This window comes from Vibrio sp. 03_296, assembly GCF_002265885.1.
Genome location: NZ_NPKW01000045.1, coordinates 1 through 43479 on the forward strand (window position 1 = coordinate 1; position 43479 = coordinate 43479).

General features: G+C 48.2%; 39 protein-coding genes. 27 read left to right on the forward strand and 12 right to left on the reverse strand.

What is annotated here, in order from left to right:
• The first annotated feature begins 153 nt into the window (after positions 1-153).
• From frdA to frdD, 4 genes are read left to right on the forward strand one after another with little or no spacing between them, the layout of a single operon-like run.
• A complete protein-coding gene (gene frdA, locus CIK04_RS03565; RefSeq protein WP_017419742.1) occupies positions 154-1971 on the forward strand; it encodes a fumarate reductase (quinol) flavoprotein subunit in 1818 nt (605 codons plus the stop codon).
• Complete coding sequence (locus CIK04_RS03570; RefSeq protein ID WP_017419743.1) at positions 1971-2711, forward strand: succinate dehydrogenase/fumarate reductase iron-sulfur subunit; 741 nt, start codon at positions 1971-1973, stop codon at positions 2709-2711. The genes frdA and CIK04_RS03570 overlap by 1 nt, the downstream gene beginning before the upstream one ends.
• 2 nt (positions 2712-2713) lie before the next feature.
• Positions 2714-3097, forward strand: a complete 384-nt coding sequence (gene frdC / locus CIK04_RS03575) for a fumarate reductase subunit FrdC (protein ID WP_011079252.1) — start codon at positions 2714-2716, stop codon at positions 3095-3097.
• Positions 3098-3109: 12 nt separating this feature from the next.
• A complete protein-coding gene (frdD, locus tag CIK04_RS03580; protein ID WP_017419744.1) occupies positions 3110-3487 on the forward strand; it encodes a fumarate reductase subunit FrdD in 378 nt (125 codons plus the stop codon).
• 69 nt (positions 3488-3556) lie between these two features.
• Here the strand turns inward: frdD and CIK04_RS03585 are convergent, their stop codons facing one another.
• The 3 genes from CIK04_RS03585 to efp all read right to left on the reverse strand — a co-directional run bounded on the left by CIK04_RS03585 (position 3557) and on the right by efp (position 6583).
• Positions 3557-4960 carry an SPFH domain-containing protein gene (locus CIK04_RS03585; RefSeq protein ID WP_026050333.1) on the reverse strand — a complete coding sequence of 468 codons (1404 nt, stop codon included), beginning with the start codon at positions 4958-4960 and terminating at the stop codon, positions 3557-3559.
• 224 nt (positions 4961-5184) lie between these two features.
• Entirely contained in the window at positions 5185-5769 is a 585-nt protein-coding gene (locus tag CIK04_RS03590) for a hypothetical protein (RefSeq protein WP_017419746.1), read from the reverse strand.
• Positions 5770-6016: 247 nt separating this feature from the next.
• Entirely contained in the window at positions 6017-6583 is a 567-nt protein-coding gene (gene efp, locus CIK04_RS03595; protein ID WP_017419747.1) for an elongation factor P, read from the reverse strand.
• 32 nt (positions 6584-6615) lie between these two features.
• Here efp and epmB point away from each other — a divergent pair, with 32 nt between their 5' ends.
• Positions 6616-7638, forward strand: coding sequence for an EF-P beta-lysylation protein EpmB (gene epmB, locus CIK04_RS03600; protein ID WP_097353209.1), 1023 nt, complete (start codon positions 6616-6618; stop codon positions 7636-7638).
• Between the two features lie 48 nt (positions 7639-7686).
• Positions 7687-8181, forward strand: a complete 495-nt coding sequence (locus CIK04_RS03605) for an MgtC/SapB family protein (protein ID WP_017419749.1) — start codon at positions 7687-7689, stop codon at positions 8179-8181.
• A gap of 103 nt (positions 8182-8284) precedes the next feature.
• Here CIK04_RS03605 and CIK04_RS03610 read toward each other — a convergent pair whose 3' ends face one another.
• The 3 genes from CIK04_RS03610 to CIK04_RS03620 all read right to left on the reverse strand — a co-directional run bounded on the left by CIK04_RS03610 (position 8285) and on the right by CIK04_RS03620 (position 11186).
• On the reverse strand, positions 8285-8839 hold the full coding sequence (locus CIK04_RS03610; RefSeq protein ID WP_013570978.1) for a hypothetical protein: 555 nt from the start codon (positions 8837-8839) through the stop codon (positions 8285-8287).
• A 342-nt stretch (positions 8840-9181) separates the two neighbouring features.
• Complete coding sequence (gene groL, locus CIK04_RS03615; RefSeq protein ID WP_011079245.1) at positions 9182-10822, reverse strand: chaperonin GroEL; 1641 nt, start codon at positions 10820-10822, stop codon at positions 9182-9184.
• Between the two features lie 73 nt (positions 10823-10895).
• Positions 10896-11186, reverse strand: coding sequence for a co-chaperone GroES (locus CIK04_RS03620; protein WP_011079244.1), 291 nt, complete (start codon positions 11184-11186; stop codon positions 10896-10898).
• A gap of 251 nt (positions 11187-11437) precedes the next feature.
• Here CIK04_RS03620 and CIK04_RS03625 point away from each other — a divergent pair, with 251 nt between their 5' ends.
• Positions 11438-12784, forward strand: coding sequence for an MATE family efflux transporter (locus CIK04_RS03625; RefSeq protein ID WP_097353210.1), 1347 nt, complete (start codon positions 11438-11440; stop codon positions 12782-12784).
• Between the two features lie 80 nt (positions 12785-12864).
• Here CIK04_RS03625 and pfkA read toward each other — a convergent pair whose 3' ends face one another.
• From pfkA to CIK04_RS03640, 3 genes are all read right to left on the reverse strand, one after another.
• The gene (gene pfkA, locus CIK04_RS03630) at positions 12865-13827 is read right to left on the reverse strand and encodes a 6-phosphofructokinase (RefSeq protein WP_097353211.1); all 963 of its coding nucleotides are present in this window, start codon (positions 13825-13827) and stop codon (positions 12865-12867) included.
• Between the two features lie 285 nt (positions 13828-14112).
• Positions 14113-15021: a CDF family cation-efflux transporter FieF gene (gene fieF, locus CIK04_RS03635; protein ID WP_045591818.1), complete on the reverse strand. Its 909-nt coding sequence runs from the start codon at positions 15019-15021 to the stop codon at positions 14113-14115.
• A 119-nt stretch (positions 15022-15140) separates the two neighbouring features.
• Complete coding sequence (locus tag CIK04_RS03640; protein ID WP_026050335.1) at positions 15141-15656, reverse strand: CpxP family protein; 516 nt, start codon at positions 15654-15656, stop codon at positions 15141-15143.
• Between the two features lie 201 nt (positions 15657-15857).
• Between CIK04_RS03640 and CIK04_RS03645 the strand changes: the two genes are divergently transcribed.
• The 4 genes from CIK04_RS03645 to trmL all read left to right on the forward strand — a co-directional run bounded on the left by CIK04_RS03645 (position 15858) and on the right by trmL (position 19199).
• Positions 15858-16541, forward strand: coding sequence for a response regulator (locus CIK04_RS03645; protein ID WP_039469733.1), 684 nt, complete (start codon positions 15858-15860; stop codon positions 16539-16541).
• A gap of 3 nt (positions 16542-16544) precedes the next feature.
• Complete coding sequence (cpxA, locus tag CIK04_RS03650) at positions 16545-17933, forward strand: envelope stress sensor histidine kinase CpxA (protein ID WP_017789708.1); 1389 nt, start codon at positions 16545-16547, stop codon at positions 17931-17933.
• A gap of 76 nt (positions 17934-18009) precedes the next feature.
• Positions 18010-18618 carry a superoxide dismutase gene (locus CIK04_RS03655; protein ID WP_017419757.1) on the forward strand — a complete coding sequence of 203 codons (609 nt, stop codon included), beginning with the start codon at positions 18010-18012 and terminating at the stop codon, positions 18616-18618.
• 107 nt (positions 18619-18725) lie between these two features.
• A complete protein-coding gene (trmL, locus tag CIK04_RS03660; protein ID WP_017419758.1) occupies positions 18726-19199 on the forward strand; it encodes a tRNA (uridine(34)/cytosine(34)/5-carboxymethylaminomethyluridine(34)-2'-O)-methyltransferase TrmL in 474 nt (157 codons plus the stop codon).
• An 81-nt stretch (positions 19200-19280) separates the two neighbouring features.
• On the opposite strand, the gene CIK04_RS03665 is transcribed toward trmL, so the two are convergent.
• Positions 19281-19811 (reverse strand): FxsA family protein, encoded by a 531-nt coding sequence (locus CIK04_RS03665; RefSeq protein ID WP_017419759.1) that lies wholly within the window; start codon positions 19809-19811, stop codon positions 19281-19283.
• Positions 19812-20119: 308 nt separating this feature from the next.
• Here CIK04_RS03665 and aspA point away from each other — a divergent pair, with 308 nt between their 5' ends.
• The 9 genes from aspA to CIK04_RS03710 all read left to right on the forward strand — a co-directional run bounded on the left by aspA (position 20120) and on the right by CIK04_RS03710 (position 30007).
• Positions 20120-21571 carry an aspartate ammonia-lyase gene (aspA, locus tag CIK04_RS03670; RefSeq protein ID WP_017789706.1) on the forward strand — a complete coding sequence of 484 codons (1452 nt, stop codon included), beginning with the start codon at positions 20120-20122 and terminating at the stop codon, positions 21569-21571.
• A gap of 155 nt (positions 21572-21726) precedes the next feature.
• Positions 21727-23034, forward strand: a complete 1308-nt coding sequence (locus tag CIK04_RS03675; RefSeq protein ID WP_017419761.1) for an anaerobic C4-dicarboxylate transporter — start codon at positions 21727-21729, stop codon at positions 23032-23034.
• 143 nt (positions 23035-23177) lie between these two features.
• Complete coding sequence (locus tag CIK04_RS03680; RefSeq protein ID WP_097353217.1) at positions 23178-24974, forward strand: protein-disulfide reductase DsbD; 1797 nt, start codon at positions 23178-23180, stop codon at positions 24972-24974.
• A 185-nt stretch (positions 24975-25159) separates the two neighbouring features.
• Positions 25160-25795: a response regulator transcription factor gene (locus tag CIK04_RS03685; RefSeq protein ID WP_097353212.1), complete on the forward strand. Its 636-nt coding sequence runs from the start codon at positions 25160-25162 to the stop codon at positions 25793-25795.
• A 149-nt stretch (positions 25796-25944) separates the two neighbouring features.
• A complete protein-coding gene (locus CIK04_RS03690) occupies positions 25945-26568 on the forward strand; it encodes a MarC family protein (RefSeq protein ID WP_017419764.1) in 624 nt (207 codons plus the stop codon).
• Positions 26569-26783: 215 nt separating this feature from the next.
• On the forward strand, positions 26784-27050 hold the full coding sequence (locus CIK04_RS03695; protein WP_011079229.1) for a DUF4212 domain-containing protein: 267 nt from the start codon (positions 26784-26786) through the stop codon (positions 27048-27050).
• 12 nt (positions 27051-27062) lie between these two features.
• Positions 27063-28766 carry a sodium:solute symporter family protein gene (locus tag CIK04_RS03700; RefSeq protein ID WP_038939534.1) on the forward strand — a complete coding sequence of 568 codons (1704 nt, stop codon included), beginning with the start codon at positions 27063-27065 and terminating at the stop codon, positions 28764-28766.
• Between the two features lie 201 nt (positions 28767-28967).
• Positions 28968-29513 (forward strand): DUF6795 domain-containing protein, encoded by a 546-nt coding sequence (locus tag CIK04_RS03705; RefSeq protein WP_095430666.1) that lies wholly within the window; start codon positions 28968-28970, stop codon positions 29511-29513.
• A 56-nt stretch (positions 29514-29569) separates the two neighbouring features.
• On the forward strand, positions 29570-30007 hold the full coding sequence (locus tag CIK04_RS03710; RefSeq protein WP_128824593.1) for a DUF6795 domain-containing protein: 438 nt from the start codon (positions 29570-29572) through the stop codon (positions 30005-30007).
• A gap of 131 nt (positions 30008-30138) precedes the next feature.
• Here the strand turns inward: CIK04_RS03710 and CIK04_RS03715 are convergent, their stop codons facing one another.
• Complete coding sequence (locus CIK04_RS03715) at positions 30139-33570, reverse strand: NahK/ErcS family hybrid sensor histidine kinase/response regulator (protein ID WP_045614465.1); 3432 nt, start codon at positions 33568-33570, stop codon at positions 30139-30141.
• A gap of 92 nt (positions 33571-33662) precedes the next feature.
• A complete protein-coding gene (locus tag CIK04_RS03720; protein WP_039545004.1) occupies positions 33663-34853 on the reverse strand; it encodes a 3-phenylpropionate MFS transporter in 1191 nt (396 codons plus the stop codon).
• Positions 34854-35066: 213 nt separating this feature from the next.
• On the opposite strand from CIK04_RS03720, the gene CIK04_RS03725 reads away from it, so the two are divergent.
• From CIK04_RS03725 to prmA, 7 genes are all read left to right on the forward strand, one after another.
• A complete protein-coding gene (locus CIK04_RS03725) occupies positions 35067-36893 on the forward strand; it encodes a DUF294 nucleotidyltransferase-like domain-containing protein (RefSeq protein ID WP_058667290.1) in 1827 nt (608 codons plus the stop codon).
• 66 nt (positions 36894-36959) lie between these two features.
• On the forward strand, positions 36960-37595 hold the full coding sequence (locus tag CIK04_RS03730; protein ID WP_038968921.1) for a 3'-5' exonuclease: 636 nt from the start codon (positions 36960-36962) through the stop codon (positions 37593-37595).
• A gap of 172 nt (positions 37596-37767) precedes the next feature.
• Complete coding sequence (acs, locus tag CIK04_RS03735) at positions 37768-39720, forward strand: acetate--CoA ligase (RefSeq protein ID WP_038939527.1); 1953 nt, start codon at positions 37768-37770, stop codon at positions 39718-39720.
• 296 nt (positions 39721-40016) lie between these two features.
• Complete coding sequence (aroQ, locus tag CIK04_RS03740; RefSeq protein ID WP_026130576.1) at positions 40017-40466, forward strand: type II 3-dehydroquinate dehydratase; 450 nt, start codon at positions 40017-40019, stop codon at positions 40464-40466.
• Between the two features lie 60 nt (positions 40467-40526).
• The gene (gene accB, locus CIK04_RS03745) at positions 40527-40991 is read left to right on the forward strand and encodes an acetyl-CoA carboxylase biotin carboxyl carrier protein (protein WP_011079221.1); all 465 of its coding nucleotides are present in this window, start codon (positions 40527-40529) and stop codon (positions 40989-40991) included.
• 12 nt (positions 40992-41003) lie between these two features.
• Positions 41004-42350: an acetyl-CoA carboxylase biotin carboxylase subunit gene (gene accC, locus CIK04_RS03750; RefSeq protein ID WP_038968922.1), complete on the forward strand. Its 1347-nt coding sequence runs from the start codon at positions 41004-41006 to the stop codon at positions 42348-42350.
• A 120-nt stretch (positions 42351-42470) separates the two neighbouring features.
• Complete coding sequence (prmA, locus tag CIK04_RS03755) at positions 42471-43358, forward strand: 50S ribosomal protein L11 methyltransferase (RefSeq protein ID WP_011151370.1); 888 nt, start codon at positions 42471-42473, stop codon at positions 43356-43358.
• The last annotated feature ends 121 nt before the right edge of the window (positions 43359-43479 follow it).

Genomic DNA, 43479 nt, shown 5'->3' on the forward strand with positions numbered 1-43479 from the left:
TTGCATTTCCGAAAGCAAAACCTAAATACATCAATTTTTCTATCACAAAGCTCTTCTACACTGTCACTACTACTTTTGGGGAGTATGCGTTTGTCTACRCCCCTATCTCACAATAACAAGCGGATTTCCGCACTCACACACTGGAGGATAACTGTGCAAACTATCATCACAGATATCGCAGTCATCGGCGCAGGCGGCGCTGGTCTTCGTACTGCTATTGCAGCGGCTGAAGCAAACCCGGATCTGGAAGTAGCCTTAATTTCTAAGGTTTACCCAATGCGTTCTCATACGGTCGCAGCAGAGGGTGGCTCAGCAGCAGTTATCAAGGATGAGGATAGCCTAGACAATCACTTCAACGATACCGTTGGTGGTGGTGACTGGCTTTGTGAACAGGATGTTGTTGAATACTTTGTTGAAAACGCGACACGCGAAATGATCCAAATGGAGCAATGGGGTTGCCCATGGAGCCGTAAGGAGAATGGCGAGGTCAACGTTCGTCGCTTTGGCGGTATGAAAGTTGAGCGTACGTGGTTTGCGGCAGACAAAACTGGCTTCCACATGCTACACACCCTATTCCAAACTTCAATGAAGTACTCAAACATCAACCGCTTTGATGAGTACTTTGTGGTGGATCTGCTTGTTGATGACGGTGAAGTTCAAGGCCTGATCGCCATCCATATGGCAGAAGGTGAGTTGGTCACGATCAAAGCGAAATCCGTAGTGCTTGCAACCGGTGGTGCTGGCCGTGTTTACCACTGTAACACCAACGGCGGTATCGTAACGGGCGATGGTATGGCAATGGCTTACCGTCACGGCGTTCCTCTACGCGATATGGAATTTGTTCAATACCATCCAACGGGCCTACCAGGCACCGGTATCCTGATGACCGAAGGTTGTCGTGGTGAAGGCGGTATCATTGTTAACAAAAACGGCTACCGTTACCTGCAAGACTACGGCATGGGCCCAGAAACACCGGTTGGCCAGCCGAAGAACAAATACATGGAACTTGGTCCACGTGACAAAGTTTCTCAAGCGTTCTGGCACGAGCAGCAGAAAGGCAACACCATCAAGCACCCACTCGGTGACGTGGTACACCTAGATTTGCGCCACCTAGGCGAAGAATACCTGCAAGAGCGTCTACCGTTCATTTGTGAACTCGCTAAAGCGTATGTGAACGTTGACCCAGCAAAAGAGCCGATTCCAATTCGTCCAACGGTTCACTACACCATGGGTGGTATTGAAACCGACAAACAGTGTGAAACACGCATTAAAGGCCTGTTCGCGGTTGGCGAATGTGCTTCTGTTGGTCTGCACGGTGCAAACCGCCTTGGTTCGAACTCACTAGCAGAATTTGTGGTGTTTGGCCGCGTTGCGGGCGAGCAAGCAGTGAAACGCGCGGCTGAATTCAAAGGCTGGAACGACGCGTCTATCGCTGCACAAGTGAAAGCGGTTGAAGAGCGTATCGCAGCGCTAATGAACCAAGAAGGCGATGAGAACTGGGCAGATATCCGCACGGAAATGGGTCACACCATGGAAGCGGGCTGTGGTATCTACCGCCAAGAAGATTTGATGCAAGCCACTATCGATAAGATCACTGAGCTTAAAGCGCGTTACAAGCGCATCAGCATCAAAGACAAAGGCAAAGTGTTCAACACCGACCTTCTCTACGCAATCGAAGTGGGTTACGGCCTAGAAGTGGCGGAAGCAATGGTTCACTCTGCGATTCTACGTAAAGAATCTCGTGGTGCTCACCAACGTCTTGACGACGGCTGTACCGATCGTGATGACGTGAACTTCCTCAAGCACTCTTTGGCTTTCTTCCAAGAAGATCAAGCACCAAACATCAGCTACAGCGACGTGACTATCACTAAGTCTCAGCCTAAAGCACGTTTGTATGGTGAAGCAGCAGAGAAAGCTGCCGCTGAAGAAGCCGCTAAGGCCGCAGAGAAAAACGCAGAGGAGCAAGCATAATGTCGGCAAACCGCATTCAAAAAGTAGACATTCTGCGTTACGACCCAGCAACAGACGCAGAACCTCGTTTTCAAGCTTTCGAAGTCCCGTTTGATGAAACCATGTCGGTACTTGATGCTCTGGGCTACGTCAAAGATCATCTCGACAAAAACCTCTCTTACCGTTGGTCTTGTCGTATGGCGATTTGTGGCTCGTGCGGCATCATGGTCAACGGCGTGCCAAAACTGGCGTGTAAGAGCTTCCTGCGCGACTACCCAGATGGCGTGAAAATTGAGCCATTAGCAAACTTCCCAATCGAGAAAGATTTGATTGTCGATATGACGCCGTTCATCGAGCGCCTAGAAGCGATCAAACCTTACATCATTGGCAACGACCGCAAACCAGAAGATGGTACTAACCTACAAACCCCTGAACAGCTGGCAAAATACAAGCAGTTCGCGGGTTGTATTAACTGTGGTCTTTGCTACGCAGCGTGTCCGCAGTTCGGTTTGAACCCAGAGTTCATTGGTCCAGCAGCACTGACTTTGGCACACCGCTACAACCTAGATAGCCGTGACAATGGTAAAGCAGAACGTATGAAGCTGATCAATGGCGAAAACGGTGCGTGGGGCTGTACGTTTGTTGGCTACTGTTCTGAAGTTTGTCCGAAGAATGTTGATCCTGCTGCCGCGGTTAACCAAGGCAAAGTCGAGTCATCAATGGACTTCGTCATTGCAATGCTGAAACCACAGGAGGCATAAGAATGAGTAATCGTAAACCTTACGTTCGTGAAGTAAAACGCACTTGGTGGAAAGATCACCCATTCTACCGCTTCTACATGCTACGTGAAGCGACGGTGCTGCCACTGATTCTCTTCACCCTGTTCTTGACTGTCGGTTTGGGTTCTCTGGTGAAAGGGCCAGAAGCTTGGCAAACATGGCTGAACTTTATGGCGAATCCAGTGGTGATCGCGATTAACATCGTCGCCTTACTCGGCAGCCTACTTCATGCTCACACCTTCTTCAGTATGATGCCTCAGGTCATGCCAATTCGTTTGAAGGGCAAACCTGTTGATAAAAAAATCATCGTGCTCGCTCAGTGGGCGGCGGTGGCATTTATCTCACTGATCGTACTTATCGTGGTGTAAGGAGCTTTAACGATGAAACCGAATTACAACGTAGATAGAGCGCCAAAACGTTCTGATGAGCCAGTTTGGTGGAGCCTGTTTGGTGCAGGCGGTACTTGGTTTGCCATGATCACACCGGTTACTGTTTTGGTACTGGGTATTCTTGTGCCAATGGGCGTGATCAGTGCAGAAGCGCTGAGTTACGACCGAGTGGTGAGCTTTGCCACCAGCATCATCGGCGCATTGTTTATCATCGCGACACTGGCCTTACCAATGTGGCATGCGATGCACCGTGTTCACCACGGCATGCATGATCTCAAATTCCACACTGGCGTGGTCGGCAAAATTGCCTGTTACGCGATTGCTGGATTGATTTCAGCATTGGCGGTGGTGTTCATTTTCATGCTGTAAGCATGGCGCACTGAAAAAGAAAAAGCTGGCGTGTCGCCAGCTTTTTTTATTGCCATTGTTTCAACTGCTTTATTTATTGACCACTTTCTTGGTTTGGTCCATCAAGCCAAGTGCGCCGAACCCCGTAATGACGTCTAAGTTTGTTTTCAACCCCGTTTCATCACTGCCACCAATATAGTTCTGTGGCATCTGCACTTGGAAGTTTTGCAGATTATTGTACAGCGAATTGGCCACATCTCTGTTTAGCTCAGCCAAATACACTTCTCGGTTGGCCCCTAATGCCGCGTATTTCGCTTTAAGCACTTCCGCTTCAGCACGACCTTTTTCTAAAATCGCTTTCGCTTCAAACTCAGCAGAAAGTGAGTTGGCTTTTTGAATCGCAAGGTTGGCTTCCGCTATCGCCAGCTCTTTCTCTTTTTCCACTTCCGCAAGACGCTTGGTTTTCTCCACTTCGACAATTTCGCGTTCAGCGATTTGGCGCGCCACTTCAACATCCTTTTGCTGCGAGATGATCGCCAACTCTTTTTGACGCTGAGCGTCTTGTACTTCACGAGTACGCTGAATTTCTTTACGAAGTTGTTCCGTTTCCGCCTGCGCTTTCGATGTTTCCTGCTCTTGAATCGCTCGAATACGATCAGCCACTAAGCGCTTTTTATCCGCCAGTAATTGATCCAACTGCTTTTCAGGCTGAGGATCACCAATGGTGACCTGAGTAACCTGAATACCATATTGCTGCAGTGGATTATCTTGGCGAATTGGCTGACCAGTCCCATCCAACACCGGTACGGTTTTCCATACTAACTGGTTAGTACGCTGTAGCTGATTCGCATTTGATTGATCAACGCCAACCGGAGCCAAATCCAACTCTTCCACTTCCACTTGACGACGCTCGGTCAGATAAATCCCTTCACGTAGTTGATCACCCAGTTTCGATTTAAACTGGTTTAAGCCACCTTGGAAAAACTCTTCACCCGTGTACTGGGTAGCGGTGATCACGGTGACGTTACGCGCGTTTTTCACCAACAGTGCATCAATCAAGTTGCTATTGTTGCGAAACTCACGGTGCATTTTGATTAACGCTTCCGGATCTGTGCTCAACTTAAAGCGGAACGTCACTGGAATTTGCCCTATATACGTATCGGCAAATCGCACTTGCACCGGGTCCAAACGCTGATAGAAATCCTCACCTGCATTGTTGCCAAACGACACCGTGATCACCTGATCATACTGGGTGATTTTCGATAAAAACGGCATGCGGAAATGAATACCAGGCTCGGTAAACACATCCAACTCACCAGTAATATTGTTCTGGTGCACGTAGCTATAGCCCGCATCAGTCATTAACACCGAGCTATTGATGGTGAGTCCTAGCGCCAACAACGGCACACCAATAATCGCCGTTTTGATGCCACGGCGAAGCAACTGACGTCTTTCTTCCACTTTCAAACTTTGTCCTAGGTTTGAGTTGTTCATTATTATTCTCCTTTGCATGGTTGTTTATGAGATAAAACTAAATAAACCAAGGTGTTATCTACCTCATCAACAACAGGTACAAATGTAACAATTTAAGACAAAAAGGAATAGTCGAAAGATTCACCAAAATAATTAACTTTTTCCGAATATTTGACAGAGTTATTGTTTTGAACAAAACGCAAAAAAGGCCGCCAAGGCGACCTTCTGGTATATCTGCATCTGATTTATGAATTAGGGCACTCAAATGGACCAACGTACTTCCATTTTTTCCAGCCTGACTTGTACGCTTCTTTCGCTGGATTGGTGTTTTTTGACCAGCTAGAGGATTGGTAAACATGCCCCATGTAAACCACTTGGCTACCTGAATGGTACTGCTCTACCGAACTCCAACGTGAAGGCCCCGTAGGATAGATACCTTCTAATTCCCACTCTTCTGCCTTGCCCGGTTCACCGTTGGTCCAACTTCTTGCTTTGTACAGTTGGCCGTTGTGCACTACTAACGCGCCACTGCGATAGCTGCCTTTTTTCCATGCTTTGTAATTTGCTAACTCTTCTTCTGTGCGCAAACCATCACACTGCAATGGGCTAACAGATTCAAAATATACCCATCCCATTTCACTACAAGCCCAAAGCTTGCCTGAGCGCACATCGAAAGTGGTTGCTCCAAGATCTTCGCTAAACTGGCACAAACCGCTATCGGGTTGATTGTAACTTACTGAAAATGCATTAGCAGTATTGGATTCAGCTTGTACTGAAAGGCTGAGTGAACTCGCAATAATGGCGAGTAGAGAGAGTGGTTTCATCGTCATAACGTCATCCGTTTTATAAATGTGATATCAGTTCCATAAAGTAAGTCGATATTAACAAAACAAATGACTCATTTTTGAGACTTAGAAATGCAACCAATCCCTTATTGTTAGCAAATGTAAATTGGCGATGCATACAATCAATAAACGAGCGCCAAATGACAGATGCCTCACCACACGTCGACAACAAACTCTGTCCGAAATAAAAAAGGCCGCCAAGGCGACCTTTTTAGAAACTATCGGGCTGAAATTACTTCACGCGACCCACGTACTCTGAGCTACGTGTATCAACTTTGATCACTTCACCGATTTGGATGAATAACGGCACACGAACAACAGCACCGGTTGATAGTGTTGCAGGCTTACCACCTGTACCCTGAGTATCACCCTTTAGGCCCGGATCGGTTTCAATCACTTCTAACTCAACAAAGTTTGGTGGTGTTACCGCAATCGGGTTACCGTTCCAAAGTGTCAACATACAAGTGTTGTTCTCAACCAACCACTTAACGCTCTCACCAACCGCTTTTGCGTCTGCTGCAATTTGCTCGAACGTTTCGTTGTTCATAAAGTGGTAGAATTCGCCGTCTGAATATAGATAATCTAGGTCGATATCCATTACGTCTGCCACTTCACAAGTGTCACCAGACTTGAATGTTTTCTCTAGCACTTTACCAGAAAGAAGTTTACGAATTTTAACGCGGTTGAACGCTTGGCCTTTACCCGGTTTTACGTACTCATTTTCCAAGATAACGCAAGGCTCGCTATCGATCATGAGTTTTAGGCCGCCTTTAAATTCATTAGTGCTAACTGTAGCCATTTTGTCCTCTTACATTCTTAGAGCTAAATTCAATGCCGCACATAATAACCCGAAAAGTCGAATCTGTTGAGCAAAACTGGCTCAAACAGCTAGCGAATGGGATCTCTGATCCTGCAACCTTGCTCAAAATGTTGGAAATCGATCCAACACCTTGGCAAGACGGGTTCTCAGCACGTGGATTGTTCGCACAACGCGTGCCGCAAAGTTTTGTCGAAAGAATGGAAAAACGTAATCCGAATGATCCGCTGTTGCGCCAAGTGTTGCCCGTTAGCGAAGAGCATGAAATCCATCCTGGATATTCTGTCGATCCCCTTGAGGAGCAAGACAATGCAATTCCTGGCCTACTCCACAAGTACCAAAATCGTGCGCTGATGATCGTTAAAGGAGGGTGCGCGATTAACTGCCGCTATTGTTTCCGCCGTCACTTCCCTTATCAAGACAACAAAGGCAGCAAAACGGTTTGGCAACAAAGCCTCGATTACATTGCACAAAATAGCGCGCTGAATGAAGTGATCTTTTCCGGTGGCGATCCCTTGATGGCCAAAGATGACGAGTTACAGTGGCTAATTGAACGTATTGCTGACATCCCCCACATCAAGCGACTACGAATTCACTCGCGTTTGCCTGTTGTGATACCCGCACGCATCACAACAGAACTGTGCCAGCTGCTAGAACAAACACGCTTGCAAGTCATTTTGGTCACGCACATCAACCATGCCAATGAGATCAACGCCGAGTTAACCTCGCAACTGCATCGGTTAAAACGCATAGGTGTGACATTATTGAATCAAAGCGTGTTGCTGAAAGGAGTGAATGATAGCGTCGAGGCGCAAATGCATCTTAGCGAAGCACTGTTTGATGCCGGCATTTTGCCCTATTACTTACATGTGTTGGATAAGGTTCAAGGCGCGGCACATTTTTATGTTTCCGACCAAGAAGCCAAAGCAATTATGCGCGGCTTGATCACGCAAGTGTCTGGCTATCTTGTCCCAACCCTGACTCGAGAAATCGGTGGTCGTCCAAGCAAAACCCCACTGGATCTCTATCTTGAATAACTCACGCTTGTTCATCGCATTTTCTTTGTACTTTTTTAGGAAGCCTTTATGTCATTAACCTTAGATTCCCTGCTCAATATTGAGCCGTTTAGTTGGGTCGCCTTATTATGCTGTGCGGTCAATGGAGTGTTAATCGGTGCCGAGCGGCAAACTCGTGGCAAGCCAGTGGGTATTCGAACTTCTATTTTGATTATTTCTGGTACCTACTTTTTTATGTCTATGGCGGTCTACCTCTCGCCGAATACTCTTGATCAAGCCCGAGTGCTTGGACAAATCATTACCGGTGTGGGCTTTTTAGGTGCAGGTGTGATGATGACTCAAGATGGGAAAATTCACGGGGTGACATCCGCCGCCGTTATCTGGGTACTGGCGTCGATGGGGATGATGATTGGTTTAGGATTGATGCAGCAATCTGTGATCATGACGGTACTTGTCCTGACCGTGTTGCTCGGCGTCGACAAAGCCGAAAACCGCATTCAAGCGCTGCGCCGCGGCGTTCACCAAAAAATTCAGCAGCGCCGCAGTTCACGCCTGATTAAATAAACCAGTATATGGCTATCTTTGCTCACTGCTAAAAACAAGAAACCCCAGACCATTATTGGCTGGGGTTTCTTTATGCTATCGAGAACTTCACTCTCGATTGAGCTTACTTCGCAAAGTTAATGATTGGGAAGCAAGGGAAGAAACCGTTGTCCGCACAGTTGATTAGGCCAATTTGCACGCCTTCAATTTTTGCGGTTTTGTTGAATACGCCCACCTGAACAGTCGAAGTATCCGAGAAGTTTGCCGCACCCACATCGACCATAGTGTTGCCTTCAGAGTAGTTCACAAAACTAACGTTTGCGCCTTTAACATCATTGGTCAAGTTCACTGCACCAAGGTTAACACCTGTTGTTTGGCCAGTATTCCAGTTGAAGAAACCCAGTGACGCACCTGTCATTTCTTGGTTTACTTTCGATGCACCAAAGATACCTAAGTTAACACCTGTTGTTGTGTCGGTTTCAGAGAGACCAACCACCGCTAGATCAACACCTTTCAAGTTATCTACTTTACCGTAGAGCGCGGCAACGCGAACCCCCGCCACGGCGCTGTCATCTGGCGCGTTGAAGTTATTGATTGAAGAAAACATTACAGGCGTTGCTGCCATTGCCGCTGTTGACGTTAACGCGGTTACCACTGCTGCTGTTAAGATTTTTTTCATTGGTTGAGTCTCCACTGACTATGAGTTGTTAAGTACCGGTGGCGCGATGCCAACTCCCGTACCCATCGACTTATTATGTACGCCGTTCAATTTTGCCAAGTCATTGTTTTGTCAAATGTCTGAATATTTTTTCATCCATTTGACAAAACCTTTTTAAAAAATTCTATTTTTCATGCACTTACCAAGTTGCATTCATATGCATCCCAGTAGCAGTGTAGAATATGAATCTCATCTTATATCGGATATTGTTCATATTCTTGAATAAACGACACATTCTCAGCGAGAAAAAAAAGCTGAGGATCGCTCCTCAGCTTTTTCAAATATTGACAGCGGGTAGGCTGATTACATCATGCCCATGCCACCCATACCGCCCATACCCCCCATATCTGGCATACCAGAATCTTTCTGTGGTAGGTCAGTCACCATCGCTTCAGTGGTGATCATTAGGCCTGCAACTGATGCCGCAAACTGCAGCGCAGAGCGCGTTACTTTTGTTGGGTCTAGGATACCCATCTCTAGCATATCGCCGTATACACCCGTTGCTGCGTTGTAGCCGTATGAACCTTCACCAGCGCGAACATTGTTCGCAACCACGGACTCTTCATCGCCTGCATTCTTGGTAATTTGACGAAGCGGCGCTTCCATAGCACGCAGTGCTACACGGATACCAACGTTTTGTTCTTCGTTGTCACCTTGTAGGTCAACAATCTTAGAAGCCGCACGGATGAGGGCAACACCACCACCGGCAACAATACCTTCTTCAACCGCTGCACGAGTTGCGTGTAGTGCATCTTCTACGCGGTCTTTCTTCTCTTTCATCTCAACTTCAGTCGCAGCGCCAACTTTGATAACGGCAACGCCGCCAGCCAATTTAGCCACACGCTCTTGCAGTTTCTCTTTGTCGTAATCTGACGTTGCATCTTCGATTTGCTGACGAATTTGAGCAACACGGCCTTGAATCATCGCTTCTTCACCTACGCCATCAATGATGGTGGTGTTTTCTTTGGTGATAGAAACACGTTTCGCCTGACCGAGATCTTCTAGAGTCGCTTTTTCAAGCTCAAGACCCACTTCTTCAGAAATCACCGTACCACCCGTTAGGATAGCAATGTCTTGTAGCATCGCTTTACGACGATCACCAAAGCCAGGCGCTTTCACCGCCGCCACTTTCACGATGCCGCGCATGTTGTTCACAACCAGTGTGGCCAGCGCTTCACCTTCCACATCTTCTGCGATGATCAGCAGTGGACGAGAGGCTTTTGCTACCGCTTCAAGTGCTGGTAGAAGTTCGCGAATGTTCGAGATCTTCTTATCAACCAATAGAATGAATGGGCTCTCTAGCTCAACGCTGCCAGACTCTTGATTGTTGATGAAGTATGGTGATAGATAACCACGGTCAAACTGCATACCTTCAACAACGTCTAGCTCATCGTGCAGTGCTTGACCTTCTTCGACCGTGATAACACCGTCACGGCCTACTTTTTCCATCGCTTCCGCAATGATCTTACCCACGCTTGAATCCGAGTTCGCAGAGATGGTGCCTACTTGCTCGATTTCGGTGCTGGTTGAGCAATCTTTTGATAGCGCTTTTAGCTCTTCAACCGCCGCCGCTACGGCTTTGTCGATACCACGCTTAAGATCCATTGGGTTCATACCCGCAGCAACGGCTTTAAGACCTTCATTTACGATAGCTTGCGCAAGTACCGTCGCGGTTGTCGTACCGTCACCCGCTACGTCGTTTGCTTGTGAAGCCACTTGCTTCACCATTTGTGCGCCCATGTTTTGGAACTTGTCTTCAAGTTCAATTTCACGCGCGACCGATACACCATCTTTTGTAATCGTTGGTGCACCGAAAGATTTGTCGAGTACCACGTTACGGCCTTTAGGGCCCAGTGTTACTTTTACTGCGTCAGCCAGAATGTTGACACCTTCTAGCATTTTTACGCGAGCGTCATTACCAAATTTAACGTCTTTAGCAGCCATCTTTGATTTCCTTTCTAAATTCTGTTTTGGATTTCGTTTTGAATCAGAGCAAAAAATTACTCAACGATTGCTATTAGTCGACAATAGCCATAATGTCGTTTTCAGACATGATAAGAACTTCTTTACCGTCGATCTTTTCAGTCTTAGTGCCGTAGCTCTCTGCAAAGATAACAGTATCACCAACTTTAACGTCCAGCGGCTGAACAGTGCCGTTTTCTAGAATGCGGCCTTTACCTACAGCTAGAACAACACCGCGAGTTGATTTTTCCGCAGCAGAACCAGTTAAAACGATGCCACCAGCAGATTTAGATTCAACTTCTTGGCGCTCTACGATAACTCGATCATGTAATGGACGAATGTTCATCGGTCGTCTCTCCTGAAAAATTCCATGTTTATTTGATAATTACCCTGAAGCAGGGCTTCTAGGCCTAGTGCTAACTATATAGGGGGTGATCATGACGATCCCAAGGGGGCGTGAGGATTTTTTTGTGACTAAGTTAAAAGTTCCGAGGCTTTGGCAAAGGATTGCCTAAAAACAGCTCACTCGCCCCTCGCACACATTTCTTGTATCCTAGCGCTTTTGCACCTTCTGGTGATGCCTTCTGGTGATGATTGATGCTTGATAAACATGGCTTGCTGAGCGCGCCCATCGCGGAAACGCTACGAAAAATGACCGTCCCCATGATATTTGGCATGGTGGCGATCCTGATGTTTAACTTGGTCGACACCTTTTTCATCTCACTACTTGGCACCGAAGCACTGGCGGCGATCAGTTACACCTTTCCCGTCACCTTCGCCGTTAACTGCATCACGATGGGCATTGGCGTCGGACTGTCGACCAGCATCGGTCGTCTATTAGGCCAAGGAGAAGCACATCAAGCCGCACGTTTTACTACCCATGGCTTGCTATTGGCGATTGTGCTGGTTGCGCTCGCTTCTACGCTTGGCTTCTTTACCGTCCCCCCTTTATTTACCTTACTTGGTGCGAAAGAAGCACTGATTCCCCTCATCGGCCAATACATGCATGTCTGGTACCTCACCATTCCATTACTGGTGATTCCAATGGCAGGAAACAGTGCCATTCGTGCCACCGGTGATACGAAGACCCCAGCCAAAATCATGATGCTCGCTGGGCTTATCAACGGCGTGCTCGACCCGCTGCTGATTTTTGGCATTGGTCCTTTTCCTGAGCTCGGTATTCAAGGCGCAGCGATTGCCAGTGCGTTCAGTTGGCTCGGTGCGCTGATAGGATCATTCTACGTTTTGATTAAGCGTGAGCGGCTGCTCGGCTTGCCACAATGGCCGCGCTTAAAAGAGGATTGGCGGCAGATTCTCAAGGTCGGCACGCCGGCTGCGCTTTCCAACGCAATGAACCCTCTCTCTGGTGCTATTTTAATGATGATGCTGTCCAGCCACGGCACTGCTGCTGTTGCCGCTTATGGGGCGGCACAACGCATTGAATCGATTTTGATTTTGGTCCTCATGGCACTCACTTCCGCTCTGACGCCTTTTATGGCGCAAAACTTTGGCGCGAAAAACCCACAACGAGCGTTCCAAGGATTGTTCGTCAGTATGCGCTTTTCGGTGCTGTTTCAAGGTTTGGTTTTTTTGATGATGGTGCCACTCAGTATTCCGCTTGCTGCGCTGTTCTCACAAGAGCAAGCAGTGAGAGATTTGCTTTGGCATTATCTGCTCGTCGTACCGATCAGCTATGGGTTTTTAGGCATTGTCATGATGTTAGTCAGCGGTTTAAATGCTATGCATCAACCACTCAACGCCTTCCGTTGGAGCGTGATTCGACTGTTTGTCTTTACCCTGCCAGCGGCATACCTAGGCAGTTGGCTCTACGATATTGAAGGGCTGTTTATTGGCATTGCCGTGGGCAACATTTTGGTGGGGTTATGCAGCTACCTTTACGCTCTCAAGCAACGCAAACAACAATTGGCCACCTTAGTGCCTTAGGTTTGATATCTGGTAAAACCACCAATATGAAAAAGGCTGCGATAACGCAGCCTTTTGCTCAGATAGTCCGCTTATTTTGCTTAGAATAGCTCTTCTGCGACTTTGAACAGGTCATTGCGAACTGGACGCTTCATGTTCTCGATTGCATCGATGATATCGTGGTGAACAAGTTGCTCTTTCACGATACCAACACAACGACCACCATGGCCTTCCATCAATAGGTGAACGGCGTAGTTACCCATGCGAGACGCAAGAACACGGTCGAACGCGGTTGGACGGCCACCACGTTGGATGTGACCAAGAACAGTGGCACGAGTTTCACGACCCGTTCCAGCTTCGATCTCTTTCGCCAGCTCATTGGCATCCATCATCAGTTCTGTCAAAGCGATGATTGCATGCTTCTTACCTTTCGCGATGCCATCTTTGATGTTGCTAATCAGCTTCTCTTTATCTAGGCCCGTTTCTGGGGTGATGATGTACTCACAGCCACCGGCGATAGCAGACATCAGAGTGAGGTCACCGCAGTGACGACCCATGATTTCTACGATAGAAATACGCTGGTGAGAAGATGAAGTATCACGTAGGCGGTCGATCGATTCGATAACCGTGTTCAGCGCGGTTAGGTAGCCAATGGTGTAATCCGTACCTGCGATATCGTTGTCGATGGTGCCAGGTAGACCGATACATGGGTAACCCATTTCAGTCAGTTTCTTCGCACCCATGTACGAACCGTCACCACCAATAACCACAAGCGCATCAATACCGTGCGCTTTTAGGTTTTCAATTGCTTTTTCACGGACTTCGACTTGCTTAAACTCAGGGAAGCGAGCTGAACCCAAGAACGTACCACCACGGTTGATCACATCAGAAACGCTTGAACGATCAAGTGGCTTGATGCGGCCTTCGTATAAACCCAAGTAACCATCATAGATACCATACACTTCAAGACCCGCACCCAATGCAGTACGTACCACACCACGGATTGCCGCGTTCATACCAGGGGCGTCGCCACCACTTGTCAAAACACCGATCTTCTTAATCATGCTCACCCTCGAACTCTAGAAATCAATATTTAATAATCTTTAAAAATAGCTGTTATTCAGCTACCAATATAATCCGAAAAACTGTGCGTAATGTTACATTTCCTCTACAGGAATACCAATGAAAACCCACAATTTTATGTAACTTTTCTACTTATGTAGGAGTATTACAGTTTTGCACTCACTCTTTGTTGATTCACATCAGGATCACGAATCTTAATAGAGGCTGTTGGAAAGATAGTCAACAACCGCTTATTTGTCCTGAAGACAAACGCATTTTTTCGAGCGCTACCACTGTTGTTCTGTATGCTCTTTCTCGCTGATCACAACAACAGAATAGGGATCTTGATGAATCAAAATATCAGCCTCAGGGAAACACGCCAGCAATCTTTCTTCCACTTCGTCAGCGATTTGATGCGCTTTGATCAAAGGCAAATTGTCATCCAATTCAAGATGAAGCTGAATAAAACGCGTCGGCCCCGACATTCTGGTGCGCAGTTGATGCACCCCCAGAACATTTTCCACTGCCAAACATTCGCAGCGAATTTGTTCTAGCTCTTCATCGGGCAATTTGCGATCAAGCAAGGTTTGAATCGCTTCCGTTACCATTTTGAATGCGCTGTATAAAATAAACAGACCGATGCCCACCGCAAATACTGCGTCCGCTTGGCCAATCCCATAATAGCTAAGCCCCAACGCCACCATAATGGCCGCGTTCATGAACAAGTCGCTTTGATAATGCAGAGAATCGGCTGCAATGGCTTGGCTACCCGTCTTTCTTACTACGTGCTTTTGGAATGTGACCAAAGCGAATGTCACCACCATGGCAAACAAACTGACATAAACGCCATACTCGGGCGAATTCAACTCATGGGGACGGAAGAAGCGATCAATACCGTTGAGGATCAAAAAGACCGCAGAGCCTGAAATAAACATCGCTTGAGCCAATGCGGCTAAAGATTCCGCTTTGCCATGACCAAAGGTGTGTTCCTCATCGGCAGGTTGCAGCGCATAACGCACCACAACTAAGTTGACGACAGACGCCGCAATATCGAGGAATGAATCGATCAGCGAGGCAAGTAAGCTCACGGAGCCGGTCACCCACCAAGCCACTATTTTAACGAGGAGAAGTAGAGTTGCGACTGCGGTTGCCGTCCAAGCAGCCATCGTCACTAAACGTGCATATTGGTGTTTCATAATCATTCAATGAAAAAAGCCATAGCCGCAGTATAACGCGCCAAACCATGAATGAGTACGATACATTTAAGGCGATCCGAAGATCGCCTTTTTGCTCAAGTCAGTGGATAACGCTCAGATCAGTTTTTCGCGTGCTTTTCCATGCGTTTTTGCATTTTGTCGCCACACTCCTGCATGCGCTCGTTTTGCAGTTCAACAAATTTCGCTTTTTGCTCTGGAGTCAAAATGCTCAACATTTGATGTTGTTTTTCCAGCATTTTCACACGGCGCTCTGCCTGTTTCTCCGCCATCTGTTTTGCCAGTTCATTGGCAGTGGCTTGATCGAAGTTGTCCGCCAATAACAGTGCTTGTACTTTGGCATGCTGTGCTTGGCGCTCTGCTTGATTCGCTGCGAAATTGCCTTGATGCATCTCTTTCATTTGTGCACGGTTGCTGCCACGCATCGCATCCAACTGCTCTTTCTGCGCATCGGTCAGGTCCAATTGACGCATCATGCCGCGTTCCATTCCCATGCCACATTCGCCATCAGGCCCTTTGTGATGGCCTTTACCGCCACCAAAAGCAAAGGCGCTGGCAGTACCTAGTGTTAGTGGAAGGACAACAGCAGCGAGTACCATTTTTTTTGCAAGTTTCATAATCAATTCCTTACTCATGTCGGTGGTTCATTTGAGCTGTTCTCACAGCGCTTGAGTGTAGAATACAAACTGCAAGGTAAAGTGACGTATAGAGAGCGTAAAGTATCGTAAAGAGCGACTTTGCTCCTCTTCCCTTCGGTCATTTCACAGTAATATTAAAGAGAACTGCTAAAGAGAACTGATTGAGAGAAAGGCCCTACTATGGCAAACATCCTGTTGATTGATGACGACACCGAACTGACGAGCTTACTGACGGAAGTCTTAAGCTATGAAGGCTTTAATGTCACCGAGGCGAACGACGGTGAGCAGGGTTTACAAGCCTTATCGGCAGAGATTGATTTGATCTTACTCGATGTCATGATGCCCAAACTCAATGGCATTGATACGTTGAAGAAGTTACGTGAACAGTGGGATACACCAGTATTAATGCTGACAGCCAAAGGGGAAGAGATCGATCGTGTCATCGGCTTGGAGCTGGGTGCGGATGACTATCTGCCCAAACCTTTCAGTGATCGTGAACTGCTGGCGCGTATCAAAGCGATTTTACGCCGCACCAGTGCGACGAAAGCCCCCAAAAGCAGCGATTGCATTGAGTATCAAGACCTGAAAATTTATCCGGGCCGATTGGAAGCGTATTGCGCTGGCACTCAGCTGGACCTCACTGCGACCGAATTCGCCTTGCTGAGCCACTTTATGCAAAACCCAGGCAGCACATTAACCAAAGAGACCCTCAGCTTGGATGTGCTCGGTAAACGTCTAGCGGCTTTTGACCGTGCCATTGATATGCACGTTTCAAACTTACGCAAAAAACTGCCAGAGCGGCTCGATGGCAAATCTCGAATTAAAACCCTACGTGGCCGTGGCTACTTAATGATTGTGGAGTAACCGATGCGCTTGCCGAAAATCACCAGTTTGTATGGGCGAATTTTTGCCATCTTCTGGTTTACCATGTTTTTGGTGCTGATGGCCGTCTTGGCTTTGCCCCATCTTGACCCTCGTAAGGCGCGCAATATCCCGGCCGATCAATACGATCGCTTTATTGAAGCCAAGCAGGAGATCGAAAAACAATATCGTGGCGAAACTGACCTTGGCCGCATTCTCTTTCGCATGGAGCGCCCCGGCGATCGCCATGGGCGAGATGGCCGGCCGCGCTTTTTCATCACCGATTACGATGGCAATATCCTCACCACCTTGAAGCAAGGGGATTTTCAGCTCAAGGCACTGAAAAACTTCGTCACCTCGATTGAACAACCCGATCAGCCCAAGCAAAAGCTGTATGGCCGCTTCATGCTCTCAGGGCCACTGCCGGTGACGCTAGCAAACAAAGAGTACTTACTTTACGTCGGAATGCGTTGGAACCAACCACCGCCATTTTTGCTGCGTATGTTTGATCATCCATTTCAGCTACTATTGGCTGTGATGCTGGTCAGTACCCCCTTACTGCTGTGGCTCGCGTGGGCACTCAGCCAACCCGCACGACGCTTAGAAAAAGCGGCGCAACGGGTCGCCAAAGGGGAATTTGTCACCGATCCCTCTTTAGAAAAAGGCACCTCGGAGTTTCGCCAAGCCGGCGCCAGCTTCAACCGCATGGTCGAAGCGGTCAATCAAATGATTTCAGGTCAGCAACGGTTGCTGTCGGATATTTCCCATGAATTGCGTTCACCACTGACTCGCTTGAGAATGGCCAATGCGCTTGCGACACGCAAACAGGGCGAAAGTAATGAGCTGCAACGGATTGATACAGAAGCGCAACGTTTGGAACAGATGATCAGTGAACTGCTGGAACTCTCTCGCATGCAGATGAACAGCCATTTGGATCGTGAAGAGCAGCCCGTCGCCAGCCTATGGGAAGAGATCATTCAGGATGCGCAATTTGAAGCGGAACAAATGGGCAAAGCCTTGCAATATACCCCATTGCCCGAGCGACATATTTCCGGTAACCCTAAGCTGCTAATGAGCGCGATCGAAAACATCATTCGCAATGCCATCTACTACGGCAAAGACCAAGTGATCATCGCTATTCAAGCCATAGACGACACGCTACATATCGTCGTCGATGATAATGGTGAAGGGGTACCTGAAGAGGAGCTCGAAGCCATTTTCCGTCCGTTTTATCGAGTCTCTACCGCTCGGGATCGTCATTCTGGAGGAACCGGGCTTGGCTTAAGCATTACCGAAAGCGCGATTCGCCAACACAGCGGCACCATAAAAGCCGAGCGTAGCGACCTTGGCGGTTTGCGAGTCACCATCACTCTCCCACTGGTGAAAATGCGCTAATACCCTTACAAAGATCACAGCTGATAATAGTTATCATTAAGATTATGGTAAATCCTTCATCACCGGAGGATTCACCATGTCACACACTTTCCCAGAGCTTCCCTATTCCTACGATGCGTTAGAGCCATACATCGATGCGAAAACCATGGAAGTACACTACAGCAAACACCATAAAGCCTATTACGATAAATTTCTCGCGGCGATTCAAGGCAGTGAGCTTGAGAATCAAACGCTCACTGAGATCTTCGCTGGCATTTCTCAACACAGCCCTGCGGTGCGCAATAATGGCGGTGGCTACTATAACCATATTCTCTACTGGCAGTGCATGTCTCCCAATGGTGGAGGGGAACCTCAAGGCGCTCTTGCCCACGCGATTAAAGAAAAATTTGGCACTTTTGCTGCATTCAAAGAGGCCTTTTCCCAAGCGGCCGTCAACACCTTTGGTTCTGGCTTTGTGTGGTTAGTGGTCAAAGGCGGTGATATCCATATCGCCTCCACCAGCAATCAAGATAACCCGCTGATGGATATTGCCAGCGTACGTGGTGAGCCGATCCTCGCACTCGATGTGTGGGAGCATGCGTACTACATCCGCTATCAAAATCGCCGTCCAGAATACATAGATGCTTGGTGGAATGTGGTCGACTGGCGAGCAGTGGAGCAAAATTATGCTCAAGCGATAGGCTAAACATCATCGCTCATCTGTGCGCTGTCGCTTATCGGGCACTTTTATACCCAAGCCTTCGCACTTGGGTATATACTGGCTCCCTCTTTTGACCATATTCGCTCGATACCATGTTTGATATTGCTCTATACGAACCAGAAATTGCGCCAAACACTGGCAACATCATCCGCCTTTGTGCCAACTGTGGCGCAAATTTGCACCTAATTGAACCGCTTGGGTTTGATCTTGAAGAGAAGAAAGTGCGCCGTGCTGGCTTGGATTATCATGATCTTGCTCGTGTCACACGCCATAAGAACTACCAAGCGTTCCTCGACTATCTCGAGCAGCGTGGCGAATATCGTATTTTTGCCTGCACCACCAAAACCACCGGCCATCATGTGGATGCGCAATATCGTCAAGGCGATGTACTGCTGTTTGGTCCAGAAACACGTGGTCTGCCAATGGAGGTGATTGAAAGCCTACCTATGCCACAACGCATTCGTATTCCTATGATGCCTGATGCGCGCAGCTTAAATTTATCGAATGCGGTGGCGATCATTGCTTTTGAGGCATGGCGTCAGTTGGGGTTCCAAGGGGCGAAGTAACATTACCGCCTCAGCCAACAAGATCAAAAAAGCCGGAATGCTCCGGCTTTTCTATTTCATCAAATGAGACTTTTTTTCGAGTTAACGCAGGCGATTCTGATCATCGTCTTGTTTGTCTTTGCTTTCATATTCCCCTTCGAACGTCTGGCCTTGCTTACCATCATTAAAAGGCTGACGATAAAACGGATCTTGCTCGAACGGGCTACGATCAAAGCCTTCGCTATGATAGTGAGAATGAAAACCACCGCCTGAACCATTCACCACAACCTTGCTCATCAAGTAGCGAGCAATCGCAGCTCTTGGACCAGGAATCAACACCATCATACCCATGGCATCGGTCATAAAGCCAGGAGTGAGCAACAATACGCCCGACACCGCTAGCATCACACCTTCGACAATCTGTTGCGCAGGTAACTCACCTTGCTGCAAACGTTGTTGCACCGACATCAGAGTTTGCAACCCTTGGCTACGAACCAAAGACGCCCCAACAAACGCCGTAATCAGTACTAAGCCAATTGTCGGCCATAAACCAATGAAGCCACCAACTTGAATGAAGAGAGCAATCTCAATAATGGGTACACAAATAAACAGTAGTAATAATATTGGAAACACGAGCTCCCCCTTAGTTGATTTCAGTGTAATGGCAAATCGCGCTGTGACTCAAATTTATCCTGTAAAAATGCGTGTTTTTTGACTACCCCTTTAGAGTTATTCATATGCTGTTCATACTTTGCAAAATATTGACGAAATAAAAGCGAAAAAGGTGATCCACTTACTATTTTTATGCGCAAGGTACAGTATCATGTGCCACATAAGTCAGGACGGATTTTACAGCCAAATACTCTGATGAATGGATTCTGATTGCAGAAAATGGCTAACCAATCACTTAAATATCAGAATTATTATCTAAGGATCCTGTTATGGCTACCCTAACTGAAGCTCCAAAAGCATCAACTCCGGCCACTCGTATTGAAGAAGATCTATTAGGCCAACGTCACGTTCCGGCTGACGCTTACTACGGTATTCACACGCTGCGCGCCATCGAAAACTTCAACATCTCAAATGTCACTATTTCTGACGTGCCAGAATTCGTTCGTGGCATGGTTATGACCAAAAAAGCGGCGGCGCTTGCCAACAAAGAGTTGGGTGCAATTCCTAAGAATGTCGCAGATTACATCATTCAAGCGTGTGACCTAATGTTGGAAACTGGCAAATGCATGGATCAGTTCCCATCGGACGTATTCCAAGGCGGTGCGGGCACTTCTGTGAATATGAACACCAACGAAGTACTTGCCAACATTGCTCTAGAATTAATGGGTAAAGAGAAAGGCGATTACGACGTGGTGAACCCAAATGATCACGTGAACAAGAGCCAATCAACCAACTGTGCCTACCCAACGGGTTTCCGTATTGCGGTTTACAACAGTATCCATAAATTGATGGAAGCGATTGAATACCTAAAAGGTGCGTTTGAGCTGAAATCTCAAGAGTTCAACGGCATCCTAAAAATGGGCCGTACTCAGTTGCAAGATGCGGTTCCAATGACTGTCGGTCAAGAGTTCCACGCTTGGGCAGTGACACTAAACGAAGAGATCCGCGCGCTAGACTACACCTCGAAGCTACTTCTTGAAGTGAACCTAGGTGCAACGGCGATCGGTACTGGCTTGAACACTCCTCCTGGTTACCAAGCTCTTGCTGTGAAACACCTAGCGGAAGTGACTGGCCTAGAAGTGGTTCCAGCAGAAGACCTTATCGAAGCAACTTCAGACTGTGGTGCTTACGTAATGGCGCACGGCGCGCTAAAACGCCTAGCGGTGAAACTGTCTAAGATCTGTAACGACTTACGTCTGCTTTCTTCTGGTCCTCGTGCTGGTTTGAACGAACTGAACTTGCCAGAAATGCAAGCCGGCTCTTCAATCATGCCAGCAAAAGTGAACCCAGTTATCCCAGAAGTGGTGAACCAAGTGTGTTTCAAAGTGCTGGGTAACGACAACACGATTTCATTCGCAGCCGAAGGCGGCCAGCTACAACTAAACGTAATGGAGCCTGTGATTGGTCAAGCGATGTTTGAATCGATCTCACTACTACAAAACGCGTGTGTGAACCTACGTGACAAGTGTATTGATGGCATCACAGTGAACAAAGAGATCTGTGAAAACTACGTTTACAACTCTATCGGTATCGTTACTTACCTAAACCCATACATCGGCCACCACGAAGGTGACATCGTTGGTAAGATTTGTGCGGAAACCGGTAAGAGCGTACGTGAAGTAGTGCTTGAGCGTGGCTTGCTGACATCTGAAGAACTGGATGACATCCTGTCTGTGCAAAACTTCATGCACCCAACTTACAAAGCAAAACGTTACGAATAATCGTAAAAATAAAGGGCTCCTTAGTGGGCCCTTTTTGCCGTTTTTTATTAATAACCACAATAATAACAAGTATTTATTTTACTTCTGATTATTCAAGCGCTTTAGGCAAAGCGCTTCGCTAATCAGAATCAATAAAATATATGAGGTAACAATCTATGGTAGCGGTCGAGTTATTAGTCGTTCTGCTCTTTATCTATTTAGGGGCACGAATTGGTGGCATTGGTATTGGTTTCGCTGGTGGTGCGGGTGTTATTGTCCTGTCGCTGATTCTAGGCGTACCAACCAAACAAGCATTTATTCCTGTTGACGTTATTTTGATCATCATGTCTGTGATCACCGCCATTGCCGCAATGCAAGTGGCTGGTGGTATGGATTGGCTGGTTCAAATTGCGGAAAACTTCCTGCGCAAACATCCTGAACGTATTACCTTCTACGCGCCTATCGTCACTTTCTTAATGACGTTGATGGCGGGTACCGGTCATACCGCGTTCTCAACGCTGCCTGTTATTGCCGAAGTAGCAAAAGGTCAAGGCGTGCGTCCTTCTCGCCCATTGTCGATTGCCGTTGTCGCATCACAAATCGCGATCACTGCTTCCCCTATTTCTGCGGCCGTGGTGGCGTTTGCGGCCATGTTGGCGCCGTTTGGTGTGGACTACTTAACACTGCTTGCGGTTTGTATCCCAACCACATTTGTGGCGTGTATGATCGGTGCTTTGGTGGCGAACTACATGGGTAGCGAGCTGAAAGACGATCCTGAGTATCAAGATCGCCTTGCGAAAGGTCTTATCAAGCTCAGCACTGAAACACAACGTGAAATCCTACCAACCGCAAAAACCGCGACTTACATCTTCCTTGGCGCGATTGCGTTTGTGGTTTGTTACGCAGCGGCTATTTCAAGCTCTGTTGGCCTGATTGAAAACCCAGCGCTTGGCCGTAACGAAGCGATCATGACAGTGATGTTGGCTGCCGCCGCAGCGATTGTGATGTTCACTAAGATCGATGCATCAAAAATCCCTTCTGCAGCGACTTTCCGTTCAGGTATGACGGCGTGTGTGTGTGTACTGGGCGTGGCTTGGTTAGGTTCTACATTCGTTAATGCTCACGTCGATGGCATTAAAGATGTCGCAGGTGCTTTGCTGTCTGACTACCCTTGGATGCTGGCATTGGTGCTGTTCTTTGCCTCTATGCTGCTGTACTCACAAGGCGCAACCACGGTTGCTCTTATGCCTGCTGCACTGGCGATTGGTGTAGCGCCACTTACTGCGGTCGCTTCTTTTGCTGCCGTGAGTGCGCTGTTTGTTCTACCAACTTACCCAACCCTATTGGCTGCCGTAGAGATGGATGATACAGGTTCAACCCGCATTGGTAAGTACGTGTTCAACCACCCATTCTTTATTCCGGGTGTAGCGACCATCGCTTCTGCGGTTGCGCTGGGCTTTGCCTTTGGTAGCCTATTTATCTAAGTAAAACGAGTCTTACTCATGGGAGCTTCGGCTCCCTTTTTTAATTTTCTGCACATAACCTCCCTATTGCTGAAACTTTCTGCACCGTTTCTAGGTCTGATTGAGTTAGACTAACCTCCATTCATCTTTTGACCTTGTTGATTATGCGCGCAGTATTGACCTTTTTCGTGATCGGATGGCTGATGATTTCCTCTCCAGCCATGGCCTTATTTGGCAACAATCAAACCAGTACATTTGGCTCTGGCTCAAATGATTTTGTGCCTGTTGATCAGGCCTTTCCTTTTAACTTCTTCCAACAAGATCATCGCTTAACCCTCGACTGGCAAGTAAAAGAAGGTTATTACCTTTACCAGCAACGTCTCTCTTTCAGTGCTGAAAACGTGACCTTAGGTGACATTCAGATGGAAGATGGCCAGCCTTACCAAGATGAATTTTTTGGCGACGTAAACATCTATACCCATCCATTGTTCGTCAACATTCCAATGCAAGACTGGCAGCCTGGCGCCAAAGTGATTGTGCAATACCAAGGCTGCGCCAAAGCGGGCTTTTGTTATCCGCCAGAAACGCGAGTGATCGATATTGCCTCGTTTACTAATGGCGACATGGCACCAGCAACGACACTGACACAAACTCCCCGCCAGCTTGAAACATCAACAACGAACACCTCAACGCCTCAACCTCTGACCGAGCAAGATCAGTTGGCTTCGGGCTTAGCCGATAACTGGTGGACGCCACTGCTGTTTTTGGCACTCGGTGTTGGCTTGGCCTTTACACCTTGCGTACTACCAATGTACCCAATTCTGACCAGCATCGTATTAGGTAGCGGTAAACTGAGTCAGCGACGCGCGCTTGGTCTCTCTCTGGTCTATGTTCAAGGCATGGCACTGACCTATACCTTACTGGGTCTGGTTGTCGCTTCCGCTGGCTTACAGTTCCAAGCTGCTATGCAGCACCCTTATGTGTTGATCGGTCTGAGTATTCTTTTTGTCACCTTAGCGCTCTCCATGTTTGGGGTGTATACCCTACAACTGCCTAGCGGTGTGCAAACCTGGCTGAACAATTTGAGCAATAAGCAGCAAGGGGGCAGCAGTGCGGGTGTTTTTGCCATGGGGGCCATTTCCGGCTTAGTGTGCTCACCTTGTACCACAGCACCGCTTTCTGGGGCACTGCTGTACGTGGCACAAAGTGGTGATCTCTTGACGGGTGGCGTTGCGCTGTATGCCTTAGCCATGGGCATGGGGATTCCTTTGATTTTGGTCGCTGTGTTTGGCAATAAACTGCTCCCCAAAGCCGGCGGTTGGATGGATCGCGTTAAAACGCTGTTTGGCTTTGTGTTATTGGCAGCGCCAATCTTCCTATTGGAGCGCATTCTTCCTGAAATGTGGTCAACCGCGCTATGGTCTGCCTTGGGCATCGCGGCGTTTGGCTGGCTTTACCATGTGAAAAATAGCTTGGAGTTTGGTGGTTGGAAGCAAAGCGCGGTGGGCATTATTGCCGTACTGGGTCTATTTGCCTCCGCTCAGCCTGCCCTCAATTATTGGTTTGCCGACAGCACTCAACAGGCACAAACCAGCGAAGTGAGCTTTATTAAAATCCGCAACGTCGAAGAGCTTCAACAGCAATTAGCGTTAGCCAAGCAAGCCAAAAAACCTGTGATGCTCGACTTCTATGCCGATTGGTGTGTGGCGTGTAAAGAGTTCGAGAAATACACCTTCCACGACCCAGCAGTGGCAGCTCAACTCAAACAATTTGTGTTGCTTCAAGCCGACGTAACACGTAACCAAGCGCAAGACATTGAGCTACTGCAGGCCCAACAAGTGCTCGGCCTACCGACGATCGATTTTTGGGATGCGCAAGGTAATCCCGTTTCAAACGCCCGACTCACTGGATTTATGCAAGCGGCACCTTTCTTGGAGCATATCCAACGAATTTCCAACTAACTGATTCAAACGCCAGCAAAACCTTGCTGGCGTTTTTCTTACCACATTCTCACCTTCACAACGAAGGTATATGCAAACTCTCTAATAAAAGTCGATTTACATCAGACTTTTAGCGTATAAAGATTGTCCACACTCTTAAAGCTGCAATAATTCCATTAACGAAATAGTTAAAAGTGTTTAACGTCATGGATTCGACCTACACCATCATCATCGCCGATGATCACCCCCTGTTCCGTAATGCGCTGTTTCAGTCTGTGCATATGGCGGTCAGTGGTGCCAACTTGCTAGAAGCGGACTCACTCGATGCGTTGCTGAACCTTCTTATACGCGAAGAAGAGCCGGATTTACTGCTGCTTGACCTCAAAATGCCCGGAGCCAATGGCATGTCAGGTTTGATCCATCTCCGTGCAGAGTATCCCGACCTGCCCATCGTTGTGGTCTCTGCTAGTGAAGAACCGGCGGTGGTCACACAAGTAAAAAGCCACGGTGCTTTTGGCTTTATTCCTAAATCGAGTGATATGCGCACACTGGTTTCCGCGCTGAACCAAGTACTCAATGGCAATCCTTACTTCCCTGAAGGATTGATCACCAATAACGCCGCCTGTAATGACTTGGCCGAGAAAATCGCCGCATTGACACCACAGCAATACAAAGTGCTCGGCATGCTCTCCGATGGTTTGCTCAACAAGCAAATTGCTTATGAACTGAATGTCTCTGAAGCGACCATCAAAGCGCATATGACGGCTATTTTCCGCAAACTTGGGGTGAAAAATCGTACCCAAGCGGTGATCATGCTGCAACAATTAGAGCCAGAGCAATAAGTCATCCCCTCATCACCTAAGCTGATTTAGTTATATAAGTTCACACTTTTATGACGTAAAAGACTTAAGTTATCGCTACACTTTCACGGCAGCGGCAGCACACTCGCTGCCTTTTCATCCCTCTGTTATTCACTCTGGGAGGCCATACTTTGTTAAGTATTCTCATCACGCAATTCGTTGTTTTATGGGCCGTGATCGACCCTGTTGGTTCTGTTCCTGTCTATCTATCACAAACACAACACCTGACCGCCAAACAACGCCGTTTAGTCGCACTGAAAGCGGTAGGAATATCTGCGGGCGTATTGCTGTTTTTCCTGATCGCCGGACAAATGTTACTGGAAGCCATGCAAATTCCATTACCTGCTTTTCAAGCGGCTGGTGGCCTTGTGCTACTCCTATTCGCATTGAGTATGATTTTCGGTGAAAGTAAACCCGAGCAAGAGCAGAAGTTGAGCGAAGAGTTGGATAAATCCGCCCTTGCAGATTTGGCCGTCTACCCGCTGGCTATTCCTTCGATCGCGTCACCGGGCGCCATGATGGCGGTAGTGATGCTGACAGACAACCATCGCTATTCCTTTGCTGACCAAGCGATGACCGCTGCGGTGATGATGGCAGTGCTATTGATTACGCTGGTTTTGCTGCTCGGTGCCAATACGATTCAAAAATGGATTGGTAATGTTGGCGCCGCCATCATCAGCCGTGTGATGGGCTTGATCTTGGCCGCCGTCGCGCTCAACAATTTGCTCCAAGGCATTAAAGATTTTTACCTGTAGCACGTGCGGTGCTTTAGACCTTTGGCTAATTTAACATCAAATTAACATCCTCAAATCTGCTATCCACCTCACTAAACGCCCATTTTTCGGGCGTTTTTGCTTTTTATCGCCCCGACTAAAGTTGCACAGATCCCTTGACTCAACACTGCTATCTTAGGAAACGTAACATTACGTTAACACTTATCTATTCAGACGAGAAACACAAGGAGAAGGCCATGGCGTTCGAATCAACAGAACATGCTCAAGCCTACTGGAAGGAAAACTTGGGGATCATGGGATCACTGCTAGCGGTATGGTTTTTAGTGTCATACGGCGCTGGAATTTTATTTGTCGATGCACTTAATGCCATTCAGTTTGGTGGCTTCAAGCTCGGATTTTGGTTCGCTCAGCAAGGGTCGATCTACACCTTTGTGGCGCTGATCTTTGTCTACGTTGTCCGCATGAATGCGCTGGACAAGAAGTACAACGTGCAGGAAGACTAAGAGGTTTAGGAAATGGATATTCAAACTTGGACGTTTATTCTTGTCGGTATCACTTTTGCTCTGTATATCGGCATCGCAATCTGGGCCCGTGCGGGATCAACCAGTGAATTCTATGTTGCTGGCGGTGGTGTTCACCCAGTCGCCAACGGCATGGCAACCGCAGCAGACTGGATGTCTGCGGCATCATTTATCTCTATGGCAGGTATTATCTCGTTCATCGGCTACGATGGCACGGTATACCTGATGGGTTGGACCGGTGGCTACGTACTTCTCGCCCTTTGTTTAGCACCTTATCTACGTAAGTTTGGTAAGTTCACCGTGCCAGATTTCATTGGTGACCGTTACTACTCAAGAACGGCACGTTTGGTTGCGGTATTCTGTGCTATTTTCGTATCGTTTACTTACGTTGCTGGTCAAATGCGTGGAGTGGGTGTGGTATTCGCACGCTTCCTCGAAGTTGACATCAACATGGGTATCATCATCGGTATGGCGATCGTGTTCTTCTACGCGGTTATGGGCGGCATGAAGGGCATCACCTATACGCAGGTAGCGCAATACTGTGTGCTTATCTTTGCCTTCATGGTTCCGGCGATCTTTACTTCCTTAATGATGACAGGTAACCCTGTACCTCAGCTTGGCTTTGGTTCGACCATGGCAGGCAGCGATGAGTATCTACTCACCAAACTGGATGGTCTAACGCAGGAGCTCGGCTTCACAGCCTATACCGATGGGTCGAAGAGCATGGTTGACGTCTTCTTCATCTGTGCGGCGCTCATGGTCGGTACTGCGGGTCTTCCACACGTTATTATTCGCTTCTTTACCGTACCAAAAGTCTCTGATGCACGTATCTCTGCTGGTTGGGCATTGGTGTTCATTGCGATTCTTTACACCACCGCACCGGCTGTGGCAGCGTTTGCACGCGTTAACATGATCGACACCATCAATGGTCCAGACATGCAAGGTGTCGCCGGCACAGAAGCACCAAGCTGGTACAAAAACTGGGAAAGCACTGGCCTAGTGGCTTGGGAAGACAAAAACGGCGATGGCAAGATGTTCTACTCTGGCGATGAACGCAACGAGATGAAGATCAACCGCGATATCATCGTACTGGCTTCTCCAGAGCTAGCGAAACTACCAAACTGGGTTGTGGCACTATTGGCAGCCGGTGGTCTGGCAGCAGCACTGTCTACCGCAGCAGGCCTACTATTGGTTATCTCAACGGCCATTTCGCATGACTTGTTGAAGAAAGGCTTTAGACCCAATATGACCGATAAACAGGAGTTAATGGCTGCGCGGATTGCATCAGCGATTGCCATCGTCGGTGCAGGCTACTTGGGTATTAACCCTCCAGGCTTTGTAGCACAGGTTGTGGCCTTCGCCTTCGGATTGGCAGCTTCATCCTTCTTCCCAGCCATCATCTTGGGTATCTTCTACAAGAAGATGAACAAAGAAGGCGCTATCACAGGTATGTTGGCAGGTATTACCTTTACTGCGGCTTACATTGTTTACTTCAAGTTCATTAACCCAGCAGCGAGCACACCGGATAACTGGTTGTTCGGTATCAGCCCAGAGGGCATTGGTACACTCGGTATGTGTCTGAACTTTGTGGTAGCGATTGTAGTGAACAAATTCACTGCCGAAGTACCAGCAGACGTACAAGAAATGGTTGAGTCTATCCGCTACCCGAAAGGAGCTGGCGCAGCGCACGACCATTAATCCACACTTAAGAGCTTTATTGTAGGGATTAAGCTCCGAGGAAACGCAAAGCCGATGCAACTGCATCGGCTTTTTTTTAACTAAAAATATGAGATCTATTAATTACACAACAACTCAGATACGTGTCCAAAAACGAACAACTAGCTTTATTCCTCAAAAAAACATTCGCTATATTAAGCTCCATTTATCAGCGGAAGAATAATGAACACCACTCAGTTAATGGCAGCACTACTCTTCATTTCTTTCCCACTAACAAGCCAAGGTAATATGTTGAGTATTTTTGATTTCTTTAAAAAGAATGAGTATGTCTTAAGTCCAGAGATCTCTGGACACCTTACTCAAGACGGACAAGCATTTTCGCATAGAGACGTTTATCTTGAAGGCGGATTCTTAAAACATCGATATAACGATAAGACACAAACCGATCTGAATGGCTATTTTCATTTTGAGCCTATGGTTCATGCTCAGTGGCTGAAGAAATCCCCGTTAAATCAGGCTTATTCTTATATTGGTATTTACATTTTAATTGAAAATGAAAAGACATATCTATGGGAATCCATATTGGGATACGAACAACCATTTAATTTTATTAAAAACAACTTAAATAACCTTAATTGCAACATCAGCACACCTGATTATCTCTACTATTTTAAAAACCCTGTAGTACCTAATGGCGTTGATTTGATGCTACTAAGCAGATGTGAAATTAAGGGATATAAACGTAGAGAAAAAAAACAAGAAGAATAAATTATTAATCTAGTGATAATTCCTTATTTTTAACCATCTCATGTCAGGTCTATGCTATGGATATAGTTAAACAAGACATATATGACTTAACACCAAAAATTCACGGGAGAATTTTTAATCATGGTATCCCTGTTATAAACATTGAAGTTACTTTAGAAATCAGTGCTCTGAATGACACAAAAGAACTAAAAACACACACTAACCAAAATGGTGAGTTCATTTTTGAAGCTGTCAGTATTTCAACAATAAAGACATCAAGTATGTTTGACCAAAAAATGGTCAGCACATCATTAACCATAAAACGTGGCCCTGAATATACATATTTATGGCGTTCATATTTACCTGGATATAACATACTTACTTTTATGTCAGAAAATTTATCCAATCTCATTTGCGACATTAATTCAAAAGAGAAATATTTTATATTTGACGGTATGAAAAAAATCATGACGGATATGAAGTCCATACTATCTGCGACCTTCATGGGGCTTTAGAGTCAGGATATATAGAGGATTAGGCAGGTGAGCATTATTGGCGTATAAACACAACTTTTTTCTTAGCCAAGACATTCAAAAGAGCTGCCATTTTAATACCAAACATGGCAGCTCTTTTTACAGAAGGCGCCTTACGCCACTCGATTCAACACCGCTCTCAGCTTGAGCGGTTTAACGGGTTTGGCAATAAAGCTAAAGCCATTGGCTTTGATGCCTTGCATCATATCATCGGTGCGGTCGGCGCTGATGATCACCCCTTCAAAACGGCTGCCCAATCTAAGCTTACATTGCTGGAGCACTTCTAAACCTGTGCGACCTTCATCAAGACGATAGTCGGAGAAAATCACATCCGGATGCCAGCCACCGTCCAGTGCTTTCAAACTTTGCACAATGTCAGTAGCGGTTTTCACTTCACACCCCCAACGCGCCAAAAGATTCTCCATACCAACCAAAATATCGGGCTCATTATCGACACACAGAATACGTAAGTGACTTAACTCAGATTGCGCTTGGGCAGGCTCCGCCATTGGCAACGCTTGCACTTGCTGGGCACGATCCAAAGTTATAGAGAACACACTGCCGCGGCCATGCCATGAACGCATCGAAATCTCATGCCCCAACACTTGCGCGATGCCTTTGGAAATAGCCAGCCCTAGGCCCAATCCTTGATCGGAGCGCACTTGGGTGCCACGGCTGAACTCTTCAAAGATCTCTTGCTGCTTATCTTCTTCAATGCCCATCCCGTTATCCCATACATCGATACGCACCCGTTCACCGACTCGGCGCACCCCAAGCGCAACCTTGCCATTAGGGCTATAGCGAAACGCATTAGTCAGGAAATTTTGCACCACACGGCGCAGCAATTTTGGATCAGATGTGACGTTGAGTGACGACGGGATCATGCAGAACTCGATGCCTTGTTGTTTGGCCAAAGCACTGAATTCCGCATTCAAATTCGACAACACATCATTGACAGCAAAGCCATGCACGTGCACATCCAACTTGCCTGACTCCAGTCGCGAGATATCCAGCAAATCACCAATCAAATCTTCCGCAGCCCCAAGGGCGCTTTCAATGTGATGCGCCAGCTTGCGGCTTTCATCGTCCTTGGCCACTTCCGAGAGTGATGAGGCAAACAGACGCGCCGCGTTGAGTGGTTGCATCAAGTCGTGACTCACGGCCGCCAAAAAACGCGATTTAGAGCGCGATTCCAGATCCGAACGCTGCGTTGCCACCACCAACTGCTTGTTCAGTTGCTCAAGCTCTCTTGTGCGTAAATGAACACGTTCTTCGAGCGTTTCATTGGCTTCTTTCAGTGCTTGTTCTGCATCACGGAACACTGTGATATCGGTAAAGCTCATCACAAAGCCGCCGCCGGGCATGGGGTTGCCTTGCACTTCAATCACGCGTCCATCGGGGCGAATGCGTGACGAGGTATGCCGCGTGCCTTGTTCCAAATGGTAGACTCGGCGACGCACATGATCTTCTGGATCTCCAGGGCCACATAAACCTTGCTCGGCATTATGACGAATCACATCGGCAATCGGTCGGCCCACTTGTATCAGCCCCGGCGGAAACTCAAACAGTTCCAAATAGCGTTGGTTCCACGCCACCAGCCTAAGCTGTTTGTCCACCACGGCAATGCCTTGGCCAATATGCTCAATCGCCCCTTGCAGTAGACCACGGCTAAAATCATACAACTCAGACGCTTCATCGACGATGGTCGCGACTTCCTCCAATTGCATGTTTCTGCCTTGTAGCGCCGAAGTAAGGACTAACTTCGCCGACGAAGCCCCAAACACCCCAGCCAATACCCGCTCAGTATGACGAATCAAAGTTGAGGGAGCTTGTTGGTTCGGCAATAAGGTTTCTCTTTGCTGCGACCAATAGTGAGCAAAGGCATTTTTCACCCGATTGCGCCCAACAAAGCGGGAGGCCAGCATCTCTAGCTCGCCCACGGTGACGCGGCTTTGATAGAGGCTGATGTTTTCATTTTCAGGTAATGGCGTACCAACAAACGACGCCGATTGTAAGCGCTCACTTAGGCTTGGACGCGTTAGCATCGAGACGACAAGGAAGCAGAGCGCATTAACGGTGACACTGAGGAACATCCCCCAGTCAGAGGCCTTGACGCCCATCTCCCCTAATACATCTGGTGGTGTAATCAGCCAAATCAGCAAGTTGCTCTGCGCATTCCCGGCCAACATATCGGTTTGGCTCATCAACGTAATCAACCATAAGGTAAAGCCCGCCGCCAAGCCCACATACACCCCTTTTCGGTTACCTTGACGCCAGTACATACCACCAATCAAGGCTGGGGCAAACTGGGTGATCGCGGCAAATGAGAGAAAGCCAATCGCTGAGAGTGAATGAATCGCGTCCAGTGCTTGGTAGAAGCCCCACGCACCAATTAACAACACCAGAATCAACGCCCGACGAATGCGCAGTAATAAGCCTGAAAAATGGTGGTGATTACGGTTAGACAGGCGCATGCGACGCAGCAGCAACGGCATCACCAAATCGTTGGACACCATGATGGCGAGCGCGATGGTAGACACAATCACCATGCCACTGGCTGCGGACGTGCCGCCAAGGAAGGCCAACAAGGCGATGTCATTTGCACCAAACGCCATCGGCAAACTGATCACATAAGTATCGGCAGGGCTGCCAGAGAGCAAACTTTGCCCCGCCCACGCAATCGGCAGAACAAAAATGCCCATCAAAATCAGATACAGCGGGAAGAGCCAACGCGCGGTATGCAGATCTTGCGCGCGTTCATTTTCCACCACCATGGTGTGAAACTGACGCGGCAAACAGACAATCGCCAGCATGGTCAGCAAAGTATGGATAAGCAAGGTGGCGATATTGGGTGATTGATACGTGGCGGCGGCAACACTGCTGAGATCGACCTCTTGATGCTGCATCGCCAGCCAGACGATAAACATTCCCACCACAAGAAATGCCACCAGCTTAACGATCGATTCAAAAGCGATCGCCATCATCATGCCGCGGTGATGCTCGGTATTGTCGATATGACGGGTGCCAAACAGCATGGTGAATACTGCGAGAGCCCCCACCACAAACCAAGAAACGCCAGAATCTTGATAGCCAAAACGGCTCGAGAGATCGGGTGCGATAATCTCAAGCCCCATGGTGATGCCACGCAATTGCAGGGCGATATAGGGCAAAATCCCCACCACGGCGATTAAGGTCACCACCACAGCAAGCCCTTGCGATTTGCCATAGCGCGCAGCAATAAAATCCGCTATCGAGGTAATGTGTTCGCGCTTGGCAACAAGAATGAGCCGCGCTAAGACGCGCCAACCAAGGGTAAAGACCAGAATCGGTGCAATGTAGATCGGCAAGAAAGACCAAGGATTATTGCTCGCCTGCCCCACCGTGCCGTAAAACGTCCAAGAGGTACAGTAAACCGCAATCGATAGGCTGTAGATCCAAGGCCGCCAACGTGCCAACCAATTTTTTTGCCTATCTCCATACCAAGCGATGAGGAACAACACTCCTAAATACGCTAACGATACGGGTATCACCAACCATCCTTGCATGTGACATCCTTTCTCTTGGTCAATAAAAAACCTCTCCATACGGGAGAGGTTTCATTTAACTAAGGATAGTTTTTAATCTCAATCTCTTAGGATTAATTCTGTGCATTGGGCTCCGCTTTCGCCACGCTAATATCCTGAACTTGGCTGGTGACAGGTGCGACTTTGATAAACAGTGCCACCAGCCCCATGGCCGCCATCACCCAGAATACGTTCGCCCCCCAATGCTCAAAGCCCCAACCACTAAAGGCCGTCATCGCCGCAATAAAGGCGCCCAGTGGCAATGCGTTGTACAGTGCTTGTAGCGCCACCATTTTGTGCTCTTCTGAGTTTTGAATGTATTGAATGGCAGCGATGTGCGCCATCGCAAATGTCACGCCGTGCAGCAACTGCACCAACACCAAACCCAACAACAGCGTGGTCGAGGCGGTAATGCCCCAACGCAACATGACGCCAATCGATGCCGCGACAAACAACGCACGCAGCGACCAGCCTGCGAACAAGCGCTTGCTCAACGCAAACACCGCCACTTCCGATACCACACCAAGGCTCCACAAATAGCCGATGATCTCTTCCGAATGGCCCGCTTGCTGCCAGTAGATCGCACTAAAGCTGTAATACGCGGCATGGCTGCCCTGAATCAGAGCCGCCAGTAGCAAAAACTTCACCACAGGGCCATCGGTCAGCAGTTGCGTCAGTTTCGGTCTTTCGCTGTGATGTTCGCTGCGCGTCACCGGCATCACATTGGCACTGCGCATGCTCAACAGCAAGGAAATAAACACCCCCACCAAGGCGGTGTACAGAATCATGTCGGTGCCATAGAGGGAAATCAGATACCCCACCACGGTCGAGCCCGCGATAAAGGCGATCGAGCCCCACAAACGGGTGCGACCATAATCGAGCATCTTCAATCTTGCGTAGTAGTTGGCAAGCGCATCGGATAACGGCACGACTGGGCCACAACACAAGTTAAACAATACCGTCGCTAACGCCATCAGCCAAAAACTGCCGCCCGTAAAGAAGTGGAAACCGACAAAAATCAGCGCAGCAAAACTGAGCCAACGGAGCGCCGGCATAATGTGCTCGGCCTTATGGATACGTGGCGTGATCACCATGTTCGCCACACAGCGTGTCGCTAAGCCAATACCGACCAGCAAACCGATATCCGTGGAGGAGACGCCCTGTTCTTTAAACCACAGCGACCAAAATGGCAGATAGACGCCATAGGCAAAAAAGAAACCGAGAAAATATTGCGAAATCCATCCATAAGGAGACGGTTTGAACATGATGGTGATCCTAGGGTCTGTTGACCTAAAAACTGACGAGAGAAAAATCGGCGTCATTATGACTTGCCTTGCAGATGAGAAAAAGGGAATTCTCCGCCACAGATTGTTTCCTCTAATCGGCCTAATTGGAGTGAATTAGACCAAAGTCGTCTGGAGAGTCAGGAGAAATTTGTCAGACTTACAGCATATGCCTTGCTGGTTTTGGATGCTGCCATGCCTGATAAATTTAATATGCAATCGCCCCCGTTTGATCGCTTGAGCGAGGGGCAACAACACCTCTTACGTTCTTCACTGGATGTGGCCTATTTTCGCACTAAAGATGTGGTGCTCGCCGCGGGGCAGCCGTCTCCGCATCTGCATATCTTGATCAAAGGCGCGGTCGAAGAGCGCTCTGCCAACCAACAAGAAGTGTTTGCTCACTATGCCAATGACGATATGTTTGATGTGCGCGCCTTGTTTGAACCAACCGTACGTCATCAGTATGTCGCGCTCGAAGATACCTTAAGCTATTTGCTGCCCAAGGCCATTTTTCTCGAGCTGTACAATGAAAACGGCCAATTCGCCGCTTATTTTGATAACAACCTCGCCAAGCGCCAAGAGCTGATAGAGGCAGCGCAGCAACAACAAAATCTTGCCGAATTCATTCTCACCAAAGTTGATAAAGCCATTTATCATCCGCCGAAGATTTTGTCGCCTGAGATGCCGATCAATCAGGTTACGCGCACACTCAAAGAGAATGGCATCGATGCCGCCTTGGTGCGCCTCAATGACGACGATGAGCGGCTACTCAACCATCCCAACGCTCACCCTTATGCGATTGTCACTCGCACCAACATGCTCCACTCAGTGATGCTGGATGACAAGCCACTCGACACGCCGGTGGGCGATATTGCCACCTTCCCCGTTTTCCATGTCGATGATGGTGATTTTCTCTTTAATGCGATGATCACCATGACACGCAATCGCATGAAGCGCCTCATGGTGTGCGATGGTCATCAAGCCGTAGGCATGTTGGACATGACGCAAATTCTCAGCGCCTTCTCCACCCATTCCCATGTGCTCACTTTGAGCATCGCGCGCGCTTCCAGCGTTGAAGAACTCGCCTTAGCATCGAATCGCCAGCGTCAGTTAGTGGAAAGTTTGCTCAAAAACGGCATTCGAACCCGCTTCATCATGGAGCTGATTTCCGCTGTCAATGAACAGATTATCGAGAAAGCGTTTGAGTTGGTTGTTCCACCCGCCCTTCACGATCACTGTTGTTTGATCGTTTTAGGCTCAGAAGGGCGTGGGGAACAAATCCTCAAAACCGACCAAGACAACGCACTGATCATCAAAGATGGTTTGGAATGGCAACAAAGTAACGGGGTGATGCAGCAACTGACACACACCTTGCAGCAACTTGGCTATCCGCTTTGCCCTGGCAATGTGATGGTCAATAACCCTAAGTGGGTCAAAAGTCAGAGCGATTGGCGCAAAACGCTCACCGCGTGGGTACGCAGCGCCAAACCAGAAACGGTGATGGATTTAGCGATTTTTGCCGATGCACATGCTGTGGCGGGCAATAAGGCATTGCTTGAGCCCGTGAAACAGCACCTCTCCGAGTTGATGGCGGATCAAGAACTGATTTTGACCGAGTTCACTCGACCTGCATTGAACTTTTCAGTTCCCCTCACCCTCTTTGGCAACGTCAAAGCCGACAAAAGCGGCCTCGACATCAAACAAGGTGGCATCTTCCCTATTGTTCATGGCATTCGCGCTTTGAGCTTGGAGTACGCACTGCAAGAAAACAACACCTTCGACCGTATTGAGGGGTTAGTGGCACGCAAAGTGTTAGAAAAAAGCACGGCCGCAAACCTAAGCGAAGCGCTCAAGCTGTTTTTTAAACTGCGCTTGGCGCAGCAACTTGCCGAGCAACACAGCAACAACAAACTCAACTTAAAACTGCTCGATCGTACTGAGCGAGATTTACTGCGCCACAGTTTGCACGTGGTGAAAAAATTCAAACAGTGGCTGGGTTATCACTATCAAATCAAAGATTAACTTGGCTCAATGGACCATCACGACCAAAGGCTATACGGCTAAGGTCTTACGCGCGCAGGATTTTGTATGAACTGGTTTCGTCGTCAATACTGGTACTATCGATTGAAAGGGTCGCCCTATCAGTCGCTGTTTTGTGCGCCCAACAACAAAGAGTATGTCTCTCTCGACTGTGAAACCACCAGCCTTGATCCCAATCGCGCGGAGTTAGTCACTATTGCCGCGACCAAAATCATCGACAATCGCATCATCACCAGTAAACCGTTCGAGGTGCGTTTGCGTGCGCCACAGTCTCTCGATTCTGGTTCAGTGAAAATTCACAAGATCCGCCACCAAGACTTGGTCGATGGGCTAAGCGAGAAAGAAGCGCTGCTCAAACTGATTGATTTCATCGGCAATCGCCCATTGGTGGGCTACCACATCCGCTACGATAAGAAGATTCTCGATTTAGCCTGCTTACGCCACCTCGGTTTTCCCTTAGCTAATCCGCTGGTGGAAGTCAGCCAGATCTATCATGACAAGCTGGAAAAACACCTACCCAACGCCTATTTCGATTTGAGTTTGGACGCCATTTGTCGCCATCTCGACTTACCCATCCAAGATAAACACGATGCGCTGCAAGATGCGATTGCCGCAGCTTTGGTGTTTGTGCGACTCACTCGTGGCGACTTGCCAAGCCTATCATTTCCTTACGTTTCGTCGTGAGTTTCACTTATTAAATGCCACAACCAAACCCCGCTATATCCTAAAGTCTAATTGTCGAAAGCCTCCAACTGATTGACAGTTAGAGGCATACGGATTCCCCCTTTCGTGATTGAGGCGTGTTTAAAACATCATCAAACCGCATCACGAAGGCAAAGGCACAAGGAGAAAGACAATGAGTGAAGCCCACATTTATCCGGTAAAAGAGAACATCAAAGCCCACACCCATGCGGATAATGATACCTACCTAGCCATGTACCAGCAGTCAGTCACTGACCCTGAAGGTTTCTGGAGTGAACACGGCAAAATTGTTGACTGGATTAAACCCTTCACCAAAGTCAAACAAACGTCTTTTGACACTGGCCACGTTGATATTCGCTGGTTTGAAGATGGCACGCTCAATGTCTCAGCAAACTGTATTGACCGCCATCTAGCAGAACGTGGGGATGACGTTGCCATCATTTGGGAAGGCGACAATCCAGCGGACGACAAAACACTGACCTACAACCAGCTTCATCAAGAAGTGTGTCGCTTCTCCAACGCACTGAAAGAACAAGGCGTACGCAAAGGCGATGTGGTGTGTCTCTACATGCCAATGGTCCCTGAGGCCGCGGTTGCCATGTTGGCCTGTACCCGCATCGGTGCGGTGCATACCATCGTCTTTGGTGGTTTCTCGCCAGAAGCACTGGCTGGCCGCATCATTGACTCCGATGCCAAAGTCGTCATCACTGCCGACGAAGGCGTTCGTGGTGGTCGCGCGGTGCCGCTGAAAAAGAACGTCGACGAAGCACTGACGAACCCTGAAGTGAAAACCATCAGCAAAGTGGTAGTATTCAAGCGCACTGGCGGCAACATTGATTGGCATGAACATCGTGATGTTTGGTGGCACGAAGCAACCGCAAAAGTTTCCGACGTTTGTCCACCAGAAGAGATGAAAGCTGAAGATCCACTGTTCATTCTCTACACGTCAGGCTCAACCGGCAAACCTAAAGGCGTGCTGCACACCACGGGCGGCTATTTGGTCTACGCGACCATGACCTTTAAGTACGTGTTTGACTACCAACCTGGCGAAACTTTCTGGTGTACGGCCGACGTGGGTTGGATCACTGGCCACACGTATCTGGTTTACGGTCCACTGGCAAACGGCGCCAAAACCATTCTCTTTGAAGGCGTGCCAAACTATCCAAACACCAGCCGCATGAGCGAAGTGGTCGACAAGCACCAAGTGAATATTCTGTACACCGCGCCAACGGCAATCCGCGCGCTGATGGCAAAAGGCAACGAAGCAATCGAAGGTACGGATCGTAGCAGCCTACGCATTATGGGTTCAGTGGGTGAACCGATTAACCCGGAAGCGTGGGAGTGGTACTACAAAACCATCGGCAATGAGAAATCACCGATTGTCGATACTTGGTGGCAAACCGAAACCGGCGGCATTTTGATCACACCACTGCCAGGCGCCACCGCGCTGAAACCGGGTTCTGCAACGCGCCCATTCTTTGGCGTTCAGCCTGCTCTAGTGGACAACATGGGTAACGTGATCGAAGACCAAGCCGCAGAAGGCAACCTGGTTATCCTCGATTCTTGGCCAGGCCAAATGCGCACGGTTTATGGTGACCATGAGCGTTTCGAACAAACCTACTTCTCAACCTTTAAAGGCATGTACTTTACCGGAGACGGTGCGCGCCGCGATGAAGACGGTTACTACTGGATCACAGGCCGTGTGGATGACGTATTAAACGTTTCAGGCCACCGAATGGGCACAGCGGAAATTGAATCCGCACTCGTGGCCCACCCGAAAATTGCCGAAGCAGCGATTGTTGGCATTCCACACGACATCAAAGGCCAAGCAATTTACGCCTACGTCACGCTCAATGCGGGCGAGTATCCAACCGCCGAGCTGCACAAAGAAGTGAAAGATTGGGTACGTAAAGAGATTGGTCCAATCGCGACACCAGACGTACTGCATTGGACGGATGCACTACCGAAAACCCGTTCAGGCAAAATCATGCGCCGTATTTTGCGTAAGATCGCCACGGGAGATACCAGCAACTTGGGTGACACCTCGACACTGGCCGATCCAAGCGTAGTTGATAAACTGATCGCAGAAAAAGCCGAACTGGTTTAATCCGTTTTAAACAAAACACCCTCAAAGCCACTCTACATAAGAGTGGCTTTTTTGTTTGCCGTTATCATTACCCATACTGTAAGAAAGGTTAATCTTGTTTTTTGTTAAGCTGGTTACAGAAAATCCACGGCAAACAGGGAGATTAGACCAGTAAATTGCTGCTAATTGTAATGAATTGGCTATAATCTTGGTCGATTTTGAAAAATTTGCGCGTTTTTTACAAAAATCTCGTGCCGATTTCTCGTATTTTTGGGAATATGCTGGTTCCACTCACGTTAAAGGAAGATAGCGTCAACATGTCTGCAAAATCACGAATTCTGGTCCTGAACGGTCCAAATATTAACCTGCTGGGTTTGCGTGAGCCGGGTCATTACGGTCACCAAACTTTGCCGCAAATCGTCGATATGCTGACACAACAGGCGCAAACTGCAGGCATCGAGCTCGAACACCTGCAATCGAATCGTGAGTATGAATTGATTGAAGCCATCCATGCCGCACACGGCAATGTCGACTTCATCATCATCAATCCGGCGGCTTTTACTCACACCAGTGTTGCACTACGTGATGCGCTACTGGGTGTTGCCATCCCTTTTATTGAAGTGCACCTCTCCAACGTACACGCTCGCGAGCCATTCCGACATCACTCTTATTTGTCGGATAAAGCGGTCGGCGTGATTTGTGGCTTAGGGGCGCAAGGCTATGAATTCGCTCTGTCGGCAGCCATTGCTCGTCTGCAGGCAAAGTAAACCCAACACTCTGCAACCCTTTAGGGTTGTCTTACTCACAAGATAAAAGAGAAAGAAAAGATGGATATTCGTAAAATCAAAAAGCTTATCGAACTAGTTGAAGAATCTGGCATTGCTGAGCTAGAAATCTCTGAAGGCGAAGAATCGGTACGCATCAGTCGCCACGGTCAAATGATGGCAGCGCCTGCACCAATGCACTACGCTGCGGCACCTGTTGCTCAACCTGCGCCAGTTGCAGCTGCGCCTGTAGCCACTGCAGAAGCAGCGCCAGCTGCGGCGGCAGTACCTGCTGGCCATCAAGTTCTTTCTCCAATGGTCGGTACTTTCTACCGCTCTCCAAGTCCAGATGCAAAAGCATTCATCGAAGTGGGCCAATCTGTGACTGCAGGCCAAACACTGTGCATCGTTGAAGCGATGAAGATGATGAACCAAATCGAAGCTGACAAATCTGGCGTGGTAACAGCAATTCTTGTTGAAGACGGCCAGCCTGTTGAATTTGACCAACCACTTGTAGTTATCGAATAAGCGGAGTTCGCTATGCTAGATAAAGTAGTCATCGCGAACCGAGGTGAAATCGCACTTCGTATCCTTCGCGCGTGTAAAGAACTCGGCATCAAAACCGTTGCCGTGCACTCCACCGCCGATCGCGATCTAAAACACGTACTGCTGGCAGATGAAACCGTGTGTATCGGCCCTGCTCGTGGTATCGACAGCTATCTGAACATTCCTCGCATTATTTCAGCAGCAGAAGTGACTGGCGCGGTGGCGATCCACCCAGGTTACGGTTTCTTGTCTGAAAACGCAGACTTTGCAGAGCAAGTAGAACGTAGCGGTTTCATCTTTGTCGGGCCAAAAGCGGACACCATCCGCATGATGGGTGACAAAGTATCGGCTATCACTGCAATGAAAAAAGCGGGCGTTCCGTGTGTACCAGGTTCTGATGGTCCACTTGATAACGACGAAGTGAAAAACCGAGCACACGCGAAACGTATTGGTTACCCAGTGATCATCAAAGCCTCTGGTGGTGGCGGCGGTCGTGGTATGCGTGTGGTTCGTAAAGAAGCGGACCTCGTTCAGGCGATTGCCATGACCCGTGCAGAAGCAAAAGCAGCATTCAACAACGACATGGTTTACATGGAGAAATTCCTAGAAAACCCACGTCACGTTGAAGTTCAAGTGATTGCGGATGGCCAAGGCAACGCTATTCACCTAGGTGAGCGTGACTGTTCAATGCAGCGTCGTCACCAAAAGGTTGTTGAAGAAGCACCAGCTCCAGGTATTACTGAAGAGATGCGCAAGTACATCGGCGAGCGTTGTACTCGTGCTTGTGTGGAAATCGGCTACCGCGGCGCTGGTACATTCGAGTTCCTCTACGAAAACGGTGAGTTCTACTTCATTGAAATGAACACGCGTATTCAGGTTGAGCACCCAGTGACGGAAATGGTAACTGGTGTTGACCTGATCAAAGAACAGCTGCGCGTTGCGGCGGGCCAGCCTCTGTCGTTCACGCAGAGCGACATTAAGATCCGTGGCCATGCGATTGAATGTCGTATCAACGCGGAAGACCCAGAGCGCTTCCTGCCATCGCCAGGTAAGATTGAACGCTTCCACGCACCAGGCGGTATGGGTGTTCGTTGGGAATCGCACATCTATAGCGGCTACACCGTGCCACCGCACTACGATTCAATGATCGGTAAGCTGATCACTTACGGTGAAAACCGTGACGTTGCGATTGCACGTATGAAGAACGCTCTAGGTGAGATGTTCATTGAAGGCATCAAAACCAACATTCCGCTGCAAGTGAGCATCATGAACGATGAAAACTTCCAGCACGGTGGTGCCAACATCCACTACCTAGAGAAAAAACTCGGCCTTCAGCACTAAGCTGAACGCACTGGTTACCATGCCCACTTCGGTGGGCATTTTTCATTGAGCGGATTTTTTCGTTTGCAGGGAAAGTCTGCTAAACTCTGCGCCAAATTTAAACATTAAGAGTATGCACTCATGCCTTGGATTCAAATCAAACTCAATGCGACCAACGAAAACGCTGAGCTTATCGGCGATATGCTTATGGAAGAGACTGGCGCGCTATCAGTGACTTTCTTAGATGCGCACGATACCCCGGTCTTCGAGCCACTGCCTGGTGAAACGCGTCTTTGGGGTGATACGGACGTCCTGGCACTGTACGATGCGGAAGCAGACACTCAACTCATCATGTCGCAAATCAAAGCAAGCAACATGCTGGCTGAAGGCTTTGCTTACAAAATTGAGCAGCTAGAAGACAAAGATTGGGAACGTGAGTGGATGGACAACTTCCACCCAATGAAATTTGGTCAGCGTTTGTGGATCTGCCCAAGCTGGCGTGACATTCCCGATCCAACCGCAGTGAACGTGATGCTGGATCCTGGTCTTGCGTTTGGTACAGGTACTCACCCAACCACAGCACTGTGTCTTGAGTGGCTAGAAGGGCTTGATCTCTCAGGTAAAACCGTTATCGATTTTGGTTGCGGCTCTGGCATCTTGGCGATCGCAGCGATCAAACTGGGTGCAGAAAAAGTCATCGGGATCGACATTGATCCTCAAGCACTTCTCGCTTCGAAAGACAACGCTCAACGTAATGGCGTTGCCGATCAACTGGATGTTTATCTGCCTCAAGATCAACCAGAAGGTCTGCTTGCTGACGTCGTTGTGGCAAACATTTTGGCGGCACCACTGCGTGAGCTTTCTTCAATCATCAAGGGCCTTGTCAAACCCAACGGTCAATTGGCGATGTCAGGTGTACTGGACACCCAAGCAGAAGACGTAGCCAACTATTACCGTGACGAGCTTCACATTGATCCGATCGTTGAGCAAAGTGAATGGTGTCGCATCTCTGGTCGCAAGCAAGGCTAGATAAGACTTTCAGGGTTAATTGTTTGAAATTCATACAAATTGCAAAAACAATTTGTCAATGCTCAAATATTAGTCTTTTCACGCAGAAAAAAATGCGTAAAATGCGCGCCCTTGCTGGTAT

Excerpts from the sequence above, each read along its gene's own strand:
- CIK04_RS03570 (WP_017419743.1), top strand. The coding sequence starts at position 1,971 with ATGTCGGCAAACCGCATTCAAAAAGTAGACATTCTGCGTTACGACCCA.
- frdC (WP_011079252.1), top strand. The coding sequence starts at position 2,714 with ATGAGTAATCGTAAACCTTACGTTCGTGAAGTAAAACGCACTTGGTGG.
- frdD (WP_017419744.1), top strand. The coding sequence starts at position 3,110 with ATGAAACCGAATTACAACGTAGATAGAGCGCCAAAACGTTCTGATGAG.
- CIK04_RS03585 (WP_026050333.1), bottom strand. The coding sequence starts at position 4,960 with ATGAACAACTCAAACCTAGGACAAAGTTTGAAAGTGGAAGAAAGACGT.
- CIK04_RS03590 (WP_017419746.1), bottom strand. The coding sequence starts at position 5,769 with ATGACGATGAAACCACTCTCTCTACTCGCCATTATTGCGAGTTCACTC.
- efp (WP_017419747.1), bottom strand. The coding sequence starts at position 6,583 with ATGGCTACAGTTAGCACTAATGAATTTAAAGGCGGCCTAAAACTCATG.
- epmB (WP_097353209.1), top strand. The coding sequence starts at position 6,616 with ATGCCGCACATAATAACCCGAAAAGTCGAATCTGTTGAGCAAAACTGG.
- CIK04_RS03605 (WP_017419749.1), top strand. The coding sequence starts at position 7,687 with ATGTCATTAACCTTAGATTCCCTGCTCAATATTGAGCCGTTTAGTTGG.
- CIK04_RS03610 (WP_013570978.1), bottom strand. The coding sequence starts at position 8,839 with ATGAAAAAAATCTTAACAGCAGCAGTGGTAACCGCGTTAACGTCAACA.
- groL (WP_011079245.1), bottom strand. The coding sequence starts at position 10,822 with ATGGCTGCTAAAGACGTTAAATTTGGTAATGACGCTCGCGTAAAAATG.
- CIK04_RS03620 (WP_011079244.1), bottom strand. The coding sequence starts at position 11,186 with ATGAACATTCGTCCATTACATGATCGAGTTATCGTAGAGCGCCAAGAA.
- CIK04_RS03625 (WP_097353210.1), top strand. The coding sequence starts at position 11,438 with ATGCTTGATAAACATGGCTTGCTGAGCGCGCCCATCGCGGAAACGCTA.
- pfkA (WP_097353211.1), bottom strand. The coding sequence starts at position 13,827 with ATGATTAAGAAGATCGGTGTTTTGACAAGTGGTGGCGACGCCCCTGGT.
- fieF (WP_045591818.1), bottom strand. The coding sequence starts at position 15,021 with ATGAAACACCAATATGCACGTTTAGTGACGATGGCTGCTTGGACGGCA.
- CIK04_RS03640 (WP_026050335.1), bottom strand. The coding sequence starts at position 15,656 with ATGAAACTTGCAAAAAAAATGGTACTCGCTGCTGTTGTCCTTCCACTA.
- CIK04_RS03645 (WP_039469733.1), top strand. The coding sequence starts at position 15,858 with ATGGCAAACATCCTGTTGATTGATGACGACACCGAACTGACGAGCTTA.
- cpxA (WP_017789708.1), top strand. The coding sequence starts at position 16,545 with ATGCGCTTGCCGAAAATCACCAGTTTGTATGGGCGAATTTTTGCCATC.
- CIK04_RS03655 (WP_017419757.1), top strand. The coding sequence starts at position 18,010 with ATGTCACACACTTTCCCAGAGCTTCCCTATTCCTACGATGCGTTAGAG.
- trmL (WP_017419758.1), top strand. The coding sequence starts at position 18,726 with ATGTTTGATATTGCTCTATACGAACCAGAAATTGCGCCAAACACTGGC.
- aspA (WP_017789706.1), top strand. The coding sequence starts at position 20,120 with ATGGCTACCCTAACTGAAGCTCCAAAAGCATCAACTCCGGCCACTCGT.
- CIK04_RS03675 (WP_017419761.1), top strand. The coding sequence starts at position 21,727 with ATGGTAGCGGTCGAGTTATTAGTCGTTCTGCTCTTTATCTATTTAGGG.
- CIK04_RS03680 (WP_097353217.1), top strand. The coding sequence starts at position 23,178 with ATGCGCGCAGTATTGACCTTTTTCGTGATCGGATGGCTGATGATTTCC.
- CIK04_RS03685 (WP_097353212.1), top strand. The coding sequence starts at position 25,160 with ATGGATTCGACCTACACCATCATCATCGCCGATGATCACCCCCTGTTC.
- CIK04_RS03695 (WP_011079229.1), top strand. The coding sequence starts at position 26,784 with ATGGCGTTCGAATCAACAGAACATGCTCAAGCCTACTGGAAGGAAAAC.
- CIK04_RS03700 (WP_038939534.1), top strand. The coding sequence starts at position 27,063 with ATGGATATTCAAACTTGGACGTTTATTCTTGTCGGTATCACTTTTGCT.
- CIK04_RS03705 (WP_095430666.1), top strand. The coding sequence starts at position 28,968 with ATGAACACCACTCAGTTAATGGCAGCACTACTCTTCATTTCTTTCCCA.
- CIK04_RS03710 (WP_128824593.1), top strand. The coding sequence starts at position 29,570 with ATGGATATAGTTAAACAAGACATATATGACTTAACACCAAAAATTCAC.
- CIK04_RS03715 (WP_045614465.1), bottom strand. The coding sequence starts at position 33,570 with ATGCAAGGATGGTTGGTGATACCCGTATCGTTAGCGTATTTAGGAGTG.
- CIK04_RS03720 (WP_039545004.1), bottom strand. The coding sequence starts at position 34,853 with ATGTTCAAACCGTCTCCTTATGGATGGATTTCGCAATATTTTCTCGGT.
- CIK04_RS03725 (WP_058667290.1), top strand. The coding sequence starts at position 35,067 with ATGCCTGATAAATTTAATATGCAATCGCCCCCGTTTGATCGCTTGAGC.
- CIK04_RS03730 (WP_038968921.1), top strand. The coding sequence starts at position 36,960 with ATGAACTGGTTTCGTCGTCAATACTGGTACTATCGATTGAAAGGGTCG.
- acs (WP_038939527.1), top strand. The coding sequence starts at position 37,768 with ATGAGTGAAGCCCACATTTATCCGGTAAAAGAGAACATCAAAGCCCAC.
- aroQ (WP_026130576.1), top strand. The coding sequence starts at position 40,017 with ATGTCTGCAAAATCACGAATTCTGGTCCTGAACGGTCCAAATATTAAC.
- accB (WP_011079221.1), top strand. The coding sequence starts at position 40,527 with ATGGATATTCGTAAAATCAAAAAGCTTATCGAACTAGTTGAAGAATCT.
- accC (WP_038968922.1), top strand. The coding sequence starts at position 41,004 with ATGCTAGATAAAGTAGTCATCGCGAACCGAGGTGAAATCGCACTTCGT.
- prmA (WP_011151370.1), top strand. The coding sequence starts at position 42,471 with ATGCCTTGGATTCAAATCAAACTCAATGCGACCAACGAAAACGCTGAG.